The 57,671-nt window shown below is 70.5% G+C and carries 48 protein-coding genes and 1 tRNA gene (2 of these 49 only partly in view); 32 read left to right on the top strand and 17 right to left on the bottom strand.

Features of this window, described 5'->3' with window-relative positions; all coding sequences use genetic code 11:
• The 9 genes from ACZ7L4_RS31775 to ACZ7L4_RS31735 form a co-directional block, all read left to right on the top strand.
• Nucleotides 1-1,045 carry the 3' portion of a hypothetical protein gene (locus ACZ7L4_RS31775; protein ID WP_472107996.1) on the top strand. 128 nt of this gene lie to the left of the window's left edge, so only the last 1,045 of its 1,173 coding nucleotides appear in the window; the start codon falls outside the window, past its left edge; its stop codon occupies nt 1,043-1,045.
• The gene (locus ACZ7L4_RS31770) at nt 969-2,291 is read left to right on the top strand and encodes a hypothetical protein (RefSeq protein WP_472107995.1); all 1,323 of its coding nucleotides are present in this window, start codon (nt 969-971) and stop codon (nt 2,289-2,291) included. The genes ACZ7L4_RS31775 and ACZ7L4_RS31770 overlap by 77 nt, the downstream gene beginning before the upstream one ends.
• Nucleotides 2,285-3,712: a hypothetical protein gene (locus ACZ7L4_RS31765; protein WP_472107993.1), complete on the top strand. Its 1,428-nt coding sequence runs from the start codon at nt 2,285-2,287 to the stop codon at nt 3,710-3,712. Before ACZ7L4_RS31770 ends, ACZ7L4_RS31765 begins: the two co-directional genes overlap by 7 nt.
• Nucleotides 3,713-3,796: 84 nt before the next feature.
• Entirely contained in the window at nt 3,797-4,009 is a 213-nt protein-coding gene (locus ACZ7L4_RS31760) for a hypothetical protein (protein ID WP_472107991.1), read from the top strand.
• Nucleotides 4,010-4,022: 13 nt separating this feature from the next.
• Entirely contained in the window at nt 4,023-4,394 is a 372-nt protein-coding gene (locus ACZ7L4_RS31755) for a hypothetical protein (protein WP_472107990.1), read from the top strand.
• An 89-nt stretch (nt 4,395-4,483) separates the two neighbouring features.
• A complete protein-coding gene (locus ACZ7L4_RS31750) occupies nt 4,484-5,368 on the top strand; it encodes a bifunctional DNA primase/polymerase (RefSeq protein WP_472107988.1) in 885 nt (294 codons plus the stop codon).
• Between the two features lie 2 nt (nt 5,369-5,370).
• Entirely contained in the window at nt 5,371-6,852 is a 1,482-nt protein-coding gene (locus ACZ7L4_RS31745; RefSeq protein WP_472107986.1) for an ATP-binding protein, read from the top strand.
• Nucleotides 6,853-7,336: 484 nt separating this feature from the next.
• The gene (locus ACZ7L4_RS31740) at nt 7,337-7,525 is read left to right on the top strand and encodes a helix-turn-helix transcriptional regulator (protein WP_472107984.1); all 189 of its coding nucleotides are present in this window, start codon (nt 7,337-7,339) and stop codon (nt 7,523-7,525) included.
• A 59-nt stretch (nt 7,526-7,584) separates the two neighbouring features.
• Entirely contained in the window at nt 7,585-8,994 is a 1,410-nt protein-coding gene (locus ACZ7L4_RS31735) for a tyrosine-type recombinase/integrase (RefSeq protein ID WP_472107982.1), read from the top strand.
• Nucleotides 8,995-9,130: 136 nt separating this feature from the next.
• Here ACZ7L4_RS31735 and ACZ7L4_RS31730 read toward each other — a convergent pair.
• Both ACZ7L4_RS31730 and ACZ7L4_RS31725 read right to left on the bottom strand, forming a co-directional pair.
• Nucleotides 9,131-9,215 (bottom strand) — tRNA-Ser (locus ACZ7L4_RS31730).
• 69 nt (nt 9,216-9,284) lie between these two features.
• A complete protein-coding gene (locus tag ACZ7L4_RS31725) occupies nt 9,285-10,661 on the bottom strand; it encodes a S1C family serine protease (RefSeq protein ID WP_472107980.1) in 1,377 nt (458 codons plus the stop codon).
• A gap of 269 nt (nt 10,662-10,930) precedes the next feature.
• Here ACZ7L4_RS31725 and ACZ7L4_RS31720 point away from each other — a divergent pair, with 269 nt between their 5' ends.
• From ACZ7L4_RS31720 to ACZ7L4_RS31710, 3 genes are all read left to right on the top strand, one after another.
• Nucleotides 10,931-11,743, top strand: a complete 813-nt coding sequence (locus ACZ7L4_RS31720; protein WP_472107978.1) for a glycerophosphodiester phosphodiesterase — start codon at nt 10,931-10,933, stop codon at nt 11,741-11,743.
• Between the two features lie 78 nt (nt 11,744-11,821).
• Nucleotides 11,822-12,460, top strand: coding sequence for an ATP-binding protein (locus tag ACZ7L4_RS31715; protein ID WP_359040562.1), 639 nt, complete (start codon nt 11,822-11,824; stop codon nt 12,458-12,460).
• 104 nt (nt 12,461-12,564) lie between these two features.
• Nucleotides 12,565-13,527 carry a DUF5926 family protein gene (locus ACZ7L4_RS31710; protein WP_450811482.1) on the top strand — a complete coding sequence of 321 codons (963 nt, stop codon included), beginning with the start codon at nt 12,565-12,567 and terminating at the stop codon, nt 13,525-13,527.
• Between the two features lie 239 nt (nt 13,528-13,766).
• Here the strand turns inward: ACZ7L4_RS31710 and ACZ7L4_RS31705 are convergent, their stop codons facing one another.
• On the bottom strand, nt 13,767-14,420 hold the full coding sequence (locus ACZ7L4_RS31705; RefSeq protein WP_472107976.1) for a hypothetical protein: 654 nt from the start codon (nt 14,418-14,420) through the stop codon (nt 13,767-13,769).
• Between the two features lie 56 nt (nt 14,421-14,476).
• Entirely contained in the window at nt 14,477-15,172 is a 696-nt protein-coding gene (locus tag ACZ7L4_RS31700; RefSeq protein ID WP_472107974.1) for a bifunctional DNA primase/polymerase, read from the bottom strand.
• 534 nt (nt 15,173-15,706) lie between these two features.
• Here ACZ7L4_RS31700 and ACZ7L4_RS31695 point away from each other — a divergent pair.
• Together ACZ7L4_RS31695 and ACZ7L4_RS31690 are read left to right on the top strand one after the other, a co-directional pair.
• Nucleotides 15,707-17,215 carry a PP2C family protein-serine/threonine phosphatase gene (locus tag ACZ7L4_RS31695; protein ID WP_472107972.1) on the top strand — a complete coding sequence of 503 codons (1,509 nt, stop codon included), beginning with the start codon at nt 15,707-15,709 and terminating at the stop codon, nt 17,213-17,215.
• Between the two features lie 125 nt (nt 17,216-17,340).
• Nucleotides 17,341-18,804, top strand: coding sequence for an aminopeptidase P family protein (locus ACZ7L4_RS31690; protein ID WP_472107970.1), 1,464 nt, complete (start codon nt 17,341-17,343; stop codon nt 18,802-18,804).
• A 79-nt stretch (nt 18,805-18,883) separates the two neighbouring features.
• Here the strand turns inward: ACZ7L4_RS31690 and ACZ7L4_RS31685 are convergent, their stop codons facing one another.
• Complete coding sequence (locus ACZ7L4_RS31685; protein ID WP_472107968.1) at nt 18,884-19,342, bottom strand: ATP-binding protein; 459 nt, start codon at nt 19,340-19,342, stop codon at nt 18,884-18,886.
• Between the two features lie 191 nt (nt 19,343-19,533).
• On the opposite strand from ACZ7L4_RS31685, the gene ACZ7L4_RS31680 reads away from it, so the two are divergent.
• The 9 genes from ACZ7L4_RS31680 to ACZ7L4_RS31640 all read left to right on the top strand — a co-directional run bounded on the left by ACZ7L4_RS31680 (nt 19,534) and on the right by ACZ7L4_RS31640 (nt 29,505).
• Nucleotides 19,534-20,331 (top strand): hypothetical protein, encoded by a 798-nt coding sequence (locus tag ACZ7L4_RS31680; protein ID WP_472107966.1) that lies wholly within the window; start codon nt 19,534-19,536, stop codon nt 20,329-20,331.
• A gap of 154 nt (nt 20,332-20,485) precedes the next feature.
• A complete protein-coding gene (locus ACZ7L4_RS31675) occupies nt 20,486-21,226 on the top strand; it encodes a YcnI family copper-binding membrane protein (protein ID WP_472107964.1) in 741 nt (246 codons plus the stop codon).
• 78 nt (nt 21,227-21,304) lie between these two features.
• Nucleotides 21,305-21,991, top strand: a complete 687-nt coding sequence (locus ACZ7L4_RS31670; RefSeq protein ID WP_472107962.1) for an SCO family protein — start codon at nt 21,305-21,307, stop codon at nt 21,989-21,991.
• Nucleotides 21,988-22,452 carry a copper chaperone PCu(A)C gene (locus ACZ7L4_RS31665; RefSeq protein WP_472107960.1) on the top strand — a complete coding sequence of 155 codons (465 nt, stop codon included), beginning with the start codon at nt 21,988-21,990 and terminating at the stop codon, nt 22,450-22,452. The genes ACZ7L4_RS31670 and ACZ7L4_RS31665 overlap by 4 nt, the downstream gene beginning before the upstream one ends.
• A 16-nt stretch (nt 22,453-22,468) precedes the next feature.
• On the top strand, nt 22,469-24,373 hold the full coding sequence (locus tag ACZ7L4_RS31660; protein ID WP_472107958.1) for a copper resistance CopC/CopD family protein: 1,905 nt from the start codon (nt 22,469-22,471) through the stop codon (nt 24,371-24,373).
• Between the two features lie 8 nt (nt 24,374-24,381).
• On the top strand, nt 24,382-25,674 hold the full coding sequence (gene efeB, locus ACZ7L4_RS31655; RefSeq protein ID WP_472107956.1) for an iron uptake transporter deferrochelatase/peroxidase subunit: 1,293 nt from the start codon (nt 24,382-24,384) through the stop codon (nt 25,672-25,674).
• A gap of 86 nt (nt 25,675-25,760) precedes the next feature.
• Nucleotides 25,761-26,696, top strand: a complete 936-nt coding sequence (gene pheA, locus ACZ7L4_RS31650; protein WP_472107955.1) for a prephenate dehydratase — start codon at nt 25,761-25,763, stop codon at nt 26,694-26,696.
• Between the two features lie 641 nt (nt 26,697-27,337).
• The gene (serS, locus tag ACZ7L4_RS31645; protein WP_472107954.1) at nt 27,338-28,609 is read left to right on the top strand and encodes a serine--tRNA ligase; all 1,272 of its coding nucleotides are present in this window, start codon (nt 27,338-27,340) and stop codon (nt 28,607-28,609) included.
• A 68-nt stretch (nt 28,610-28,677) separates the two neighbouring features.
• Complete coding sequence (locus ACZ7L4_RS31640) at nt 28,678-29,505, top strand: HAD family hydrolase (protein ID WP_472107953.1); 828 nt, start codon at nt 28,678-28,680, stop codon at nt 29,503-29,505.
• 303 nt (nt 29,506-29,808) lie between these two features.
• Here ACZ7L4_RS31640 and ACZ7L4_RS31635 read toward each other — a convergent pair whose 3' ends face one another.
• The 5 genes from ACZ7L4_RS31635 to ACZ7L4_RS31615 all read right to left on the bottom strand — a co-directional run bounded on the left by ACZ7L4_RS31635 (nt 29,809) and on the right by ACZ7L4_RS31615 (nt 33,645).
• Nucleotides 29,809-30,033, bottom strand: coding sequence for an SGM_3592 family protein (locus tag ACZ7L4_RS31635; RefSeq protein ID WP_472107951.1), 225 nt, complete (start codon nt 30,031-30,033; stop codon nt 29,809-29,811).
• 62 nt (nt 30,034-30,095) lie between these two features.
• Nucleotides 30,096-30,815, bottom strand: a complete 720-nt coding sequence (locus ACZ7L4_RS31630; protein WP_472107950.1) for an ABC transporter permease — start codon at nt 30,813-30,815, stop codon at nt 30,096-30,098.
• 9 nt (nt 30,816-30,824) lie between these two features.
• Complete coding sequence (locus tag ACZ7L4_RS31625; protein ID WP_472107949.1) at nt 30,825-31,736, bottom strand: ABC transporter ATP-binding protein; 912 nt, start codon at nt 31,734-31,736, stop codon at nt 30,825-30,827.
• Nucleotides 31,733-32,635 (bottom strand): ABC transporter permease subunit, encoded by a 903-nt coding sequence (locus tag ACZ7L4_RS31620; RefSeq protein ID WP_450811466.1) that lies wholly within the window; start codon nt 32,633-32,635, stop codon nt 31,733-31,735. Before ACZ7L4_RS31620 ends, ACZ7L4_RS31625 begins: the two co-directional genes overlap by 4 nt.
• Nucleotides 32,632-33,645 (bottom strand): ABC transporter ATP-binding protein, encoded by a 1,014-nt coding sequence (locus tag ACZ7L4_RS31615; protein WP_472108164.1) that lies wholly within the window; start codon nt 33,643-33,645, stop codon nt 32,632-32,634. Before ACZ7L4_RS31615 ends, ACZ7L4_RS31620 begins: the two co-directional genes overlap by 4 nt.
• 252 nt (nt 33,646-33,897) lie before the next feature.
• Between ACZ7L4_RS31615 and ACZ7L4_RS31610 the strand changes: the two genes are divergently transcribed.
• The 5 genes from ACZ7L4_RS31610 (at nt 33,898) to ACZ7L4_RS31590 (ending at nt 40,192) form a co-directional block, all read left to right on the top strand.
• Entirely contained in the window at nt 33,898-34,740 is an 843-nt protein-coding gene (locus tag ACZ7L4_RS31610; RefSeq protein WP_472107948.1) for a M24 family metallopeptidase, read from the top strand.
• An 11-nt stretch (nt 34,741-34,751) separates the two neighbouring features.
• On the top strand, nt 34,752-36,530 hold the full coding sequence (locus ACZ7L4_RS31605; RefSeq protein WP_472108162.1) for an SDR family oxidoreductase: 1,779 nt from the start codon (nt 34,752-34,754) through the stop codon (nt 36,528-36,530).
• Nucleotides 36,527-37,492 carry a MerR family transcriptional regulator gene (locus tag ACZ7L4_RS31600; RefSeq protein WP_472107946.1) on the top strand — a complete coding sequence of 322 codons (966 nt, stop codon included), beginning with the start codon at nt 36,527-36,529 and terminating at the stop codon, nt 37,490-37,492. The genes ACZ7L4_RS31605 and ACZ7L4_RS31600 overlap by 4 nt, the downstream gene beginning before the upstream one ends.
• A 739-nt stretch (nt 37,493-38,231) precedes the next feature.
• Nucleotides 38,232-39,185, top strand: a complete 954-nt coding sequence (locus tag ACZ7L4_RS31595; RefSeq protein ID WP_472107944.1) for an LLM class flavin-dependent oxidoreductase — start codon at nt 38,232-38,234, stop codon at nt 39,183-39,185.
• A 98-nt stretch (nt 39,186-39,283) separates the two neighbouring features.
• Nucleotides 39,284-40,192 carry an HAD-IIB family hydrolase gene (locus tag ACZ7L4_RS31590; RefSeq protein ID WP_472107942.1) on the top strand — a complete coding sequence of 303 codons (909 nt, stop codon included), beginning with the start codon at nt 39,284-39,286 and terminating at the stop codon, nt 40,190-40,192.
• A gap of 20 nt (nt 40,193-40,212) precedes the next feature.
• Here ACZ7L4_RS31590 and ACZ7L4_RS31585 read toward each other — a convergent pair whose 3' ends face one another.
• From ACZ7L4_RS31585 to hisC, 6 genes are all read right to left on the bottom strand, one after another.
• Nucleotides 40,213-41,262, bottom strand: a complete 1,050-nt coding sequence (locus tag ACZ7L4_RS31585; RefSeq protein WP_472107941.1) for a M23 family metallopeptidase — start codon at nt 41,260-41,262, stop codon at nt 40,213-40,215.
• 145 nt (nt 41,263-41,407) lie between these two features.
• The gene (locus ACZ7L4_RS31580; RefSeq protein ID WP_472107940.1) at nt 41,408-43,138 is read right to left on the bottom strand and encodes a GAF domain-containing sensor histidine kinase; all 1,731 of its coding nucleotides are present in this window, start codon (nt 43,136-43,138) and stop codon (nt 41,408-41,410) included.
• A 149-nt stretch (nt 43,139-43,287) separates the two neighbouring features.
• Nucleotides 43,288-46,791 (bottom strand): thiol reductant ABC exporter subunit CydD, encoded by a 3,504-nt coding sequence (cydD, locus tag ACZ7L4_RS31575; RefSeq protein WP_472107939.1) that lies wholly within the window; start codon nt 46,789-46,791, stop codon nt 43,288-43,290.
• 31 nt (nt 46,792-46,822) lie between these two features.
• A complete protein-coding gene (cydB, locus tag ACZ7L4_RS31570; protein ID WP_472107938.1) occupies nt 46,823-47,827 on the bottom strand; it encodes a cytochrome d ubiquinol oxidase subunit II in 1,005 nt (334 codons plus the stop codon).
• A 14-nt stretch (nt 47,828-47,841) separates the two neighbouring features.
• Nucleotides 47,842-49,419 carry a cytochrome ubiquinol oxidase subunit I gene (locus ACZ7L4_RS31565; RefSeq protein ID WP_472107937.1) on the bottom strand — a complete coding sequence of 526 codons (1,578 nt, stop codon included), beginning with the start codon at nt 49,417-49,419 and terminating at the stop codon, nt 47,842-47,844.
• A gap of 204 nt (nt 49,420-49,623) precedes the next feature.
• The gene (gene hisC / locus ACZ7L4_RS31560) at nt 49,624-50,703 is read right to left on the bottom strand and encodes a histidinol-phosphate transaminase (protein ID WP_472107936.1); all 1,080 of its coding nucleotides are present in this window, start codon (nt 50,701-50,703) and stop codon (nt 49,624-49,626) included.
• 366 nt (nt 50,704-51,069) lie between these two features.
• On the opposite strand from hisC, the gene ACZ7L4_RS31555 reads away from it, so the two are divergent.
• The 3 genes from ACZ7L4_RS31555 to ACZ7L4_RS31545 all read left to right on the top strand — a co-directional run bounded on the left by ACZ7L4_RS31555 (nt 51,070) and on the right by ACZ7L4_RS31545 (nt 54,484).
• A complete protein-coding gene (locus tag ACZ7L4_RS31555) occupies nt 51,070-52,182 on the top strand; it encodes a LacI family DNA-binding transcriptional regulator (protein ID WP_399228813.1) in 1,113 nt (370 codons plus the stop codon).
• A gap of 218 nt (nt 52,183-52,400) precedes the next feature.
• Complete coding sequence (locus tag ACZ7L4_RS31550) at nt 52,401-53,477, top strand: metallophosphoesterase (protein WP_472107935.1); 1,077 nt, start codon at nt 52,401-52,403, stop codon at nt 53,475-53,477.
• 182 nt (nt 53,478-53,659) lie between these two features.
• Nucleotides 53,660-54,484 carry a hypothetical protein gene (locus ACZ7L4_RS31545; RefSeq protein WP_472107933.1) on the top strand — a complete coding sequence of 275 codons (825 nt, stop codon included), beginning with the start codon at nt 53,660-53,662 and terminating at the stop codon, nt 54,482-54,484.
• A 76-nt stretch (nt 54,485-54,560) separates the two neighbouring features.
• On the opposite strand, the gene thiC is transcribed toward ACZ7L4_RS31545, so the two are convergent.
• Nucleotides 54,561-56,348 carry a phosphomethylpyrimidine synthase ThiC gene (gene thiC / locus ACZ7L4_RS31540; protein ID WP_472107932.1) on the bottom strand — a complete coding sequence of 596 codons (1,788 nt, stop codon included), beginning with the start codon at nt 56,346-56,348 and terminating at the stop codon, nt 54,561-54,563.
• A 234-nt stretch (nt 56,349-56,582) separates the two neighbouring features.
• Here thiC and ACZ7L4_RS31535 point away from each other — a divergent pair, with 234 nt between their 5' ends.
• On the top strand, nt 56,583-57,671 hold the 5' portion of the coding sequence (locus ACZ7L4_RS31535) for a YibE/F family protein (RefSeq protein ID WP_472107931.1). Its footprint extends 249 nt past the window's final position; 1,089 of the gene's 1,338 nt are visible here — the first part of the coding sequence; it begins with the start codon at nt 56,583-56,585; its stop codon lies beyond the right edge, outside the window.

The raw sequence follows: 57,671 nt of genomic DNA, 5'->3' as shown, positions 1-57,671 counted from the left end.
CGACTGGCTGTCGGATCAGGCGGCGGCCCTGTACCGGCAGATGGACCGCCTGATGATGTCCGGGGCGTCGCCGCTGGACGGGTTCGACGCCCACGGCGTCGCGGGCGTCTACAACCCGGTGGCGGGCCTGAGCCTGCTCATCGGAACGATCGTCCTGTTGGGCGGGATCATCTTCTGGATGGCCCGCCCTTCGGGGCCCAACTTCCGCAAGGCCGGACAGGCCGGGGGCCGCTACCTGGGGCTGATCCTGCTGGCGACCGCGGCCCCGATCGTCATCGCGTTCGCCGCCTACGGGCTCGGCCAGCTCTCCACCCTCGTCTACGCCGACATCGCCGACCATCCCTTCAGGGGCATGGAGAAGACGCTGATCGGCTCCGACGGCAACCCCTGGGGCCGCATCGCGCAGTCGCTCGTGGTGGTCGGGTCGATCGGCCCGCTGTGGCTGATGTGCCAGCTCACCAAGGTCGGTGTGCTGGCCGCGATGGTGTTCGTGCCGCTGATCGCCGCGTTCGGCGTGAGCCGCGGCTGGTTGCAGTCGACGACCCTGCGGCGCCTGGTGCACCTGGTCTGCGTCGTCTACCTCGCGCGCATCCCGGTCGCCATCGTGCTCATGTTCCGGCCCCTGATGCCCAAGGGCGCCCTGACCGACCTGCTGCTGACCGCATCCACCGGCCTGGTCTGCGTGTATGTGCTGGTGAACCTGCCGTCGGTCGCCCAGAAGGCCACTGCGCGGATCACGCGGATGCCGAAGGTCAAGGCCGACACGGACGGCCGCACCACGGTCACGAAGATGCCCGCCGACCGCGAGCGCACGATCCACGCGAAGAACCTGTCCGCCCTGCACACCCCTGGCAACCGGCCCTGGAGCAAGCCCGATTCAGGCACGCCGGATGCCAAGGCGCAGCGTGCCGCCGAGCCCCGGCCGCGCGTGAACCGGCCGACCACGATGACCGAAGAAAGGAGCCGACGTGTCCGAGTCCCGGACGTACCTGCTGGACCCGCTGTACGAGACCGAGACCCTCAAGCTCCCGCCCACCGCGGCTGACTACATGGTCATGGGCTCGGGCGCCCTGCTCAGCTTCACCGGCATGCTCGCCGCCTCCGGCAGCATCGGCGGCATGCTGGCGAGCCTGGCCCCCGGCGCCATCGCCGGAGCCGGTGCCCTGATCAAGCTCGGCGACGCCACGGCCGTGGAACGCATCGGCCGGCGCCTGGGCCACAAGTCCCGCACCCGCGCCCTCAACCCGCGCGGCGACGAGAAGAACGCCCAAGTGCCGAGCCCGCACCACGCGGCCTTCACCGGCGTGCAGGAACTCCGCTTCCACCAGCGCGAGCGCGCCGCCTTCCCGCAGGCCCACGGCCGCACGCTCGCCGCGTTCACGTGGACCACCGACGGCGCCGCCCTGAAGGACCCGACGCGGATGTACCGGGCCCATGACGAGCTGGCGGCCTTCCTGGAGTGGGTGGCCGCCACCTGCCCCGGCGCGTGCGTACGGATCGTCCACGAGGTCACCCCCTACGGCGCTGACGAGGACGAAGCCCGCACCGCCGAGACGAGCGAGCTGGGCGAGTCCTACCGGCAGCTCGTCGACATGGTCGGCGAGGCCTGCGACTTCCACACCACCGTGATCGTGCTGTCCGTGCCCGCACACGGCGACGAACTGGAAGAAGAGCACGGGTGGCTGGAGGCGGCCCACGAGCACGCGGGCGCCTGCGGGATGGAGACCGGCCCGCTGTGGGGCATGTGGGCCTGGTCCCAGGCCCTGCCGCCCGAGCTGACCGACGGCCCGTTCGAGGTCCACGAGGACCACTTCCGGGCCGCGGGCCTGCTCCACGCCACCGCCGACGTGAGCGACTTCCGCCGCGGGCAGCGCTCGGCATCGTTCTGGCGGCCGATGGTCACCGCCCTGCCCCGCGTGCGCCGCACGACAGTTGTCGAGTACCTGCCGCAGGACCGCCGCCGCGCCGAGAAGCGCCTGGAGACCGGCGAGATGCTCCGCACCGCCACCGCCCGCAGCGCGGACGACGCCCGCCGCGAGAAGACCTCGACGCGGACCGGCCGCAGGGCCGCCGATCTGCACGAGGAGGACCTGGAGAACGGCGCCACCTACGTGCAGGTGGCCGCCCGGATCACCGTCCACGCCGCGGCCGAGAAGGAGCTGAAGGCCTTCCGCTCGCAACTCGAGCAGACAGCGGTGTCGGCCGGCGCCCGGCTCACGTGGATGGACCGCGAACACGAGACAGGGTGGCGCTCTTCGCTGCCCCTGCCCGGAGGGGAGTTCACATGCTGACGACCACTCGGCAGGCCATCGGGCTCTTCCCCGGCTACGCCTGCCAGCCGGTCACCGACGGGGCCCTGATCGGGGCCTCGCTGCTGGACGGCTCACCGTTCCGCTTCACCGCCGTCGACTGCGACCAGGAAGTCCTCCCGAGCACCGGGGCGGCCCTGCTCGGCACCCTCGGCGGCGGCAAGTCCACCAACAGCAAGGTGCTCGCGCTGCGCGACCTGGCCCGCACCGGCCGCCGCTACGCGGTCCTGGACGCCAAGGGCGAAAACGGCGTCGGCGAATGGGACTCCATCGCCTCCGCCCTCGACGTGAAACCGGTCCGGTTCGGCGAGGGCGTATGCATGAACCCGCTCGACGAGCGGATCCCGCCCCTGCACCGCGTGCAGCTGGTCGCCGTGCTCGCCGAACTCGGCGGCCAACAGCCGCTGTCGTCCGGTGCCCGCATGGCACTGGACGCCGCCATGGACAGCCCGCAGGCCACCACACTGTCCGGGCTGATGCACGCGGTCACCTCGCTGTCCCACGACGCGATCCCCGGCCGCTTCACCGACGAACAGCTCCTCGGCTTCGGCCAGGAGGTCGTCAAGGCGCTCTCCGTGTTCGTACAGTCCGCGACCCGCGGCATGCTCGACGGCCCGACCTCGCTGTCCATGGACGAGCGGCTGACCATCTTCGACTTCAGCCGCATCGACCGCACCTCCATCGCGCTGCCCGCGCTGATGGCCGTGGTCGGCGTGTTCCTGGAATCGGTGTGGCTGGCCCAGGGCGGCGCCGCCTACGGAATGCACTCCACGCTGATCGTGGAAGAGGCCTGGCAGCTCCTCAAGCACCCCGCCACCGCCGCGCTGCTGCAGCGGATGATGAAGTACTCCCGCCGCGAGGCCCTGTCGGTGATCTCCATCGCGCACTCCGCGAAGGACGCCAAGTCCGAAGAGGCCAAGGACCTCATGCGGCTGGCCTCCACCCGCGTCTTTCACCAGATGGACCCCGAGGACGCCGAGCTGTGCCGCAGCATGTTCGGCCTGCCCGACTGGGCCGTGCAGGAGATCCCGCTGCTGGGGCGCGGTCAGGCCATCTGGCAGACCGGCCGGCACATCAACCTCGTCCAGACGCTCGTCACGGACTTCGAGCGCAAGCACTGCTACACCTCCAAGCGCCGCGACGCCGCCCAAGGCCTCCCGGCCGCGAACGAGGCCGAGCAGGCCGCCGGTGAATGGGCCTGGCCGATGCCGCCGAACGTCATCGACGCCCGGCACGACGAAGCCCTCCAGGCCGCCCGCGAGGGCCGCCACGCGGAAGCCTCCGCGCTCGCTGCACTCGGCGAGAGCCAGGACATCAAGGCCCATGGCATGGGCTCCGACCAGGTCGCCCAGTGGCGCCACACCTGGACCCAACTCGCCGACCTGTCCAAGCGCCCCGCCTAAACGGCCGGTCGCTGGCACGCACAACCCCACTCCCGCTCCGTAGCGCAGACCACGCCTGCGCTCCTCGCTGAGGAGGTCCCCCTCATGGCAAAAGGTCCCGCCGTCATAGGCGTCCTGACCGAACCGCCCCGGCCGACCTGGTGGAAGGCCAACCGGCACATCGTCCTGCTGATCCTCGGCCTCATCGTCGGCTTCCACCTCGCCAGCCCCGACAGCGACGCCAAACCCCACCACCCCAAACCCACCCCCACCAGCACCGCGCCCGATCACACGCCGACCCCGAGCGCATCGCACTGACAGAGGAGCCCACGTGTCCACCATCGACCCCGTACAGCTCGCGCGGGATGCCGCCGAATCGCTCCGGGCTTTCAACCACCGCACCTTCCCCGGCGGCGACCGCCCGGGCCTGGCCTCGGCCCCGGAGGCGTACCGCGTATTGGGCGCGCTCAGCGCGCTCGCCGAGCGCCTGACGCAGGCCCTCGACCAGATCGACTACGCCCTGAAAGCCCACCACCGGCTCGGCCACATCACCGCTGACCACGGCACGGCCGCCGAGCACATCGCCACGGCTGGCACCGCCCTGCTGGATGCCGAGAACCATGCATGCGCCCTGCTGGCTGCACTCAACCGCGCCTGGTCCGCCACGAACCCCCTCGGCCACACCGGTCCGATCCCGTCCTAGGTGCGCCAAGGGCGGCCCCCACCGTCTCGTCAAAGTCGCGGGGCCGCCCTTGTCCACCTGCCCTCAACAGACCTGTGGAGGTCTCCAGGATGACCCAACCGACCGACCTTCGGCGAGTAGCCACCCGCGCTGATTGCCGGAATGAGCACCTGAGCACCGCCCTGACGCTCGCCGCCCGCGGTGTGCCCGTGATGCCGCTGCGCGTCGGCAAGGCCCCGTTCGGCAACTGCCCGGACTGCGCCAAGAACGCGTGCGGCGGCCGGCCGAACATGAAGCAGGTCGGCCCCTGCACCTGCCCGCGCCCCTGCCACGCTTGGGCCGCCGCAACCACCGACCCGGCGACGCTCACCTCCCGCGCGTGGGCGGACGCCTGGCGGCAGGCCGCAGCCATCGCCTACCACCCCGCCGGCATCCGCCTGACGGTGGTCGACCTCGACAACGCCGCCGCCATCGCCTGGGCCCAGACACATCTGCCGCCCACGCGCACTGTCCCCACCACACGAGGACAACACTGGATCTACGCAGGCACTATGCCGTCGGCCAACGGCGTGCGCCCGGGCGTGGACGTCAAGTCCCGCATGTCGTACGCCCGGTGGCTGGGACCGGGGTCCGGACGCCTTGCGCCCTTGCCCGATGTGGTGCGCACGCTGGCCCCTACCCGCCCCACACCACCTCGGCCTGCGCAGCCCCTCGCCGTGCCCGCGGGTGCAGGTGACGGGCAGTGCCGGCACCGCAGCCCGGCCTTCCTTCAGCGCGGCATCCACATGGCCGAGCAGCGCATCCGCGCGGCGACCAGCGCCGTGCACAGCACCGTCTACTCCACGTTCCTGGCCGTGCTGTCCACCCACGGACGCTGCGGCTGCCTCACCGAAGCCCACGTCGCCACCTTGTTCGCCGCCGCGCAGGACAAGGGCGAAACCGTACGCCACTGCACCGAGGCCTGGGCCAACGCCCGCGCCACGTTGGGACTCTGAGCATGCCCGAGGACGACAAGACCCCGGCCCGCGCAGTCATCACCGACTACGCCAAATCGCACTTCCGCTACTTCCGCACCGCCGACGGCACCGTCTACGCCCAGCAAAAGGGCCACCCCATCGCCCGCCCGATCCGCTCCCAGGGCACCTCGGGCAGCCACCGCCAAGAACTCATGGTCGGCCTGTTCGAGGACGGCCACGGCGCATTCAGCGGCACCGCCTTGAAGGAGGCACTGGACATGATCGAAGCACTGGCCATGCGCGAGGAAGTCGAGCGCGTACACGTCCGCGTCGCCCCCGGATTCGACGGCGCGACCTGGCTCGACCTCGGCCGCAACGACGGCAAGTCCGTACGCATCCACCCCAACGGCTGGGACATCGCCGTACCCGACCCGCACGAGGTCCGCTGGCGCCGCACCCAGCTCACCGGCGAACTCCCCCTCCCGGCCAAGGACACCCAGGGCAAGGGCATCGACAAGCTGCTCAGCCTGTGCAACTTCGCGGACGCCGCCACCGAATCGCTGGTCGTCGCCTGGCTGATCGGCTGCCTCAGCCCGACCTCGCCCGTCCCGGCGCCCTTCCTCACCGGCCCCCAGGGCGCGGGCAAGTCCACGGCCGGCCGCATGCTCACCCGGATCATCGAAGGCATGAGCGGCGACCTGCGCCGCGCCCCGCGGGACGAGGAGAACCTGATCGCGGCCGTGGCCGCCGGGTGGGTCACAGCCCTGGACAACCTCTCCTACCTGACCCCGGACATGTCGGACGCGATGTGCTGCATCGTCACGGGCGCCGAGACCGTCAAGCGCGCCCTCTACACCGACGGCGACGTCTCCATCGCCCGCTACCGCCGCCCCCTGCTCATGACCGGCATCGACGTCGGCGTCATCCGCCCCGACCTCGCCGAGCGCCTCCTGCCCCTGCGCCTGGAACGTCCCAAGGTGCGGCGTACCGAGGCCGAGCTGTGGGCCGAGTACGAGCCGGTCCTGCCCGTGATCCTCGGCTCCCTGCTGGACCTGACCGTGACCGTCCGGGCCACTCAGGCGGAGACCCCGACGGACCTGCGGATGGCGGACTTCGCGCACCTGTGCGCGCAGCTCGACGCGTCGACCCACCTCGGCTCCCTGGCCGCCTACCGGGCCAGCCTCGACGACCTCACCGACGACGTCATCGAGGGCGACCTGCTCGCCCAGACCACCCTCAAGCACGCCGAAACCATGGAACCGGGCGAGGCCGAGCAGCTGTCCTCGACGGAATGGCTCGACAAGCTCACCCGCCTCTATGTGGGCGAGGACTGCCGCCCCCTGCCCAAGGGCTGGCCCACCACCGGCAAGGTCCTCTCCGACCGCCTCAAGCGCATTCAGCCCACCCTCGCCGCCCGCGGCGTCCTCGTCGACTGGGGCCGCACCAGCAAGGCCCGCTACATCGAGATCACCCGCGCCCGCCCCGCCGAGCCAGCACCGCGAACCCCGCTGTTCGACCACTGAGCGGGAGATCAAAAAGGCAAGAAGAGCACCCGGCGGCGCGCGAGCCGAGCGCCCAGCAGGTCAGCCCCGGGTGCTCTTCTTGCTGTTCGGCGGCTTCGCCGCCCTCAAAGATCGCGCCGCGAAGCGGCACCCTCTCTGCTCTTGCGACCGCAGACAAAGGATCACTACTTCCCTCTCTCTTGTCCTAAGGAGAGAGGACCTTCGTCATCCACGACACCGGACCACGAAAACCTGGTCTCACCTGCCCAAACAGATGTGACGCAGTGCCGGAAGCCTGCGTCTTCACGCGTCATCAGCGTCACCGCCAAACCATCGCGCCCTGTGACACACCGATGACGGTCTCCGACACCTGCCGTCATCTAAAACCACAGGTCACACCCCGTTCTGAACGCTGATGACGCCATGACGCAGAAATCCCCGACTCGGACACACGCGAGCTTCGCAGTCCAAGTGCTCATCCCGCCGAACCTCGAAGGAGTCCGCTTTGGCCCGCCCCAGGATGCTCAAACTCCCCGAAGTGCTTGCAGAGATCGAGATGAGCCGCGCCGCCTTCTACCGCATGCGTGCCCGCGGCCAAGCACCCCGCCTCCGCAAACTCCCCAACGGTCAACTCCGCGTCAGCCGCGCTGATCTGGACGCGTGGTGGGAGACGTGCGGGGACCGCGCTGCCTGAAGCAAACCGTTGCATTGGGCCCGCGCTCAGCGCGGGCCCTCATTCCTACCTGGAGAGAGATGCTCACGTACGACGTCGTTATCTGGTCCATCCGGCGCCGTCCAGGACGCCCCAAGCCGTGGGAACTTCGTTGGCGCGTGGGTGCTGAGTCCCAGTCCAAGAGCTACACGACCAAACCCCAGGCTGACGGCCGGCGCTCCGAGTTGATGACCGCGCTGCGCGAGGGTCAGCGGTTCGACGACGAAACCGGGCTCCCTGAGAAGGAACTCGCCGCCCTCTCCATGCCGACTTGGTTCGAGCACGCCAAGGCCTACGCCCTGATGAAGTGGCCAGGGGCCGCCGCGAAGCACCGTGCAAGCATCGCGGAGTCCTTGGCGGTGGTCACGCCTGCGTTCATGACGACCCGACACGGGAGCCCCGACCCTAAAGTCGAGCGAGCGGCGCTCTACCAGTGGGCCTTCCGAGCAGTACGTGACAGCAATGGCAACCACGTACTTCGCTGCGATGCCGAAGAGCCTCCCGCCGACATCAAAGCTGCGCTCGACTGGATCGCTGCCAATTCGCTCAAGGTCGAGGAGGCCGCGCGACCGGAGCACATCCGTGCTGCGTTCACTGCGCTCTCGAAGCGCCTGAACGGGAAGCCCGCCGCAGAGAACACGGCCAACCGCAAGCGCATGGTCCTGAGCAATGCGTTCCGCTACGCCGTGGAAGAGCGCCAGCTACTGACCCGTCACCCGTTCCTCGCGGTCGATTGGGCGGCCCCGGCCACTTCCGACGAGGTGGATTTTCGGTACGTTCCCGGGCCCAAACTCGCTAACGACCTCCTCAACGCTGTGGCCCAACAGGGCCATCGTGGTGAGCACTTGAAGGCGTTCTACGGGGCGATCTACTACATGGCGCCTCGGCCCGGCGAGGCGGCCACACTGCGAGAGCAGGACTTCACCTTGCCGCCTGAGAGCGAGCCGGATGCGTGGGGCGAAGTGCTGGTCTCTGAAAGTCATCCGGAAGTCGGAGCTGCATGGACCGATGCAGGCAAGTCGCACGACGAGCGCGGCCTGAAGCACCGCGCCCGTGGCACCGTGCGCGCTGTCCCGGTCCCGCCTGTGTACGTGCGCATGATCCGGCAGCACATCGCCCAGTTCGGCGTCGCCCCGGATGGTCGGTTGTTCCGGGCGGCCCGCGGCGGACGGATCACCTCGAACGAGTACTGCGACGTCTGGGAAGCAGCACGCGAAGCCGTGCTCAGCCCGGGTGAGTTCGAGACGAAGATGGCCGATGTGCCGTACTGCCTGCGTCACGCCGCAGTGTCCTTCTGGATCAAGAGCGGCATGGACCCGGTGGAAGTCGCGTACCGCGCCGGCCACAGCGTGGCTGTGCTCTTCCGCTTCTACGCCAAGATCCTCAGGGGCGCATCGGCCGCAGCCAACAAGCTCGTCCAGAAGGGACTTGAGGAGGAAGGGCTCGGCTGATCCTGGCCCACAGATGGCCCACACACGCTGGTCAGAGGTGGTACAGACCCGGCACGGGGTGAGACAGGGTGGGCAGAGAGGGCGTGGCCCCGACTCGGGATCACGCCCTCTGACCAGCGAATACGCTGAGCTGCTGCGGTGGGTGTGGGATTTGAACCCACGGAGGCTCGCGCCTCGACGGTTTTCAAGACCGTTCCCTTAGGCCGCTCGGGCAACCCACCCCGCGCCGCAGCGGTCTTGAGAACCGTCGCGGCGCGGGACCAGCCTAGCGGGTCGGGTCGGGGGCTCGGTCAGCTGTCGCCCTTGCGCTCGCCCAGGGTCACGTCGACCGTGTGCTCCTTGCCGTCGCGCGTGTAGGTGAGCTTCACGGAGTCGCCCGGCTTGTGCGTCCAGATCTGGCCGATCAGGGTCGGGCCCGAGTCGATGGGCTGCTCGTCCAGCTTGGTGATGACGTCGCCGGGCTTGAGGCCCGCCTTGTCCGCAGGACCGTTCGGCGTGACGGCCGCGGAGCCGCCCGCGCCCTGCTCGGTGATCTTCGCGCCGCCGGTGCCCTCCTCCAGGGAGACGGAGGCGCCGATCACCGGGTAGACCGGCTGCCCGGTCTTGATGAGCTGCTGGGCGACCATCTTCGCCTGGTTGATCGGGATGGCGAAGCCGAGACCGATCGAGCCGGACTGGCCCGAGCCGCCCATGCCGCCGCCGCTGGAGGCGGACTGGATGGCGGAGTTGATGCCGATCACGTTCCCGTTGCCGTCGAGCAGCGGGCCGCCGGAGTTGCCCGGGTTGATCGAGGCGTCGGTCTGCAGGGCGCTCATGTACGAGGCCTTGCTGGTGCCCGAGCCGTCGCTGGAGGCCACCGGGCGATCCTTCGCGGAGACGATGCCCGTCGTCACCGTGTTCGACAGGCCGAAGGGCGCGCCGATCGCGATGGTCGAGTCGCCAACCGCGACCTGGTCGGAGTTGCCGAGGGTGAGCGGCTTCAGGTCGTCCGGCGCGTTCTTGAGCTTGATGACCGCCACGTCGTAGCCCTGCGCCTTGCCGATCACCTCGGCGTCGTACTTCTTGCCGTTCGAGAACGTCGCGGACAGCTTGCCGCCGTCCGCGGCCTCCGCCACCACGTGGTTGTTGGTGAGGATGTGGCCCTGCTTGTCGTACACGAAGCCGGTGCCGGTGCCGCCCTCGCCGCTGTTGCCCTCGGCCTCGATCGTGACCGTGCTGGGCAGCGCCTTGGCGGCGATGCCCGCGACGGTGCCCTTGTCGCGCTTGAGATCGGCCGGGTTGGAGGCGGAGACGGTGGTCGAACCGGTGCTCGACCCGTCGCCCCGCTCGGCCGCCCAGTAGCCCACGCCGCCGCCGACCGCGCCCGCGACCAGCGCCGCCGCGATGATCCCGGCGACCAGGCCGCCGCGCCGGCCGCCCGGCTTGGGCTCCGGCTGCTGGTACGACGCTCCCCAGCCTCCGCCGCCACCGCCCGACGCGTAGGCCGGCATGGCGGGCGGCGGGGGCGGCCAGTCGCCGCCGTGCGCGGGTCCCGCCGCACCCGGCGCACCGGACGCGGCACCCTTGGAGGATGCCGCCGACGCGGCGGGAGCAGCGGGAGCGTCCACCGGCACGGGAGGTGCGGACGGGGCCGGCGGTACCTCGGTGCCCTCGTTCTCGGTGCTCACAGCTTTCTCTCCTCGATCCACGGCTGTCGTCGCCGATCCGTCCTGTCTGGATGCTCGGGGCCGGCGACCGTCACGCGCGTCGCCGTCCGGGCATGGTCCTGTCACGGTCCACTTGTGCTGTTGTACGCCGTCAGCCTTTCCCACGGGACGTCAGGCCACCGTAAGACGATCCTGTGCGTCCCCCGCCATCCTTTACGTCCGGCAAAACGGACGCATCCGCTGGGCCGAACTTTTCCTGGTCGCGCGCCGCGCGGTGGCACCATGACGCGGTGACCCTCGCACAACAGCAGCGCATTCAGGTCGTGGCCCACCGCGGTGCCTCCCAGGACGCCCCCGAGCACACATTGGCCGCCTACAAGAAGGCCATCGAGGACGGCGCGGACGCCCTCGAATGCGATGTGCGGCTGACGGCGGACGGTCATCTCGTATGCGTGCACGACCGCCGCATCAACCGTACGTCGAACGGCCGTGGAGCCGTCTCCACGCTGGAGCTCTCGGAGCTCGCCGCCCTCGACTTCGGCTCCTGGAAGGGCCACGACGAGGTCCCCGACTGGACGGGCAGCGCGGCCGACACCTCCGACACCTCCGTCCTGACGCTTGAGCGCCTCCTGGAGCTGGTCACCGACGCGGGACGCCGGGTGGAGCTGGCGATCGAGACCAAGCACCCCACACGGTGGGCGGGGCAGGTGGAGGAGCGGCTGCTGCTCCTGCTCAAGCGGTTCGGCCTGGACGCCCCGGCGATCGACGAACCTTCGCGCGTGCGCGTGATGAGCTTTTCCGCGCGCTCCCTGGCACGCGTCCAGGAGGCCTCCCCGACGCTGCCGACGGTCTACCTGATGCAGTTCGTCTCGCCCCGCCACCGCGAAGGGCGCCTCCCCAAGGGCGTGCACATCGCGGCCCCCAGCATCCGGATCGTGCGCAATCACCCCGCGTACGTCGAGAAGCTCGCGCGCGCGGGTCACCAGATCCACGTCTGGACGGTGGACGAGCCCGAGGACGTCGACCTCTGCGCGCGCCTGGAGGTCGACGCGATCATCACCAATCGGCCCGCCGCGGTGCTGCGCCACCTCGGCAGGACCTGAGGCGGAATCCGGCCACCTTTCGCCCACGCCGTCACAGGGTGTGCCCCGGCGCGTTCGGACCGTATTCGATCGTCACGAGTGCGTCACCGGAAGCGGGATGGCCGGTTTCCGGTCCAGTCCATTGGGGCATTCACACCGTGGCGTGGGGCAAAGGAGGTCTCGGGGGTGGCGTTGGTGGTGGCACAGGAGGTGCCCGCGTCGTCGAGCATGGCCGTACCCCATGGCCCTGCGGGCGTGGGCGCGGCAAGACGTCGCATGCGTGAACAACTGCGCATGAGCGGCGTACCGGAAACGGTCATCGACGATGCAGTTCTCATCCTTTCCGAACTGCTCAGCAATGCGTGCCGGCACGGCCGGCCGCTCGGCGACGACCTGGCCGGCGACGGTGACGTACGCGCCGCGTGGCGCGTCGACGACCGCGGCTGCCTGACGGTCGAGGTGACGGACGGCGGCGGGCCCACCCGCCCGATTCCGGCCACACCCTCGATCACGGCGCACGGCGGCCGCGGGCTCAACATCATCACGGCGCTCGCCGACGACTGGGGCGTACGCGACGGCATGCGCGGCGAGGTCACCGTCTGGGTGATCGTCCACAAGGACGTCCACGCGGAGGCCATGGCGCAGCGCCGGGACGACTTCGCCTCGCGGGTGGCCGCGCCACCGGTCGGGGACCTGGCGGACCTGGCCTTCCCGGACGCGTTCGACGAGCTGGGCTGAAAACCGGCCGGGCGCGGCCAGTTGGGCTGAATCCCCCTCTTGTCAGTACGAGCGGCTAGGCTCGCCGCCGTACGTACGAGAGCCGTATCCGGGAGACACCCAAGATGGCCAAGAAGCGCCCGCAGACCAAGGGCAAGCCGCACGTCACCGCAGGCGAGGTCCCCGTCGTCGGTGCCCGCGAACCCTGCCCCTGCGGCAGCGGTCGCCGCTACAAGGCCTGCCACGGCCGGGACGCCGCGCACGCGGTGACCGAGCTGGTGCAGCGCCCCTTCGAGGGCCTGCCCGGCGAGGGCGACTGGGTCGCGCTGCGCGAGCTGGTCCCCGCGGCGACGGTCGAGCTGACCCTGAAGGACGGCCTCCCCGAGGGCGTCCCCTCGGTGACCCTCGCGACCGTGCTGCCCATGGCCTGGCCGGCGCTGCGCCGCGACGACGGCTCGGTCCTGCTCGGCCTGCAGAACGAGACGCCGTCCGGGGACATCAGCCGCGACCTGGCCGACACGCTGCTGCGCGCGCTGGCCGCGGAGCCGGGCAATCCGGTTCAGACCCGCCGCTCGCCGGCCGACGGCCCGCGCCTTCAGGACGTGCTCGCCCCCGAGGGCACTTTCGAGCCCATCGTCCACACGGGCTTCGAATTCTGGGTTCCGGACTCCGAGAACGCGTCGGGCGAGGTCGCCGCCTCCCTGGAGCGGGCCAACGCCGCGGCGATCCCCACGGTGAAGCTGACCGGCGTGGACAGCGCCTACTGGTGCGAGACACCGGAGAAGAACCACCTCCGGTGGGTCATGCCGTACGCGGAGGAGAAGCTGCTCGACGCGCTGGCGCGGCTGCACGCGGCGGGCACGTCGTCGCTCGGCGAGGGCACCCGCCTGGTGGGCTCCTTCAGGGCGCACGGCCTGACCGTTCCGGTCTGGGACCTGCCCAGCTCGGTGCGGGCGGAGGACATCGAGAAGCCGGCCGCCGAGTTCGCCGAGCGACTGGCCGGCGCGCTGGCCACGGACGCACCGCTGACCCCGGACGAGCGTCGCGCGCGCGGTGGGCTCACCAACCGACAGGTGACGCTCAGCTGACGCACAGATTCGGGTGGGCTGACCGACCAGTCAGCCCACCAGGACGGGACATTTGCTCCGAACCGCGAGGTGAGCCGGGTCACAACTCCCGGTAGTTGCAGGTAAATCCATGTCCGAATAGAAGAGATCGAATTTGCTAACCGGCGATCTCTTGTTACCGTTCAAGTAGCCCGGTTGCTGGTGCATCCCCCGTCGCCAGCAACCGGGCGCTTCCATGTGTGCTCGGCGCCCGCCGGATCTCAACCCCCGTGCGACGGCGCCGAGTTGCTCCCGGAGCGCAGCAGCAGCGGGCCTTCCCCGCCCTTCGCGTACTCCGCCACCGCCGTGTACTGGCCGGCTTCTCCCCGCGTACGTTCCCGCGGTGTCTCGCACATCCCCGGTTCGTCCTCCGCACCCACGCCACAGTGCAACTGCACCGTGCGTCCACCGGGTGCCATCAGGGTCAGTACGGCGGTCAGACCCGAGCCCGTCGCGTTGCGGTAATAGGTACGCGCCCAGGTGTCGTGCCCCTGGACGAGCACGCAGGTCTGCGCCTCGATGCCGTCCGGGGCGGACAGTTGGGGACCGCAGTGGGCCTCGGTGGTCAGGCCGAGACCGGTCAGCAGGGAGGGCTTTCCGGCCTCCCGCTCAGCCGGTTTGTCGTCCTTGCTGGCCGTTTCGGCGGCCTGGGACTCGGCGGCCCGGCCCGCAGCGGCCTTGGCCTCGGCAGGCCTGGCCTCCGTGGCCGGCTGCCGCGTGGGCCCGTCGTCCACCGGACCGGCGGAGGCGCCCGCCAGCGGCAGCGCCGCCGTCAGCACCACCACGGCGAGCAGACCGAACAGCCGGAGCCGCGCGTGCGGCCGCTCCCGCTCGGTCTCGTCCGGGAGCTGGGGGGAGCGTGGCGCGGCAGGCATGCGCCGAAGATATCGGCGCGCACCCCGCCCACCGGCCCGCCGCGCGCCGGATTCCGCTACAACTCGGGCGCGCTCACACCCGTACGGGTGAGGGCGTCGACCACCGTGCCGACCACGGCCTCCACATCCGGCGCCCACGGGGCCGCCGAGCCGGGCAGCGGCGCGCGCTCCCAACGCACCTGCCCCGCACCCGAGATCGACGGCGGCAGGGCGAGATACCCGCCATCGCCGTGGAAGCGCAGCGATCCGGGTACAAAGTCCTGCGCGTACAGGAGCTCGCCGAGCTGCTCCATCGAGTACGGCGCCACGAGGATCGCGAGCCGCTCCGGCGTCGCGATCACCGGGCCGAGCCGGACGTCCCTGCGGTCGAGCGCGGCGAGCGCGCGGGCGCCCGCGACGGCCGGGAGGCTCACGGCACAGGGCGCGCGCCCCTCCGAGGCCCCGGACGGGGCGCCGGTGGCGAGCACGATCGGCGCTTCGGGGCGGTTCGTCCACCACCAGCGGACCATGCGCTCGTCGGTCGTCGCGGCGAGCAGCCCCGGGTCGAAGGGGTGCGCGCCGGGCACCGTGCACTCCGGGTCGGGGCAGGCGCAGCGGACGCCGTCACGACGGCCTCCCGCTTCGAGCCCTATTCCCGGCAGAACCGGCCACTGCCACGCTGTCGCGAACGTGAGGGCCGCGCTGATCAGGTCAGACTTCCCGTTGTCACGCCTGGACAGGAGCCTGCGTCGCCTTCCGAGGATCTCGCGCATGAGCGCTCGTTCCTTTCCGTAGACCGAAGAGAACGCTATGGGCCACATCACACCATGTGTCGATCAGTCACTGCGCGTACGTGTTGGAGCGCCACACCCCAGCCGGAACCACCGGCCCGAGGCAGGGTTGTACCCCTATAGTCCGAGCGCCTGCTGTGTGCTTTAAAAGCCTGGCGTGGGGTGGCGGCGCCTGGCGTTTGCCGTCCCGCGTATTTCTCGCCGCCTCCGCCGCGGGAGGATGGGACACGGTCGCCGATGGTTATGACGCCCGGTTCCGTCACCAGGTTCCGGGCGGATCCCAACTGCCCCTGGTCTTCACGGACTACGTACCCATCACGGCCGCCATGACGCTCTGTCGACCACAGCTGAACAATGCCAGTCGACCGCAATGAGCGCTTCCCTCAGGCAGTTTTTGGCCATCTTCGAACGATCAGGATCAGCTCGGGATCGGAGCGGGATCACATATGAGAACAAAGATCGTTTTTCCTCGAATGCCGTTTGACCACGGCAGACACCAGGATTCCCGGCGGGACAATGCTGGACATCCCCCAACGAGTCCGTGTACATGTGGAGGCATTGCTAGCGGCGCAGAATGACATGGGGGTTTGCGATGCTAATGAGCAATACGCACCGGTCGGAAAGCCGGAAGCCATGACAACCCCGCGCCTGCCGAAAGTGGCCGGAATCGATTCCCCTCCTGGACAGGTTCCCTCTCCAGCCCCCAGTGCCGCGCCCGCTCCCCCCGTGTCGCAGGTCACTCCCCCCGCCGTGGCCCCCGGAGCCGTGATCCAGGACCGGCTCGCGGGCTGGGTCTCCGATCTCACGACGCTGCACGAACTCACGGAACGGCTGGCGCGCACGGCCGCACTCGAGGAAGCGCTGCACGAACTGCTGCGCGCCGGAGCCGCTCTGGTGGGCGCCCGGCGCGGACTCGTCGTCCTGGAACCGGGCGACGGGCGGGGCCCCGACACCACCGTCGGCCTCGGCCTGTCCAGGCCCGACCTCGGGCACATCGAGACGGTGCCGCGCGGCTCCACCTCGTACGGCCGGATCCTCGACGGGCTGTCCGCCGAGCCCGAGGCGCACGCCGATCTGCTCGCCGAGGACGGACTCGACCCGCGCCACCGCGAGGTCGCCGCGCGCCTCGGCTACGCCGCGAGCTACACGATGCCGCTCGCCACCGAGGCGGCCGGCCGGCTCGGCGCCGCGGTCTGGCTCTACGACGAACCGGCCGAGCCCGTCGAGCGCCAGCGCCACCTCATCGGCCTGTACGCGCGCTACGCCACCGAACACCTCGCCCGCCTCCTGGAGCTGGAGCGCACGCGCGCGTGGTCACGCACCGTCGCCGACGAGCTGCTGCCACCGCGCCTGCCCCGGGTCGCCGGGGTGCAGCTCGCCGCGCGGCACCGCACAGGGCCGCGCGGCGGCGGTGACTGGTACGACGCGCTGCCTCTGCCCGAGGGGGCGCTCGGGCTCGCGGTCGGCTCGGTCAGCGGCTCCGGCGCGAGCGCGGTCGCCGCGATGGGCCGGCTGCGCGCCTCCCTGCGGGCGTACGCGGTCATGGAAGGGGAGGACCCGGTGGCGGTCCTGTCCGATCTGGAGCTTCTGTTGCGCCTGACCGAGCCGGCGCGCAGCGCGACCGCCCTGTTCGCCTACTGCGAGCCCGCCCAGCGCAAGATCGTCCTCGCCGGGGCCGGGCACAGCCCGCCCCTGGTGATCGGCGAGCGGCGCACCGAGTACGCCGAGACGACGCTCTCCGCGCCGCTCGGGATGCTCGCCTGCTGGGAGGCGCCGAGCGTGGAGATCACCCCCGTGCCGGGCGAGACCGTGCTGCTCTACACGGACGGCCTGCTGCGGCGCACCGGTGACCCCATGGACCGCGCGTTCGCCCGACTGCACGCGGCCGCCTCCGCCGTGCCCAAGGCGATCCGTGACGACCCCGGGGCGATCGCCGACCACGTGCTGCGGGCGGTGCTCCCGGACGGCCTCGACGCGGTCGAGAGCGAGGAGGACGTGGTGCTGCTCGCGGCGCGCTTCGAGTGACCTCCGAGGTGCTCTGTGCAACAGGCCCTCCGGCCCTGGACCCCCTTCCGGACGCTCGTACGATGGAGGGGGCCCACATGCCATATCCAGGCATTTCACCGGGCCCGCCGCGTCGAGGAGGAACTGTGTCGGAGGAGCTCAACCCGGAGATCCCGGAAGCCCCTGAGGGCGACGAGCCCATCAAGCAGCGCAAGAACGGCCTCTACCCGGGCGTGTCCGACGAGCTCGCCGAGAACATGAAGTCCGGCTGGGCCGACACCGAGCTGCACGACCTGCAGCCGTGTCCGCAGGTCGCCGAGACCGCCACCCGCCGTGCCGCCCTGTCCGCCCGCTTCCCGGGCGAGCGCCTCGTGGTGCCCGCGGGCAACCTCAAGACCCGCTCGAACGACACGGAGTACGCCTTCCGCGCCTCGGTCGAGTACGCCTACCTGACCGGCAACCAGACGGAGGACGGCGTCCTCGTCATGGAGCCGAAGTCCGGCGGCCACGACGCCACGCTCTACCTGCTGCCGCGCTCCAACCGGGAGAACGGCGAGTTCTGGCTCGACGGTCAGGGCGAGCTGTGGGTCGGCCGCCGCCACTCCCTGACCGAGGCCGAGAAGCACTACGGCATCCCGGCCTCCGACGTGCGCGAGCTCGCCGACAAGCTGAGCGAGGTCACCGGCCCCACGCGCGTCGTGCGCGGCTACGACGCCGGCGTCGAGGCCGCCCTGACCGACAAGGTCACCGCCGAGCGCGACGAAGAGCTGAAGGTCGCCCTCTCCGAGGCGCGCGTCGTGAAGGACGCGTTCGAGATCGGCGAGCTGCAGAAGGCCGTCGACTCGACCGTGCGCGGCTTCGAGGACGTCGTGAAGGTCCTCGACAAGGCCGAGGCCACCTCCGAGCGCTACATCGAGGGCACGTTCTTCCTTCGCGCGCGCGTGGAGGGCAACGACATCGGCTACGGCTCCATCTGCGCCGCGGGCCCGCACGCCTGCACGCTGCACTGGGTCCGCAACGACGGCGCGGTCCGCTCCGGCGACCTGCTGCTGCTCGACGCCGGTGTGGAGACGCACACGTACTACACCGCCGACGTCACGCGCACGCTGCCGATCAACGGCACGTACAACGAGCTCCAGCGCAAGATCTACGACGCCGTGTACGAGGCCCAGGAGGCCGGTATCGCGGCCGTGAAGCCGGGTGGCAAGTTCCGGGACTTCCACGACGCCGCGCAGCGGGTGCTCGCCGAGAAGCTCGTCGAGTGGGGCTTGGTCGAGGGCCCGGTCGAGCGCGTCCTGGAGCTGGGCCTGCAGCGCCGCTGGACCCTGCACGGCACCGGTCACATGCTCGGCATGGACGTCCACGACTGCGCGGTCGCGCGCACCGAGGCGTACGTGAACGGCACGCTTGAGCCCGGCATGGTGCTCACGGTCGAGCCCGGTCTGTACTTCCAGGCCGACGACCTGACGGTGCCGGAGGAGTACCGCGGCATCGGCGTCCGGATCGAGGACGACATCCTCGTCACCGAGGACGGCAACAAGAACCTGTCGGCCGGGCTGCCCCGCAAGGCCGACGAGGTCGAGGCGTGGATGGCCCGCCTGAAGGGCTGAGCACCTAAAACGCAACAAGTAGGGCCGCACTTCCCAGTGCGGCCCTACTTGTTGTGCGAATTGTTGTGCGGAACCCCGCTCACACCGCCATCAGCGGCGCGTCCTTCCGCCACTTGAGGATCTTGTCGAAGCTGACCACGGCGCCGCCCTTGCCGGGTCTGTTCACGAAGTGCACATGGTCGGCGAGTTCCTGGATCAGGCACAGGCCGCGACCGTGCTCCGCGTAGTCGGGCGCCGGGCGGACCGCCACCGCCGCGCGCCCACCGGTCGCGGTGAAGCCGGGGCCGGTGTCGGCCACTTCGATGCGGCACAGCTCACCGTCCAGGTACGCGGTGACCCGGAACGCGTCCGACGCCTCGCTGGTCGCCGCGCCGCCGTGCTCCACGGCGTTCGCACACGCCTCGCTGAGCGCGACCGACAGGTCGTAGGAGACGTCCGGGTCGACGCCCGCGGTCTCCATGGTGCCCATGAGGAGGCGCCGGGCGAGCGGCACGCTCGCGGCGTCGCGCCGCAGTTGGAGGGACCACCAGATGCTCATGCTCCCGCCTCCCGGCCGCGACTCGACATACCGATACGTATTGCCACCACCGGCCCGGCGCAATCGCTCAGTTGACGTGATGACGCCCATACGGCCGACGCGCATATGGGGGTCGTCGGTGTACGGGAGATTTGCGACCTTGCGGACCTGCCGTATGGAGCGTGTGAAGCCAGTGCGATGATGAGGCCGCCATGTCTGCCCCCCACGAGCGCCAGGCGCGCAGCGCGGCCGATCTCCGGCTGCTCAGGGCCGCGGTGTTCGCCGCGGTCTGCGTCATGCTGTCCGCGGCGGGGCACGTCCTCGGTTCGACGGCCACCGTCCCGCTGTGGACGCTGTCGCTCGGCTTCCTCGCCGTCTTCTGTGTGGCCCTGCCGCTGACGGGACGCGAGCGGTCGCTGCCGGGCATCGCCGCCACGCTGGGGGCGGGGCAGATCGCGCTGCACAGCCTCTTCGGGCTCGGCCAGCAGCACGCCATGAACGAGGCCGTCGCTTCCGGCCGACCCTCGGCGGTCGAGCGGGCCGCGCGGCTCATGTGCGGGGCGGGCGCGTCGACGCTCAGCCCGGCGCAGGCCCAGCGGATCCTCGACAACGCGCGCGTGCCGTCCGGCTCCGGACAGGCGCACCACATGGCGGGCGCGGCCGACTCCACGATGTCGCTGCTGCCGTCCCTCCCGATGCTGCTCGGGCACCTGCTCGCCGCGGCCGGCGCCGGCTGGCTGCTGCGCCACGGCGACCTCGCGCTGAGCCGCATCGTGCGGCTCTCGCGGTTCTCCGCGCAGGGCGTCGCCCTCGCGGCGCCCGTCCGTTCGCTGCGGGCCGCCCTCGGCCTCGTACGCGCGCTCAGGGCCGGGCTCCGGGGTGCGCCCGGGATGCCGCGCGCCGCCCGTGCCGGGTTCGACGAACCACCGGCGCTGCGGACCGCGGCGCTTCAGCACTCCGTGCGGCGGCGCGGGCCACCCGCGGCCGACACGTTCCTTCTCGCTGCCTGAACGGCACGCACACTCCACCGCGTACTGCGGGGGTGAGCCGTGCCGTGCGGCACGCGCGCGTACCCGCTTGTTCGCCGCCCACGTGGTGCGGTGTTTCGCGGTCGCGCCCACTCACCTTTCGCTGGATCCCGCTGAACGTGGAGTTCTCCCTGTCATGAAGAAGATGTCCCGCGCCGCTCTCGTCGGTGCCGCCGCCGTCTCCTCCGTCGTCCTCGTGTCCGCCCCCGCCTTCGCGCACGTGAGCGTGCAGCCGGAGGGCGAGGCCGCCAAGGGCGACTACGCCGTCGTCGACTTCAAGGTGCCCAACGAGCGCGACGACGCCGCGACCACCAAGGTCGAGGTCAACTTCCCGACCGAGCACCCGCTCGCCTCGGTGATGCCCGAGCCCGTTCCGGGCTGGAAGGCCGACGTCACCAAGACGAAGCTCGACAAGCCGATGGAGATGCACGGCGAGAAGATCACCGAGGCCGTCTCCAAGGTCACCTGGACCGCCACCGGTTCCGGCAAGGACAAGGGCGTGCAGCCCGGCTACTTCCAGAAGTTCCCGGTGTCCATCGGACAGCTGCCGACCGACACCGACCAGCTCGTCTTCAAGGCGCTCCAGACGTACGACAACAAGGAGGTCGTGCGCTGGATCGAGCCGCAGCAGAAGGGCCAGGAGGAGCCGGAGTTCCCGGCTCCCGCCCTCGAGCTCTCCGCCGCGGCGGACGACGGGCACGGTGCGTCGGGCGCCTCCGACGACGGCGACAAGAAGGAGGCAGCCGCCGCGACCACGGATTCCGACGGCTCCGGAAGCGACACCACCGCCCGCACCCTCGGCATCGTCGGCATCGTCGTCGGCGCCGCCGGTGTGGCGTTCGGCGTCATGGCGGGCCGTCGGCGTACCAACAGCTGAGCCACCTTCGGTGGGTGTCGGGGTCGCGGTGGGCGACCCCGGCACCCGCCGGCCACCTCACATCTGGGACATTTTTCTATGCGCAACCCCCGCAAGAACACGACGTTCAACAGGAAGAGCCTGCTGGCCGCGGTCGGGCTCGTCACCGTCGCGACGTTCGCCCTGTCCGCCTGCGGCAGCGGCGACGACAGCGGCAAGCCGGTCGCCGAGGTGTCCGCCGACTCGGGCGGCTCGCAGAAGGCCGCGACGGTCCTCGACAAGCCGTTCAAGAAGCCGGACCTGGTCCTCACCGACACCCACGGCAAGAAGTTCGACCTGCGCGAGCAGACCAAGAACAAGCCGACGCTGATCTACTTCGGCTACACGCACTGCCCCGACGTCTGCCCGCTGACGATGAGCAACATCGCCGTCGCCAAGAAGTCGCTGCCCAAGGCCGAGCAGGACAAGCTGCAGGTCGTCTTCGTCACCACCGACCCGGACCGCGACACCCCGTCCGTGCTCGGCAAGTGGCTCAAGGCGCAGGACCCCGACTTCATCGGTCTGACCGGCGACTTCGCCACCATCCAGGGCAGTGCCCGCACGCTCGGCATCTCCATCGAGCCGACGCAGAAGGACAAGAAGGGCAAGCTCGTGTCGATGCACGGCACGCAGGTCATCGCCTTCTCGCCGAAGAACGACGCCGGTTACGTGCTGTACGGCGAGGACGCCACCGTCGACGACTACACCAAGGACCTCCCCAAGATCGTCAAGGGGGAGAAGCCGTGAGGCGTACGCCCATCGCCCTCGGCGCCCTCACGCTCGCGGCGGGGCTCGCCCTGACCGCCTGCGGCTCCGGCTCCGAGGCCGCCGACAAGCCCGACGTGAAGGTCGAGGGCGCGTTCATCCCCGAACCGGCCTCGGGCGACATGGCCGCCGGGTTCTTCACCGTGCACAACAAGGGCGCCGCCGACACTCTCACGTCCGTGAGCAGCGGCATCTCCCAGAAGGTCACCCTGCACACCACCAAGGGCGGCGTGATGAAGGAGCAGAAGTCCTTCGCCGTGCCCGCGAACGGCGAGCTCGACTTCGAACGCGGCGGCAATCACCTCATGTTCGAGAACCTGAAGCGCAAGCCCGCGGAGGGCGACAAGGTGTCGGTGCAGCTGCACTTCGCCAAGTCCGGGACTGTCAAGGTCTCCTTCCCGGTGAAGGTCGCCACCTACAACCCGTCGCACGCTTCGCACTGAAGGGGCTGACTCGTACGTGAAGACCATCGCTCCCCGCACCTGGCAGCTGGTGCTGCTCTTCCTCGCCGTCACCGGCGCGCTCCTGGCCGGCGCCGCGCCCGCGTCCGCGCACGCCGCCCTGACCCGGAGCGATCCCAAGCAGGGAGCGGTGGTCGACTCGGCGCCGAAGAAGGTGTCGCTCACCTTCTCCGAGAGCGTCGCGATCTCCGACGGCGCGGTCCGGGTGCTCGACCCGGCGGGCAAGCGCGTCGACGACGGCAAGATCACCCACCCCGGCGGCACGACCTACGCGGTGGGGCTGCACTCCGGGCTGCCCGACGGCACGTTCACCGTCGCCTACCAGGTCGTCTCCGCCGACAGCCACCCCGTCGCCGGCGCCTACACGTTCTCCATCGGGGCCCCCTCCAAGACGACCGCGGTGGTGGCCGACCAGAACGCGGGCGGGGGTGTCGTCGGCGGGATCTACGACGTCGCGCGCTACGTCTCGTACGCGGGCTTCGCGCTGCTCGTGGGCGGCGCCGCGTTCGTGCTCGGATGCTGGCGGCGCGGTGCGGGCAGCAGGCCCGTGCAGCGCGTCGTGGTCGGCGCCTGGACCGCGCTCACCGCCGCCACCCTGGCCATGCTGCTGATGCGCGGGTCGTACACCGGGTCCGGGACGTTCGGCGACATCTTCGACATGTCGCTGCTCGGGCAGGTCCTGCAGACCAAGACCGGCGCCGCGCTCACGTCCCGGCTGCTGCTGCTCGCGGCCGCCGCCCTGTTCATCGCGGTGCTCTTCGGGGCGTACGCGAAGAAGAGCGAGGAGGCCGAAGAGGGCGGCGAGGACACGGAGGCCAAGGAGCGGAACGACCTCACCTTCGGGCTCTCCGTCGGCGGCGCCGTCGTCGCGGCCGGGCTCGCCGCCACCTGGGCCATGGCCGAGCACGCCTCGACCGGCCTGCAGGCGGGCCTCGCGATGCCCGTCGACGTGCTGCACCTGCTGGCCGTCGCGGCCTGGCTCGGCGGGCTGACCACGCTGCTCGTCGCCCTGTACCGGGTGCCGACCATCGAGGGCTCGGCCGTGCGCCGCTTCTCGCGGGTCGCCTTCTGCAGCGTCCTCGTCCTCGTCGCGACCGGGCTCTACCAGTCGTGGCGCCAGGTCGGCTCCTGGTCGGCGCTGACCGGGACCTCGTACGGGCAGCTGCTGATGGTGAAGGTCGGGCTCGTCGCCGTGCTCGTCGGCGTCGCCTGGATCTCCCGGAAGTGGACGGCGCGGCTGCCCGAGACCGTGGCCGCCACGTCGGTGACCGAGGAGAAGGCGTCCGAGGAGAAGGAGCCGGTCTCCGTGGCCGCCGGGGGCAAGGGCGCGGACCCGAAGCGCGCCGCCCAACTCGCCCGGCAGCGTGCCGCGATGGCGAGCGCGCGCGAGAAGCGGGTGCGCGACGCCGATCCGCACCGCTTCGGGCTGCGCCGCTCGGTGCTCGTGGAGGCGGGCATCGCGGTCGTCCTGCTCGGCGTCACCACCGTGCTGACGTCCACCGAGCCCGGCCGCACCGAGGAGGAGGCCAAGTCCGCCACCTCGGCCGCGCAGGCGCAGACCGGGCCGGTCTCCCTGAAGATTCCGTTCGACACCGGCGGCGCGGACGGCAAGGGCACCGCCCTCCTGGAGATGGACCCCGGCCGCACCGGCAACAACGAGATGCACCTCTACATAGAGCGGCCGAACGGCAAGGCATTCGACGTCCCCGAGGTGAAGATCGCCCTCACCCAGGAGGCGAAGAAGATCGGGCCGCTGCCCGTCGTGCCCGACCACATCGCCACAGGACACTGGACGGCGAGCGGTGTGCAGATCCCCGTGGCGGGCGACTGGAAGGTCGCGCTGACCGTGCGCACCTCGGACATCGACCAGATCACCATCAACAAGAACGCGAAGATCGGCTGACCCGCCCCATGAAAGACACGACTGACACGACGGACGCCACGAGCCGCACCGAGGACTCCCCGCGGTCCGCGGGCATCTCGCGGCGCCGTCTGATCGGGACGGCGGGTGCCACCGGCGTCGCCCTCGGCGCCGTCGGTGCGGGCGCGGGGTACGCCGTGGCGTCCTCGAACTCCCCCGAGCAGCAGGCCACGTTGACCACCATCGGGGCGGACGAGGTGATGTTTCACGGGAAACATCAGCCCGGCATCACCACCGCGATGCAGTCCCGCGGCCATCTCGTCGCGTTCGACCTGGCGGCGGGCGCCGGGCGCAAGGAGGCGGCGGCCCTGCTGCGTCGCTGGTCGGCGACGGCCGAGCGGCTGATGGCGGGCGAGCCCTCGGCCTCCGACGACACGGATGTGGCCCGGGACGCGGGCCCCTCGTCGCTGACGATCACCTTCGGCTTCGGGCACAGCTTCTTCTCCCGTACGGGTCTTGAGAAGCAGCGCCCCGCCGCCCTCGACCCGCTGCCGGACTTCTACTCCGACCACCTCGACAAGGCGCGCAGCAACGGCGACCTGTGGGTGCAGATCGGCGCCAATGACTCCCTCGTCGCCTTCCACGCACTGCGCGCGATCCAGAAGGACACGGGTGGAACGGCCAGGCTGCGCTGGCAGATGAACGGCTTCAACCGCTCGCCGGGCGCCACCGCCCACCCGATGACCGTCCGCAATCTGATGGGCCAGGTCGACGGCACGGGCAACCCCAAGCCCGCCGACAAGGACTTCAACCAGCGGGTCTTCGTGCCGGACTCGGGCTCCGCGCAGTCCCCCGCGTGGATGGGCGGCGGCTCGTACGTCGTCGTCCGCCGGATCCGGATGCTCCTCGACGACTGGGAGAAGCTGTCGACGGCGGCGCAGGAGCACGTCATCGGGCGCAAGAAGTCGAACGGCGCCCCGCTGACCGGCGGCAAGGAGACCACCGAGCCGGACCTGGAGAAGACGGACGCGAGCGGCGACCTCGTCATCCCGCTCAACGCACACGCCCGGATCACCCGGCCCGACCAGAACGGTGGGTCCGCCCTGCTGCGCCGCCCGTTCTCGTACCACGACGGCTACGACGAGGACGGCGCCCCGGACGCGGGCCTGCTCTTCATCTGCTGGCAGGCGGACCCGCTGCGCGGTTTCGTGCCGGTGCAACGCAAGCTCGACCGCGGCGACGCCCTGTCGAAGTTCATCCGGCACGAGGCGAGCGGGCTCTTCGCGGTGCCGGGCGGCGCCGAGAATGGCGGCTATGTGGGGCAGTCGTTGCTGGAGGGGTGAGCGGGCCCGGGCGGGGCCGCCGCCGGGTGGGGTGGCCCGTGACGCATCCGTGAGCCCGGCCCCGTAGGGCGCATTAGGGTGAGGCCATGCCAGCCAGCTACGCGTATCTCGGCCCCGAGGGCACCTTCACCGAAGTCGCCCTGCGCACGCTCCCGGAGACGGCCACCCGGGAACTCGTCCCCGTCGTGTCCGTGCCCGCGGCGCTCGACGCCGTCCGCAGCGGCGAGGCCGAGGCCGCGTTCGTGCCGATCGAGAACTCCGTCGAGGGCGGCATCACCACGACCCTCGACGAGCTGGTGGCGGGCGAGCCGCTGATGATCTACCGCGAGGTGCTGCTCGACATCACCTTCGCCCTGCTGGTGCGTCCCGGCACCCAGATCTCCGACATCAAGACGGTCACCGCGCACCCGGCCGCCCAGCCGCAGGTGCGCAACTGGATGAAGGGCCACCTGGCCGAGGACGTGACCTGGGAGTCCGCGGCCTCGAACGCCGACGGTGCGCGCCTGGTCCAGGAGGGGCGCTACGACGCCGCCTTCGCGGGCGAGTTCGCCGCCGAGAAGTACGGGCTCGTGCCGCTGGTCACCGAGATCCACGACGCGGAGAACGCGCAGACCCGCTTCGTCCTCGTCGGCAAGCCGGCCCGGCCCGCGGCGCCCACCGGAGCGGACAAGACCTCCGTCGTCATCTGGCAGCGCGAGGACCACCCCGGTGGGCTGATGGAGCTGCTCCAGGAGTTCGCCATCCGCGGGGTCAACCTGGTGCTGCTGCAGTCCCGGCCGACCGGCACGGGCATCGGCGACTACTGCTTCGCGATCGACGCGGAGGGGCACATCGCGGACCGCCGGGTGGCGGAGGCGCTGATGGGGCTGAAGCGGGCGTGCCCGCAGGTGCGGTTCCTCGGTTCCTATCCGCGGGCCGGTGTCTCCGTGGAGGAGGTGCGCCCGCCGCGTTCGGGAACCTCGGACGGCGAATTCGTGGCGGCGTCGGACTGGCTGGCGCGCTGCCAGGACGGTCGGTTCTGACGCCTCGGCCGTAGTCGGCCGCACACCCCTGCCGGATCCGAGTTGTCCACCGCCGGATCCGGCTCCTTTTTGCCTGTACACCCGGTCCTACCAGCGGATTTTCTTCATCCACAGAAGTTATCCACAGGGCGCCTTCTCGACCTGGGGACAAGTCGACAGGAAGGTGCCGGTTGGTCGACAAATCGGCCCACAGCCCCCAGATGCGTCCACAGCCCGGCAGGTCACCCTTCGTCCATGCATTTGTCGTGATCAACTCTTTGGAGTGAAGCATTTCCACCCGAAAGTGAGCTTGCGCGCGGTTTGAGAGGGGAATTCTTCGTTACGCATGTGGCTTTCGGAATGATCTCTTCCGGCATCCACAGATCATTCTCACAGCCTGTGGATAACTTTTCCGGCCTGTGCGTCACTGTGGACAGCGGGCCCCAAGTCCCGCTCACGGCAAGGGGATCGGGTCAAGGCGAAGTGCCGCATCTGCCCCTTTCAAGGGAAAGGGGCAGCTTTCCTTGACGCGACCCGGGAGCCCGGTGTGGATCTTTTCCGGCCGCGCTCCACCCTTAATTCACATTCCGGCAAATAGGGCATAAGGGAGTGCAACGGATATCGGGTCGTGGGCCGGAAGCGGGCAACGGTAGCCTTGAGGGGTGATTGACCTTCGCCTGCTCCGTGAGGACCCCGACCGTGTTCGCGCCTCCCAGCGCGCCCGTGGAGAGGACGTCGCGCTCGTCGACTCCGTCCTGTCCGCCGATGAGCGGCGCAGGTCGTCCGGGCTCCGCTTCGACGAACTCCGTTCCGAGCAGAAGTCGCTCGGCAAGCTGATCCCCAAGGCCACGCCCGAGGAGAGGCAGGAGCTTCTCAAGAAGACGGGCGAGCTCTCCGCCGCCGTCAAGGCCGCCGAGGCCGAGCAGCGCGAGGCCGAGGAGGAGACGCAGCGCCTGGCGCTCCAGCTGGGCAACATCGTGCACCCCGACGTCCCGCGCGGCGGCGAGGAGGACTTCGTCGTCCTGGAGACGCACGGCACGATCCGCGACTTCGGCGCCGAGGGCTTCGAGCCCAAGGACCACCTGGAGCTCGGCGAGGCGCTCGGCGCCATCGACGTCGAGCGCGGCGCGAAGGTCTCCGGCTCGCGCTTCTACTACCTCACCGGCGTCGGCGCGCTCCTCGAGCTCGCGCTCGTCAACGCGGCGATCGCGCAGGCCACCGAGGCCGGCTTCACGCCGATGCTGACCCCGGCCCTGGTCCGCCCGCGCGCCATGGAGGGCACGGGCTTCCTCGGCCAGGCCGCGGAGAACGTGTACCACCTGGAGAAGGACGACTACTACCTGGTCGGCACCTCCGAGGTCCCGCTCGCCGCGTACCACATGGACGAGATCGTCGACGCGGACCAGCTGCCGCTGCGCTACGCCGGCTTCTCGCCGTGCTTCCGCCGCGAGGCCGGCACGTACGGCAAGGACACCCGCGGCATCTTCCGCGTGCACCAGTTCGACAAGGTCGAGATGTTCTCGTACATCGACCCGGCGGACGCGGAGAACGAGCACAAGCGCCTCCTGGAGTGGGAGAAGCAGTGGCTGACCGGCCTCGAGCTGCCCTTCCAGGTGATCGACGTCGCCACCGGTGACCTCGGCTCCTCGGCCTCGCGCAAGTTCGACTGCGAGGCCTGGATCCCGACCCAGGGCAAGTACCGCGAGCTGACCTCGGCCTCGAACTGCGACGGGTTCCAGGCGCGCCGCCTGTCCATCCGGATGCGTGACGGCAAGAAGGTGCAGCCGCTCGCGACGCTGAACGGCACGCTGTGCGCCGTCCCGCGCACGATCGTCGCCATCCTGGAGAATCACCAGCAGGCCGACGGCTCGGTGCGGGTTCCGGAGATGCTGCGCCCGTACCTTGGGGGACGCACCACCCTGGACCCCAAGTAATCGCAGACTGAGCGGCCCGACGGGCCCGCGCGGCCTGAACAGCCCGACAGCCTGGAGCCGAACGCCAAGTGAGCCACCCCGCTCCCCTCGCCCCTGCCTTTCCGTACAAGCTCGTGGCGACCGATCTCGACGGAACGTTGCTGCGTTCCGACGACACGGTCTCCGAGCGCACGCGTGACGCGCTCACCGCGGCCACCGCGGTGGGCGCCGCGCACATCATCGTGACCGGCAGGGCCGTGCCCTGGACCCGGCACATCCTCGACGACCTCGGTTACGAGGGCCTCGCGGTGTGCGGTCAGGGCGCTCAGGTGTATCACGCGGGGGAGCACCGGCTGCTCACCTCGGTGACGCTCGACCGGCAGCTGGCGGGGATCGCGCTCGCCAAGATCGAGGCCGAGATCGGTCCGCTGGCGCTCGCCGCGAGCCGTGACGGCATCGAGGGCGAGGTCATCGTCGGCCCCGGGTACCAGGTGCAGGAGGGGCCGCTCCCGGTCGTCCCGTTCACGGAGCTCGCGGAGCTGTGGGCCGAGCCGCTCAACAAGGTGTACGTGCAGCACCCGGGCCTGACCGACGACGAGCTGGCGGAGGTGGCGCGCACCGCCGCCGGCGGCCTTGTGGGCGTCACGATGGCCGGCGAGGGAATCGTCGAGCTGCTCCCGCTCGGCCTGTCCAAGGCCACCGGGCTTTCGCTTGCGGCCCGCCGCCTGGGGGCGAAGGCCGTCGACACGATCGCCTTCGGCGACATGCCCAACGACATTCCGATGTTCGGGTGGGCGGCCCACGGCGTGGCCATGTCGAACGCCCACGACGAGCTGAAGTCGGTGGCCAACGAGGTGACGTCGTCGAACGAGGACGACGGGATCGCGGTGGTGCTGGAGCGCCTGCTCGCGGCTTGATGTGCCCGCATGCGGCGAGGGCCGGTCCCGGTTGAACCGGGGCCGGCCCTCGCTGCGAAGGGTGGGCGGCCCGCGTGCCACGGAAGAAGGACACGCGCTCGAAGCGGCCGCCCCGGGCGGCCTCCCTGACGGGCTCGACGGAGTGCGATGACTACTCCGGAGCCTGCCTCGGGCCGCCCTGCCGGGAGCTCGACGGACTACTGCATGACATCGCCGCGCTCCTCTCCCGGTCCTCGGACGCCTCGGTCGGCGTGCTGACCCAACTACTGTGCCGCGCGGCGGAGTTCGACGCCACCGAATTAATCAGCGGCGACGCCACCTGCGCCGTCGCACCTTGCTGAAGAACCACCCCGCGGGCGGCTCGTCGGAACGCCACGGCTGGGGGTCGGGCGCCCCTCCCTCGCGCCGCCACCGCTCGGCGAGCATCCGGGCCCGCGCGGACGGTTCGGTCGCCTCGGCGGCGCGTATGAAGTCGGTGTCCAGGACCACGTCGTCCCAGGCGTCGTCGTTCTTCGGTTCGCCTGCCATGTCCGGTCCTCCTCACCCTCCCGACCAGTGTGCTGGCGGGAGGGTGAAAGTGGCGTCAAGGACTACTCCTCCCCGGCCAGCTTCAGGGTCCGCAGCTTCTGCCCGGCGTACCAGGTCGCCAGGACCGTCACCACCACCAGGAGCACCGTCGCGAGCGGCAGCCCGACGTCCGAGGTGACGAGGTCGCCGCCGGCCACCTTCTGGGCGACCGCGAGCGACCACTGCTGCACGCTGAGCGTGCGCGCCCCGGAGACCAGGGACCCGAAGAGGGCCTCCCACACCAGGGCGTAGACGAGGCCGAAGACGACCGCGTGCCGGGTGATCGTGCCGAGCAGGAGGAAGATCGCCGCGTAGGCGATCGAGGCCACCAGGGCGGCGATCGTGTAGGCGACGGCGATCTGCTGCCCGTTCCCGTTCAGGATGAAGCCCGCGATGAGCGTCGGGACGGCGGAGAACACCATGGTCACGGCGATCGCCACGATGAGCTTGGTGAAGATGATCGTGGGCCGCTTGAGCGGCTTCGACAGCAGATAGACCACGGAGCCGTCGTCGATCTCCGGGCCGATCGCGCCCGTCCCGGCGATGACGCCGATCAGCGGCACCATCGTGGCGAGCGCGAAGCCGCCGAGCAGGTCGGACGCGGTCTGGTCGTCGGCCCCCGTGAGCCCGCGCACGAGCGCGGAGATCACGACCAGCAGGACGGGCAGCGCGAAGAGGATGAGGGCCCGGCGCCTGCCGAGCAGGGCCCGGTAGGTGAGTCGGGCGACAGTGGGGTCGTACATCAGGGCCTCCTACGCCGCGACCAGGTACGAGAAGACGGACTCGAGGGACTCGTCGGACGGCGAGACCGTGAGCAGCCGGATGCCGTGCGCCTGCGCGACCTTCGGCAGCAGCGTCGTGAACCGGCCGAAGTCGACGGCCTGGACGTGCAGCGCGCCCTCCTTCAGGTCGACCTCGATGCCCGCCGTGGACGGGTCCGCGATCAGTACGGCGGCCAGGGCCCGGTCGTCGCTGGAGCGGATCAGATAGCGGTGCGGGCGGTCGGTCATCAGGCGGCGGATCTTGCGGAAGTCACCGCTGGCCGCGTGCCGGCCGGCGACGATCACCTCGATGTGCGAGGCGAGCTGCTCGACCTCTTCGAGGATGTGCGAGGAGAACAGGACGGTGCGCCCGTCGTCCCCCATGCGCCGCAGCAGGTCCATGAGCTGCATGCGCTGGCGCGGGTCCATGCCGTTGAACGGCTCGTCGAGCAGCAGCACCGACGGCGTGTGGACGAGCGCGGAGGCCATCTTCACGCGCTGGCGCATGCCCTTGGAGTACGTCGAGATCTTGCGGTCCTGCGCGTACTCCATCTCGACCGTGGCCAGCGCCTCCGCCGCGGCCTTCTTGCCGAGGCCGTGCAACTCGGCGTTCGCGACGACGAATTCACGGCCCGTGAGGAAGTCGTACATCCCCTCGCGCTCGGGGACGATGCCGATGTGCCGGTAGATCTGTTCGTTGCGCCAGATCGGCTGTCCGTCGAGGGTCACCGACCCGTTCGAGGGGGCCAGGAAGCCGCCCATCATGTTGATGAGCGTGGACTTCCCCGCGCCGTTCGGACCCAGCAGGCCGGTGACGCCGGGGCCGATGTTCATGGTGACGTCGTTGACGGCCACCACGTTGCCGAACCAGCGTGAGACGTGGTCGATTTCGATGGCGGTCACAGTCCGACCTTCCGGTAGCGGCGCATCAGCAGCCCGTAGGAGCCGGCGATGAGCCCGAGGACGACGAGCAGGTAGACGAGGCCTTCGGCCGCCGAGGGGCCGTGCGCCCCCGGGAAGGACGAGCTCGCCCCGAGGAAGGCGGTCTGCACTCCGTCGATGAGCGTGATCGGCGAGAAGAGACCCAGCCAGGTCACCGCCCCACCGTTGTCCTGCGCGTCGGCGATCGCCTGGACCGTGGACACCGCGCCGTAGGAGATGGTCAGGACGGCGATGACGGCGGCGATGCCGAACCCGCGGCGCGGGGTGACGGCGGAGACGACGAGGCCGATCCCGGCGAAGAGCAGTGACAACAGCGCCACGGATACCAGTCCTTGGGCGAATCCCTTGGTCTGCTCCGTGAAGTCCAGCTTGGCGAGCAGAGAGCCTACGTAGAGCACGATCAGCGGCGCGGCCGTGAGGATGAACAGGGCCGATGCCATGGCGGCGCACTTCGCGACCACGTAGTCGACGCGCTCGATGGGGCGCGAGAAGTAGAGCGGGATCGACTTGAAGCGCAGGTCGAGGGAGACCGCGTTCGGCGCGGCGGATGCCACGTAGAGGCCGATCACCGCCTGGAGGATGACCGCGTAGCGCGTGTAGTCGACGGGGAGGTCCTTCGCCTTCGTGGCGACGGCCACCGCGACCATGATCAGCGCCGGGACGCACATCACGATGAAGAGCAGCATCGGCAGCACCTTGGACTTGGCCGAGCGGCCCAGTCCGTAGGCACCTCGCAGGCTCTGCGAGAAGAGCGAGCGGCGGGCGTACGCGCGGCCCAGGCGCGGGCCGTCGTAGTGGCGGTAGCCGATGTTGTGGATCTGGGTGGACGCGCGGTCCACAGCGCTTGGCTCGGTGGTCATCGCGCCGCGCCTCCCGTCTGCTGCGATGCGGCGGTGGCCGCCCAGGCGGCGGCGCGCTCGGAGTCCTGCTCCGGCTGCTGCTCGGCCTCGGGGCGGAAGACCTCCGCGATCTGGTGCCTGCGCTGTTCCATCCGGACCAGGCCGAGGCCGAGGTCCGCGACGACGTCGCGCACGACGTCGTACGTCTCCTCGCCCTGCGCCGTGATCAGGACGGTGTGCCCGGCGCCGGGCAGTTCGCCGCCGGTGCTGGTCTCGATGCCGCGCCGGGCGAAGGCCTCGCGGAGCGCCTTGGTGCCGTCCGGGTGTTCGTCGCTGTCGGTGACCTCGATCGCGAGTGTCGCCGTGGCCTGCGTGAAGTCCGTGGTGGAGCTGGAGCGGAGCAGCTTGCCGCCGTCGATGATGACGACGTGGTCGCAGGTGCGCTCCAGCTCGCCGAGCAGGTGCGAGGTGACGAGGACGGAGATGCCGAAGTCGGTGTGCACGCGCCGGATCAGGCCCAGCATGTCGTCACGGCCGACCGGGTCCAGGCCGTTCGTCGGCTCGTCCAGGAACACCAGCTGCGGGTCGTGCACGAGCGCCTGGGCCAGCTTCACCCGCTGCTTCATGCCCGTCGAGTAACCACCCATGGGGCGGTAGCGCTCTTCGTAGAGCCCGACGTGCCGCAGGGTGTCCGCGGTGCGCTCGCGGGCCGCCGTCGGCGGCAGGCCCGACATGCGCGCCATGTGGACGACGAACTCGGTGGCCGAGACGTCCGGCGGCAGGCAGTCGTGCTCGGGCATGTACCCGACGCGCTCCCGGATCTCGGCGCCCTTGGTCGCGACGTCGAGCCCGAGCACTTCGGCGCGGCCCTCCGACGCGGGGGACAGACCAAGAAGAATCTTGATCATGGTGGACTTGCCGGCTCCATTGGCCCCGACGAGTCCGGTCACACCGGGCCCGATGTCCATGGTCAGCCGGTCAAGCGCGGTCACCTTGGGGAACCGCTTGCTCAGGCTTTCGGTCGCGATCACAGTCACGGTTCGACCGTAGTGGCGCAGGCCACACCAATTCGTCAGACCGTGGGGTCGACCTTGTATGAGACCTGAGTATTACGGGGCCCTAGGGGTCCTCCCTGAGTAGACCGTGGGAGATCGCAGCAGACCGTGCACACCCCTTGACGTCGCCGCCGAGCATTGTCACATTCATCAATGTCAAGTTACGAACGCGTACGGCGACGTCCCGGTCACTGCATCGGGGCGGCCGCGACCGGGACGGACGGTGGCATGACCTCAGCGGTGGTACGTGAACTCTCGGCGGAGCTGCGGGGGTTCAGAGAAGTACAGAGGCTCGCGTACGACTGCGCGGAATCGGTCGCGGCGCAGCTCAAGCCGGGCGTGACCGAGCGCGAGGCGGCGCGGATGCAGCGGGAGTGGCTGCGCGAGCGCGGCGTGCGGGACTGGTTCCATCTGCCCTTCGCCTGGTTCGGCGACCGCACGGCGTTCGTGAACTTCCGCGTACCGCTGCAGTTCTTCCCGACGAACCGGAAGCTGGAGGCGGGGATGCCCTTCATCCTCGACATGGCGCCGGTCCACCAGGGATACACCGCGGACATCGGCTACTCGGGCTGCCTGGGCCTCAACCCCGTGCACGACAAGCTGCTTTCGGATCTCGAGGCGCACCGCGAGCTGCTCCTGCGCGAGGTGCGCGAGCGGCGCTCCCTGCGGGAGATCTACGAGGACGTGGAGCGGTTGATGGTCCGCCAGGGCTATGCGAACCGGCACCGGGCGTACCCCTTCGGCGTGATCGCGCACAAGGTCGACCGGGTCAAGCAGCGACGGGTCAACCCCACGCTGTTCGGCTTCGGCACCCAGTCCCTGAAGGGCCTGGCGAGCGACGCGCTGCACGGGCACCGGGACGGCTGGTCGCCGCTGTGGTCGCCGTACAAGTTCTCCGACCACCCGCCGCAGCCGGGTCTGTGGGCGGTCGAGCCCCACCTCGGATTCCGGGGCACGGGCGCCAAGTTCGAGGAGCTCCTCGTGGTCACCGACTCCAAGGACCCGCAGGAGAGCGCCTTTTGGCTGGACGACGATCTGCCGCACGTGCGGCGCTGGGCGGAGGGCATCTGATGACGGACCTGATGAGGATCGACGGCGCGCGCGAGCGCCGGGTGCGCACGGGCGGGATCGACCTGTGCGTCGTCGAGCTGGGGGAGCCCGGCGGGGCCGAGCGGCCGACGGTCGTGCTCGTGCACGGCTATCCGGACTCCAAGGAGGTGTGGTCGGAGGTCGCCGCGCGCCTCGCGGACCACTTCCACGTGGTGCTCTACGACGTACGCGGCCACGGCCGGTCGACGGCGCCGCAGCCGCTGCGCGGCGGGTTCACCCTGGAGAAGCTGACCGACGACTTCCTGGCGGTCGTCGACGCGGTGAGCCCGGACCGTCCTGTGCACCTGGTGGGGCACGACTGGGGTTCGGTGCAGTCGTGGGAGTTCGTCACGGTCAAGCGCACGCAGGGCCGCATCGCGTCCTTCACGTCGATGTCGGGTCCGTCCCTCGACCACTTCGGGCACTGGATCAAGCAGCGCATGAAGAAGCCCACGCCGGCCAAGGTGGGCCAGCTGCTCGGCCAGGGCGCCAAGTCCTGGTACGTGTACATGCTGCACACGCCGGTGCTACCCGAGCTCGCCTGGCGCGGCCCGCTCGGCAAGCGCTGGCCGAAGATCCTTGAGCGCGTCGAGCGGGTGTCGGCGGGCGACTACCCGACGAAGTCGCTGCCCTCGGACGCCGCCCGCGGCGCCTGGCTGTACCGGGACAACGTGAGGGCGCGGCTGCGCCGCCCGCGCGAGGACGCGTACGCGCACGCGCCCGTGCAGCTCATCACGCCGCTCGGGGACGCCTTCCTGTCGCCGAAGCTGTACGACCAGCTGGAGCTGTGGGCGCCCCAGTTGACGCGTCGCGTACTGCCCGCCAAGCACTGGGTCCCGCGCACCCGGCCGGATCAGCTCAGCGCCTGGATCACCGAGTTCGTCACCGCGAACGAGGGGCAGGAGGCCGGGGTCCCCGCGCAGCGGCCCGCGCCCGACGGCAAGCACGCGGACCGGTTCGCGGGTCAGCTGGTCCTGGTGACCGGCGCCGGCAGCGGCATCGGGCGGGCCACCGCGTTCGCCTTCGCCGAGGCCGGCGCGCGCGTGGTCGCGGTCGACCGGGACGCCGAGAGCGCCGCGCGGACCGCCGAGCTGGCCCGGCTCATAGGCGCCCCCGAGGCCTGGGGCGAGACCGTGGACGTCACCGACGAGCAGGCCATGGAGAAGCTCGCCGACAAGGTCGCGGCCGAGTACGGCGTGGTCGACGTACTGGTGAACAACGCGGGGATCGGCCTGTCCGGCTCGTTCTTCGACACTACCCCGGAGGACTGGAAGAAGGTCCTCGACGTCAATCTGTGGGGCGTCATCCACGGCTGCCGCCTGTTCGGCAAGCAGATGGCGGAGCGCGGGCAGGGCGGCCACATCGTGAACACCGCGTCCGCGGCGGCGTACCAGCCGTCGAAGGCGCTTCCCGCGTACTCGACCTCCAAGGCCGCCGTCCTCATGCTCAGCGAGTGCCTGCGCGCCGAGCTGGCCGACCAGGGCATCGGGGTCTCCGCGATCTGCCCCGGCCTGGTGAACACGAACATCACGGCGACGGCCCACTTCGCCGGGGTGGACGCCGAGGAGGAGAAGCGCCGCCAGAAGAAGTCCTCGCGTCTGTACGGGCTGCGCAACTACCCGCCGGAGAAGGTCGCGGACGCGATCCTGGGCGCCGTCGTGCACGACAAGGCGGTCGTCCCGGTCACCCCGGAGGCCCGCGGCGCCCACCTCATGTCCCGGTTCACGCCCAAGGCCCTGCGCGCGGTCGCACGGATGGAGCCACCGCTGTGAGTGCGGGCGACGCCGCGGCGCGGCCGACCGCCGAGTACCGGATCGAGGACCTGGCCCACCACAGCGGGGCCACGGTCCGCACGATCCGCGCCTACCAGGACCGTGGGCTGCTGCCGCGGCCCGAGCGCCGCGGGCGGGCCAATGTGTACACGGACACGCATCTGTCCAGGCTGCGCCAGATCGCCGATCTGCTGGACCGCGGCTACACCCTGGCGTCCATCAAGGAACTGCTTGAGGCCTGGGACGCGGGGCGGGGCCTCGGCGGCGTGCTCGGGCTGGTCGCGGAGGTGGACGGCCCGTGGACGGACGAGCGGGCGGGGCGCATCACGCGCGCGGAGCTGGACGAGCGGTTCGGCGGCGACCCCGACGAGGCCGCCGTTCTGGACGCGGTCGAGCTCGGCGTGCTGGAGCGCGTACCCGGGAAGGACGACGAGTTCCTCGTCCCGAGCCCTCAAGAACTGGCCGTCGCGGCGGAGTTGCATGCGGCGGGCGTGCCGCTGTCCGCAATTTCCGAACATCTACGGGAGTTGAGGGGGCACGTCGAACATATAGCGGCGCGTTTCCTGGAGTTCACCACCGAGCACGTCTTCGCGCGCTATCTCGGTCCGCAGCCGCCGACGGACGCGGAAGCGGCCGAAGCGGCCTCGCTCGTTCGTCGGCTCCGGCCGCTCGCACAGCAGTCCGTGGACGCCGAACTGGCCCGTGCGATGCGGCTGTTCGCCACGCGCCACCTCCGCCACCACCTCGCCGAGGGCACCCCCGCCGAAGTGGTGGACGAGCCGCAGTCCGTCGCCATACCGGCGACGACAATACGGGCCGTACGCAGCCTTGTTGGCCCGGAGCACGTCTCGACGTTCATCTCGGCGGCGGCCGAACGTGAGGTACAGACAAGGACATTGGACACACTTGCCTCAAAGGCCAGCAATACGCCCAGTGTTGGCCAAAAAGGCTTTCCGGCTTGAGAGTTGTCCACAGAATCGCCAACTGGCCTGTGGATAACTGGACTTGGCTGTGGATCAAACATGCGGGCCAAAATTTCTGGATTGAATCCGAAGGAAATCGAGGGGGCCCGAGGGGAAATCGACGGGGATCCGAGGGGGGCCGAGGGCGGGATCCGGGAGTGGGGCCGAGAGGGGGCGGGGAGAGGGCCGGGGAGCGAGCCGGAGAGGGATCCGAGGAGGGGGCCGAGAAGGCCGCGGAGGGGATCCGAAGAGGGGCCCGGGGAAGGGGGTCGAAAAGGGATTGATTCGGGAGGGCATCCGAAGAGAGGGCCGGAGAAGGGGCCGAGAAGGACCCGAGGAGGGGCCGAAGAGGGGCCCCGAGAAGGGCCCGAGGAGGAGCCGAAGCGGGCACCCCGAGAAAGCGCCCGAGAAGGGGCCGAAGCGGGCACCCCGAGAAAGCGCCCGAGAAGGGGCCGAAGCGGGCACCCCGAGAAAGCGCCCGAGAAGGGGCCGAAGCGGGCACCCCGAGAAAGCGCCCGAGAAGGGGCCGAAGCGGGCACCCCGAGAGAGCGCCCGAGGGTCGGTTCGCGATGTGTCCGGGGAGCTCGGAGAGAGGCCCGGCGTGATCCCCGCCAGAAGCTGCGGCGGAAGCCCCGGTAAGACCTCCGGCAGTACCCCGGGACCTCCCCGGCAGCACCCCGGCGGCACCCGGTAAGCGCCCCGGGCGAGGTGTCGGTGGAATCCGCATACGCTCGCAGGTATGAACGAGAACGCTCCCGCCACGCCCCCTCGCCCGCTGCGCCTGAGCACCGTGATCCTGCCCCACCGGCGCTGGCACGAGGGCGCCCGCGAGACCTGGCTGCGCGCGGAGGAGCTGGGATTCCACACCGCGTACACGTACGACCACCTGTCCTGGCGCGTGCCGTTCCGGGACGGGCCGTGGTTCGGGGCGGTCCCGACGCTGACGGCCGCGGCCACCGCCACCGAGCGGATCCGCCTGGGCACCCTCGTGACCTCGCCGAACTTCCGGCACCCCGTCACCCTCGCCAAGGAACTGCTCACGCTCGACGACATCTCCGGTGGCCGGATCACGCTCGGAATCGGCGCGGGCGGCACCGGCTTCGACGCGAGCGCCCTCGCGCACAGCGGCCAGGAGCCGTGGACGCCGCGCGAGCGGGCCGACCGTTTCGCGGAGTTCGTCCCCCTGCTCGACCGGCTGCTCACCGAGGACACGGTTTCGTACGACGGGACGTTCTACTCGGCCGGCGGCGACGTCGGCGCGCAGAACATCCCGGGCTGCGTACAGCGCCCCCGGCTGCCGTTCGCGGTGGCCGCGACGGGGCCGCGCGGCCTGAGGCTCGCCGCGCGGCACGGGCAGGCGTGGGTGACCACCGGCGACCCGAAGCTGTACGAGACGGGCACCCCGGAGGAATCGATTCAGGCCATTCGCGGGCAGGTCTCGAAGCTGGCCGCCGCATGCGAGGCCATCGGCCGTGACGCGGACGAACCGGACAAGATCCTGCTCACCGGATTCACCCCGGACCGCACCCGCCCCCTCACCTCCGTCGACGCCTTCGTGGACTTCGCGGGCAGGCACCGGGAGCTGGGCTTCACCGAGCTCGTCCTGCACTGGCCGATCCCCGACACCGCCTTCGCCGCCGACCAGAAGACCTTCGAGTCGATCGCAACGGAGGCCCTGGCCCAACTCGACTGAGTCGACTGAAACGGACTCCGTCACACCGGAATCCGGGCGGGGCGCATGAGCCAGGTGCGTACTCATATGTGCGCCCCGCAGCACGCCCGTGCGCGCATATGCGCGACCATGGGTCGGTGACCTCACCGACTCCCGGGCCCCGGACTCCGGCCCCCTCCGCCCCCACGCCCCGGCTGATCGCCACCGACCTCGACGGAACGTTGCTGCACGACGACAAGACCGTTTCGCCGCGTACGGTCGCCGCGCTCGCCGCCGCGGAGGAGGCCGGCATCGAGGTCTTTTTCGTGACGGGCCGCCCGGCCCGCTGGATGGATGTCGTCAGCGACCATGTGCACGGCCACGGCCTGGCGATCTGCGGGAACGGCGCCGCCGTCGTGGACCTGCACGGCGGCGCGGGAGAGCACCGTTTCGTCAAGATCAGAGAGCTGACGGTCCCGGACGCCCTCGACGTCGTCCGCATCCTGCGTGCGACCGCCCCGGGCACCACGTTCGCCGTCGAGCGCACCGGCGGCCTGCACCACGAGCCGACGTACCCGCCGCTGCACCTGGACCCCGGGGAGACCGTCGCCCCCGCGGAGAAGCTGCTGGCCGCCGACTTCGAGGGCGCGGCCGTCGCGGACCAGCCGGTGCTCAAGCTCCTCGCGTACCACCCGGAGCTCGACCCCGACGCGTTCCTGGCGCTGGCCCGCGCGGGTGTCGGCGACCGTGCGGCCATCACCCGGTCGAGCCCGAGCGCGCTTCTGGAGATCAGCGGCCCCGGCGTCTCCAAGGCGAGCACGCTCGCCATGTGCTGCGCGGAGCGCGGCATCGCGCCCGCCGAGGTGGTCGCCGTCGGGGACATGCCCAACGACATGGAGATGCTCGCCTGGGCGGGCACGTCGTACGCGATGGGGAACGCGCACCCCGAGGTCCTGGCCATGGCGAGCGGCCGCACCGCGACCAACAACGAGGACGGCGTCGCCCGCGTCATCGAGGACATCCTGGCCGCGCACGCCCCCGCCCGGTAGCCGCAGTAGCCGCACGGCGCCTACAGCTTCACGTGGCGCTCGGCGAACCACTTCACGGGGTCCACCCCGGACCCCAGATACGGCGTGAGCCGCACCTCGAAGTGGAGGTGCGGCCCCGTCGAGTTGCCGGTGGTGCCCGACTGGCCGATCCACTGGCCGGCGCGGACCTTCTGCCCCTGGTCGACGGTGACCGCGGCGAGATGCGCGTACTGCGTGTAGTAGCCGCCGGGGTGCCGCACGACGATCTCGATGCCGAAGGCGCCGCCGCAGGACACGCTCACCACGCGGCCCGCGCCCGCCGAGCGCACCGGTGTGCCGATGTCGACCGCGAAGTCCTGTCCGGTGTGCCGGTGCGACCAGCGCTCGCCCGCGCTGTCGAAGCCCGCGGACAGCTCGTACTTCTTCACAGGGGGCAGCCACGCGCGCGTAGTTGAGTTTTTCGGCTCCTTGAGGCGTACGGCGCCCCTGCACCTGCCCGCGGCGACCGACGTGTCCGCCTGCCCCTGGAGCTGCCAGCGCGCCGCTTCGAGCTTGCTTTCGATGCCCTTCTTAAGAAGAACGAGCCGTGCGTTGCGTGCCTTCAATGAGCGCCACGCGTCCGCCGCCCTGCGCTGTCCGTCCGCGAGCCGGTGCTCGGCGCGTCTGCTCTTGTCCACGGCGTTGTTGAGGGCCAGATCGGCCTGCCAGACCGCCCGTTGACCGTGCATCAGCTTTTCTGGGTTCCCGGCGAGCAGCATCTGCGCCGTGATCGGGATGTCGCCGCCGCTGCGGTACTGGGCGCGGGCGATCCGGCCGAGGTCCTCGTGCAGCGCGGAGATCTGCCGCCGCTCGCGCACGAGCAGCCGCTCCATCGAGCGCGCCTTCGCCTGCTCCGCGGAGGCGGCCTTGCGGCCCGCTTCGTAGCGCTGCGTCGCCCTGGACGCCTCCTCGTAGAGGCGCGCGACGTCCGCGCTCGCCTCCGGGCCCTCCGCCCCCTGGGAGACCGTGGGCGGGCCGCCGAGGGCCACGAGGGCGCACAGCAGCACAGGGAGGACGAGCGATGTGGCGGTGCGGCGGGGTCCATGACGCATGCATCGGATCGTCGACCGCCGCACGCCGGGCTTCCTGCGGAGCTGGTACGGGCGAGGGAACGGGTGCCCCGTACGGCTCAGGAACGTACCGCCAAACCGGGGCCGGCGGCACCCGCGGCGCTCAGGCGGGCGGCACCCGCAGTTCTCAGTGGGGCGCCTGCCACACCACCGTCGTCCCGGCCCCGTCGAGCCCCGGCCCGTACCAACTGGCCCCGCCGAGCGATTCGGCCCGCTTCCGGAGGTTCTTCAGGCCGCTGCGTCGCCCGCCCTCCTTGATGCCCACGCCGTCGTCCGCGACCGTCAGGCGGACGCCCTGCTGCCCGTCGGGGAGGATCACTCCGGCGTCGACGACGACGTCGATGCGGTCCGCCTCCGCATGCCGGAACGCGTTCGAGAGGGCCTCGCGCAGCGCCGCGATGAGGTGCTTTCCGGTGAGCTCCCCGACGACCGTGTCGACCGGTCCGAGGAAGCGGTGCGAGGGCTTGAACCCGAGCGGCACGGCAGCCATGTTGATCTCGCGGAGCACCTTGGTGCGCAGCCCCGACGGCGCCTCGGCAGGACCCTGCTGGAGCGCGAAGATCGCGGTGCGGATCTCCTGGATCGTGGTGTCGAGCTCGTCGACCGCCTTGCCGACGCCGGTCTGCACCTCGGGCACCACGGAGCGGCGCTGCGCGGTCTCCAGCATCATCCCCGTGGCGAAGAGGCGCTGGATGACGAGGTCGTGCAGATCGCGCGCGATCCGGTCGCGGTCCTCCAGGACGGCGAGGCGCTCCCGGTCGCGCTGCGCGTCGGCCGAGACCAGGGCCAGCGCGGCCTGGGAGGCGAACTGGGTGGCCAGGGTGCGCTCCGCCTCGCTGAACGGACGCGCCCCACGCGCGCGGGTCATCACCAGCGTCCCCAGGACCCGTCCGCCGCTCTGGAGGGGCAGCATCATGGAAGGCCCGTAGTCCCGCGCGAGTCCGGTCAGCATGCGGGGGTCGGTGGCCGCGTCGTCGACGAACACGGCGTGTCCTTCGAGCAGTTCGGAGATCACCTCGCTCTCCGGCGGCACGATCACGCCGAGCACGCCGGAGGGCTCGTCCGAGTCGACGGCGACGATCTCCATGCCGCCCTCCTCCGCGGGCAGCATCACGATGCCGGCCGCCGAGTCCGAGAGGTGCCGGGACTGTTCGGCGACCACCTGGAGCGCGTCGTCCGCGTCACCGCCCGACAGGAGCGCGGTGGTCACCGCCACGGAGCCGTCGATCCACCGCTCGCGCTGCTTGGCCGCTTCGTAGAGGCGCGCGTTGCCGATGGCGATGCCCGCCTCCGTGGCGAGCACCCGGACCATGTTCAGGTCGTCGTCGTTGAACTCGCCGCCGCCGTGCTTCTCCGTGAGGTAGAGGTTTCCGAAGATCTCGCCCTGTACGCGGATGGGGAGGCCGAGGAACGTGTGCATCGGCGGATGGTTCGCGGGAAAGCCGCAGGAGCGCGGGTCGTCCGCCAGGTTCGCGAGGCGCACGGTCACGGGGTCGTGGATGAGCGCGCCGAGCAGTCCCTTGTGGCCGTCGGGCAGCCGCCCGATGAGCTTCGCGGTCTCCTCGTCGACCCCGGTGTAGACGAAGTCCGAGAGCCCGTCGCCGTCCTCGGCGACGACGCCGATCGCGGCGTATTTGGCGTCGGTCAGCTCGGCGGCCGTCTCGCAGATCCGGTCGAGCGTGGTGTGCAGCTCCAGTCCCGTGCCCACGGAACGCATCGCTTCCAGGAGCTGCGGCAGCCGCGCGGTCAGCTCGGCCGACAGGCCGTGAAGGCTGCGGGTCGCCTGCGTCGCCGCCTCCAGGGAAGCCGCGGCGGGCTCGGCGGGAGACGGGGCGCCGGGGTCCGTGGGTGCTGCCATGCGACGAGCCTAATTAGTACCAATTGCCGAGGAAAGTCGGGATCCGGGTGGGCGGCGGAGCCGAGGCGGGCGGGGCGAGCGGGTCGAAGCGGCTGAGCGGGCGGGTCGAGCAGGCCGAGGCAGCTGAGCGGGCGGGGCGAGCCGGGTCCTCAGTTCTCCGCACCGGCCAGGGCCTCCGCCGCCCCCTCCCGGAGCCACAGCTCCCGAAGCGGCCCGTCGGCCGCGGCCAGCTCGGCGTACGGACCGCGCTGGGCGACCCGCCCGCCGTCGAGCACGAGCACCTCGTCCACGGCCTCCAGACCGGCGAGCCGGTGCGTGATCAGCACCGTCGTCCGCCCCCGCGTGACATCCAGCAGGTCAGCGGTGAGCGCGTCCGCCGTCTCCAGGTCGAGGTGTTCGGCGGGCTCGTCGAGCACGAGGACGGGGAAGTCGGCGAGCAGCGCGCGGGCGAGCGCGAGCCGCTGCCGCTGGCCGCCCGAGAGACGCGCGGCGTGCTCGCCCACCAGGGTGTCGAGCCCGGTCGGCAGCGCCTGCGCCCACTCCCGAAGACGTACGCGCCCGAGCACCGCCCACAGCTCGTCCTCGGTGGCGTCCTTCTTGGCCAGGAGCAGGTTCTCGCGGAGGCTGCTGTCGAAGAGGTGCGCGTCCTGGGCGCACAGTCCGACGAGCCGCCGGACCGCGTCGCCGTCGAGGTCCGCCGCGTTGACGCCGCCGAGCGTGTACGTCCCGGCGTCCGCGTCGAGGAAGCGCAGCAGCACCTGGGCGAGGGTCGTCTTGCCCGACCCCGACGGGCCGACGACGGCGACGCGGCGGCCCCGCTCCAGCGTCAGGTCGAGTCCGGCGAGCGCGTCCCGGTCCTGGCCCTCGTAGCGGGCGGTGAGGCCACGCACGACGACCGGGAAGGGGTCCTGCGGCGCCCGCGCGGGCCGCTCGGGCTCCCGTACCGGTTCCGGCGCGTCCAGGACCTCGTAGACGCGCTCGGCGCTCTTGTGGACGCGCTGGCGGTGCTGCACGGCGAGCGGCAGGCCGAGCACCGCCTCGAACGCGGCGAGCGGCGTCAGGACGACGACCGCGAGCGACACCCCGTGGAGCTGCCCGGTGCGTACGCCCTGGATGCCGACGAGCGCGGCCGCCGCCACGGTCAGGCCGGTGATCAGTGCGGTGAGCCCGTCGCCGAGCGCGGTCGCGGTGGCCGCGCGCGAGGCGATCCGGGTCAGCACGGAGTCGGCTTCGGTGGCCTCCTTCGTACGTCGCGGCAGGGCCCCCGAGACGGTCAGTTCGGCGGTGCCGGTGAGCAGTTCGGCCGCCTTCGTGGCGAGCACCCCGCGCGCGGGGGCAAGGCGTCGCTCGGCGCGCCGGGACACCGCGCCGGACAGCAGCGGCACCCCGATCCCGGCGAGCAGCAGCCCCACGGCGAGCACGGCGCCCGCGGCGGGCAGCAGCCACGCGGTGAACGCCACCGAGCCCGCGCCCACGAGCGCGGCGGCCGACGCGGGCAACAGCCAGCGCAGCCAGTAGTCCTGCAGCGCGTCCACGTCCGCGACGAGCCGGGAGAGCAGGTCGCCGCGCCGCTGCGTGCGCAGTCCGGCGGGCGCGAGCCGCTCCAGGCGCCGGTACACGGCGACCCGGGTGTCGGCCAGCATCCGCAGCACCGCGTCGTGCGACACGAGCCGCTCCAGGTACCGGAAGATGGCCCGTCCGATGCCGAAGGCCCGCGTGGCCGTCACCGCGACCATCAAGTACAGCACCGGTGGCATCTGCGAGGCCCGCGAGATCAGCCACCCGGACGTCGCCATCAGGCCGACCGCGCTGCCGAGCGCGAGGGCGCCGAGCAGCAGGGCGAGGGCGAGCCGCGAGCGGCGCGGCCTGGCGGCGGTCCGCAACCGTGCGAGCACGTGCCGCCGGTCCGCCGGCGCGTCGCCCCGTACGTCCACCGGTGCGCTCTCGACTGCCTCGGTCAGTGCCTGCCCGCTCGTGCTCCCCTGCACCGCGCCGCGCGCCTGCGCCGGTACCGCGGCGCCGGGCGCCTCGATCCGTACGACCCGGTCCGCGACGGCGAGCAGCGCGGGCCGGTGCACGACCAGCAGCACGGTCCGCCCCACGGCGAGCCTGCGCACCGCGTCGACGATGCCGGCCTCGGTCTCCCCGTCGAGCGCGGCCGTGGGTTCGTCGAGCAGCACGACGGGCCGGTCCGCGAGGAACGCCCGCGCCAGCGCGAGCCGCTGCCGCTGCCCGGCCGAGAGCCCGGCGCCGTCCTCCCCGAGCTCGGTCGCCGTGCCCTCGGGCAGCGCCTCGACGAACTCCAGCGCCCCGGCCTCCCGCAGCGCGGCGAGCACCGCGGCGTCGTCGGCCTCCGGTCGCGCGAGCCGGACGTTGTCCGCGATCGACCCGGCGTACAGCTGCGGCCGCTGCGGAACCCACGCCACGCGCGCGTGCCACGCCTCGCGCGACACCTCGGCGAGATCGACGCCGCCGGCCGAGATTCGCCCGCTACAGGGGCGTACAAAACCCAACAGGGCACTGATCAGCGTCGACTTGCCCGCTCCGCTCGGCCCTACGAGGGCCACGGTCTCGCCCGCGGCGACCTGGAAGGAGACGTCGGAGACGGCCTCCGAGGACCGTCCTTCGTAGCGGACCGAAACGCCTTCGAATCCGATTCCGCCGGCCGTGGGGACGCCCCGCGTGCCGTCCTCGGGCAGCGGCGACTCCAGGACCGCGAAGATCTCCTCCGCCGCGGCGAGCCCTTCGGCCGCCGCGTGGTACTGCGCGCCCACCTGCCGCAGCGGCAGATACGCCTCGGGCGCGAGCACCAGGATCACGAGCCCGATGTACAGATCCATCTCGCCGTGCACGAGCCGCATGCCGATGGTCACGGCGACGAGCGCGACCGACAGCGTGGCCAGTAGTTCCAGCGCGAACGAGGAGAGGAAGGCGATCCGCAGGGTGCGCATCGTCGCCCTGCGGTACTCGCCGGTGATCTTGCGGATGGACTCGGCCTGCGCCTTGGCGCGGCCGAACACCTTCAGGGTCGGCAGACCGGCGACCACATCCAGGAAGTGCCCCGAGAGCCGGGACAGCAGCCGCCACTGGCGGTCCATCCGGGACTGGGTCGCCCAGCCGATGAGCATCATGAAAATCGGGATGAGGGGCAGGGTGCCGACGATGATCGCCGCCGACACCCAGTCCTCGGTGACGACGCGGGCGAGCACCGCCACCGGGACGACCACCGCGAGCCCCAACTGCGGCAGATAGCGGGAGAAGTAGTCGTCGAGGGCGTCCACGCCGCGCGTCGCGAGCGCCACCAGGGACCCGGTGCGCTGCCCGCTCAGCCACCCGGGACCGAGCAGCGCGGCCCGCTCCAACAGCCGCCTGCGCAGCTCCGACTTGACCGCCGCGCTCGCCCGGTGCGCGGCCAGCTCGGTCAGCCAGGCCACGAGCCCGCGCCCGGCCGCGACGGCCACCAACAGGAGCAGTGGGGTGCGCAGTCCGGCCACGTCGAGGCCGTGCTGGAACGCGCCCACCACGATCTCGGCGATGAGCATCGCCTGCGCGATGACCAGGCCCGCCCCGGCGGCGCCCAGGGCCACCACCGCGATCAGGAAGAGGCGGGAGGCCCGGCCGTACCGGAACAGGCGCTGGTCGATCGGTTTCACGTGAAACACACCCTCACGTAGTGGCGGGAGCTCAGTGCGCTTCGGCAGGCATGTGGTTCGTGCCGAGCCGCTTGCGGAACACCCAGTAGGTCCAGCCCTGGTAGAGCAGGACCAGCGGCGTCATGATCCCGGCGACCCAGGTCATGACCTTCAGCGTGTACGGACCCGACGACGTGTTGTCGATCGTCAGATTCCACGCCTCGTTGAGCGAGGACGGCATGACGTTCGGCACCAGCGCCAGGAAGATCACCGCCACCACGGCCGCGATCGCGACCCCGTTGAAGGTGAAGGCCCAGCCCTCGCGCCCCTTGGCATTCGTCGCGAGCGTTCCGAGCAGTCCGACGACCGCCACGGCGAACGCCGCCGCGGTCCACGCCGTCCCGCTCTCGACCTGGATCCAGGCAAGGAATCCGCCGCCGAGCAGCACGGTGGCCACACCCGCCTTCGTCGCGAGCGCACGCGCCCGCACCCGGATGTCGCCGACCGTCTTCAGCGCGGTGAAGACGGCCCCGTGCAGTGTGCACACGGCGGTGAAAGCGAGCCCGCCGAGCAGTCCCCACCAGGTCAGCAGGTCGGCGGGCGAACCGGCGAAGTCCTGCTGGGAGTTGATCGGCACACCGTGCACCATGTTGGCGAACATCACGCCCCACAGGAACGGCAGCAGCAGCGAGCTGACGAAGAGCACCAGCTCCCAGTTGCGCTGCCAGCTCTCCTCCGGCCGCTTGTGCCGGTACTCGAAGGACAGCACCCGCACGATCAGCAGCAGCAGCGCGATCACGAGCAGCAGGTAGAAGGCGCTGAAGAACGTCGCGTACCAGATGGGGAACGCGGCGAACATGGCGCCGGCGGCGGTCAGCAGCCAGACCTCGTTGCCGTCCCACACGGGGCCGATGATGTTGATCAGCACGCGCCGCTCGGTCCTGTCGCGCGCGAGCAGCCGCGTCAGGATGCCGACCCCGAAGTCAAAGCCTTCGAGGAAGAAGTAGCCGGTCCACAGAACGGCGATCAGAAGGAACCAGAAGTCGTTGAGGCCCATGGCGCTTTCTCCTCTCAGTACGCGAAGGTCAGTGGCTTGTCGGCATCGTCGTCGTCATCGGAGTCGTCCCCCGAAGGACCACGCAGCTTCGGGTCCTTGGTGGGCGGCTCCTCGTCCGTGTCAGGACCCTTGACGGCGTACTTCTTCATCAGCCGTACGTTGATCCAGAACAGCACCGCGTACAGCAGGGTCAGCGCGGTCAGCGAGATCGCCATCTCGGTCTGGCTGACACCGGGGGAGACCGAGTCGGCGGTCTTGAACAGTCCGAAGACGGCCCAGGGCTGACGGCCCATCTCGGTGAAGATCCAGCCGATGGAGTTGGCGATGAAGGGGAAGATCAGCGAGGCCATGCCGACCCGCCAGCCCCACTTCGTGACGGTCGGGCCGAGTTCCTTCTTGTTGGTGAGCATCAGCTTGGGGATTTCGTCCTCACCCCTTCGATGCTCGGGCAGCAGCCATCGCTTCTTCCGCGTCAGCCAGAACCCGGCGCCCGCGGCGACGGCCGCGGTGAGCCCGATGCCGATCATCAGGCGGAAGCCCCAGAAGGTGACGAAGATATTGGGGATGTAGTCCTCGGGCTGGCCGCCGTACTTCTCGGCCTCGGCCTTGGCCGTCTCCTGGATGCCCGGGACACAGCTGGTGAAGTTGCTGTCGGCCAGGAAGGACAGCAGGCCCGGAAGCTCTATCTCGACGGAGTTGTGGCCCTTGGTCACGTCACCGACCGCGAAGATCGAGAAGGGCGCCGGGCATTCGGTGTCCCACAGGGCCTCGGCCGCCGCCATCTTCATCGGCTGCTGCTTGAACATCACCTTGGCCAGCTGGTCACCGGAGAGGGCGACCAGAACACCCGCGATCATCGTGGTGACCAGGCCGAGCCGCAGCGAGCTGCGCAGCGTGATGGTCCGCTTCCGGTCGACCTGCTCGCCGGCGTCCTTCTGCTTCTTGATCTTCCAGAGCAGGAAGCTGGCGATGCCGATCATGAAGGCTCCGCCGGTGAGGAAGGCGGAGGAGACGGTGTGCGCGAACTGGACCACCGCGGTGTTCTGGAAGAGGACGTGCCCGATGTCGTTGAGCCGGGCCACCCCGGTCTGCTTGTCGATCTCGTAGCCGACCGGGTGCTGCATCCAGGAGTTGGCCGCCAGGATGAAGTAGGCGGAGGCCAGCGTGCCGATCGACACCATCCACATGCAGGCGCAGTGGAGCTTCTTCGGCAGCTTGTCCCAGCCGAAGATCCACAGCCCGATGAAGGTCGACTCGAAGAAGAAGGCGATCAGCGCCTCCATCGCGAGCGGGGCACCGAAGACGTCCCCGACGAACTTCGAGTAGTCCGACCAGTTCATGCCGAACTGGAACTCCTGCACGAGACCGGTCGCGACACCGATCGCGATATTGATCAGGAAGAGCTTCCCCCAGAACTTCGTGGCGTGGAAGTACTTCTCCTTGCCCGTGCGCACCCACGCCGTCTCCAGGCCCGCCGTGAGCGCGGCGAGGGAGATCGTCAGCGGGACGAACAGGAAGTGGTAGACGGTGGTGATGCCGAACTGCCATCGCGCCAGGGTCTCCGGCGCGAGGGCGACCGTTGTCGGGTCCACTGCGTCTTCTCCTTACATCGCCGTGGTCACAGCGGCAGTTTGCCCCTTTAATCCCACAAATCCCGGGAGGAACCGGGACACGCTTGTGAACGCGTTCACATTCACAAGCATTATGTCGTACTGGTGGTCGGCATACGAAGGGGGGGTCCCCCGTTAATCCGGGAGACCCCTGTCACTACGATCCGCGCGCCAACGCGCGGCGCCCTACAGCTCCTTGCGGAACTCCTCGGCCGTCCGCAGGAAGATGTCGTTGGCCTCCGTCTCCGCGATGGTGGTGCGCACACCCTCACCCGCGAACGGCCGTACGACCACGCCCGCCTGCTCACAGGCCGCCGCGAAGTCCAGCGTCTTCTCCCCCAGCCGCAGCCACACGAAGTTGGCCTGCGTCTCGGGCACCGTCCAGCCCTGCGCCCGCAGCCCTTCGACGACCCGCGTGCGCTCGGCCACCAGCGAGCCGACCCGGCCGAGCAGCTCGTCCTCCGCGCGCAGCGAGGCGACCGCCGCGTCCTGGGCGAGCTGGCTCACGCCGAAGGGGACCGCCGTCTTGCGCAGCGCCGCCGCGACCGGCTCGTGCGCGATGGCGAAGCCCACACGCAGGCCCGCGAGCCCGTACGCCTTCGAGAAGGTCCGCAGCACCGCCACGTTCGGCCGGTCCCGGTAGATCTCGACGCCGTCCGGCACCTCGGTGTCGCGGATGAACTCGCGGTACGCCTCGTCGAGGACCACCAGAACGTCGGAGGGCACCCGGTCGAGGAACCGCTCGAGCTCGGCCCGGCGGATGGCGTTGCCCGTGGGGTTGTTGGGGTTGCAGACGAAGATGAGGCGCGTACGGTCCGTGATCGCGTCGATCATGGCGTCGAGGTCGTGGTCCTCGTCCGGCGTGAGCGGCACCTGCACCGACTTCGCGCCGCTGATCTGCGTGATGATCGGGTACGCCTCGAAGGACCGCCAGGCGTAGATGACCTCGTCGCCGGGGCCCGAGGTCGCCTGCAGCAGCTGCTGCGCGACGCCGACCGAGCCGGTTCCCGTGGCCAGATGGCTGACGGGCACACCGAAACGGTCGGACAGCTCGTTCATCAGGCCGGTGCACGCCATGTCCGGGTACCGGTTGAAGGTCCCTGCGGCCGCGATCGCCTGCTCCATCACGCCGGGCAGCGGAGGATACGGGTTCTCGTTGGAGGACAGCTTGTACGCCACCGGCCCCCCGGCAGCGGCCGGCTTTCCTGGCTTGTAGGCAGGGATCCCCGCCAGCTCCGGGCGCAGCTTGGGGTTGATCTCGCTCACCGCAGTCCTCCTTGTGGGCACCGTTCCAATACTGCTCACCTTAAGAGGATTCGCCGCATGCCCCAATGGCCCGGGTCCCGACCCCTCCCAAGGCGTGCGGAGAGGGGGGAGCGCTCCTCGCCCTGGCGCGCGCCGGTGGCTCGCGCCGTGGCGCGCATCACCCGTGAAGGTGAGTTGAGACCTACTCGCAACATCGCCGACTTGGCAGGCCCATGCGCGACGACAAGCGGTGTGCCATAGTCAATCCCTTCAACTCCCTTTTATTTAAAGGTTGATGATGGGTAATCACCTTGCAGAAACGTGCCTGTCAACGCCTGCATATGCTCCCCCACCATGCAGCCGAATGAGCCCTACTATCGGCTCGCCATGACAGCAGCAGGGAAGCACCAGGTGAGCCGGGCAGAGACGACCCGCAGGGGCACCCGGCCGGGCCGGGCAGGCATCAGAGATGTTGCCGCAGCCGCCGGGGTCTCGATCACGACTGTGTCCGATGCGCTCAACGGTAAGGGCCGGCTCCCGGACGCCACCCGACGCCACGTCCGCGAGGTCGCCGACCGGTTGGGCTATCGCCCCTCCGCGGCCGCTCGCACGCTCCGTACCGGGAAATCGGGCCTCATCGGCCTGACCGTGACGACGTACGGGGATGAACCTTTCACCTTCACAGAATTCGCGTACTTCGCGGAGATGGCCCGCGCCGCCACCTCCGCCGCGCTCGCCCGCGGGTACGCCCTCGTCATCCTGCCCGCCACCTCACGCCACGACGTGTGGTCGAACGTCGCGCTCGACGGCACCGTCGTCATCGACCCCTCCGACCATGATCCGGTCGTCACCGAGCTGGTCCGCCAGGGCCTGCCGGTCGTCTCCGACGGACGTCCCGCGGGCACCCTGCCCGTGACCGCCTGGGTCGACAACGACCACGAGGCCGCCGTGCTCGGCATCCTCGACCACCTCGCCGAGTCCGGCGCCCGCCGCATCGGACTGCTCACCGGCACCACCACCGACACATACACACACCTCTCCACCTCGGCGTACCTGCGCTGGTGCGAGCGGATCGGACAGGAACCGGTCTACGAGTCGTACCCCGCGCACGACCCCTGCGCGGGGGCCGTCGCGGCCGACCGGCTGCTCGCCCGGCCCGACCGCCCCGACGCCGTCTACGGCCTATTCGATCCCAACGGCACCGATCTGCTCGCCGCCGCCCGCCGGTACGGGCTGCGCGTCCCGGACGACCTGCTGCTGGTCTGCTGCAGCGAGTCGAATGTCTACGCGAACACGGAACCGCCCATCACCACCCTCTCGCTCAAACCGCGGCGGATCGGGACGTCCGTCGTGCAGCTCCTCATCGACGCCATCGAAGGCGTGGAGTCCGACCAGCCGGTCGAGCAGGTGATGCCGACCGATCTCATCGTGCGGACCTCGTCCCAGCGACGCCCGCACCGCACCACGGTCAGTCCGCCGCGCTCTCCCGGACAGAGCTGAGCGCCCCGGCCGCCCCCTCCATCGACTCCTCCGAAGAGAAAAGTCCACACCAATTCGGGAGAAATGCACGGTGATCAGCCGCCCGTCACCGATTCACCACCCCTGGTGCATCACACAGCGCGAGCCGCATTCCTATGATGGGCGCACGACACCGCGGGCCGCTGCGACCAGGCAGTCCGATACGGTGCACAGGCGGCGCAATGGTGGTGGAGGGGTCGATGACTCAGGGGGCCGGTCCGGGACCCGCAGCGGACACGGATACGCTGCGCGACTTCCGTGTTCCCGCGTACGTCCATGACGTACCGGCGAACGTACAGCCGACGGACCCCGACGTCCCCGCGCCCGGCGCCGAGAATCCCGAGGCATATCCCGAGGGCTACACGCCGACGGAGCGCGATCTGCCGGTCATCAACCGGGGCGACACCGTCCAGGTCGAGACGCCGCAGCCCGCGCCCACGGGGGACGAGGGCCTCGGCCCGCTGTACGTCGTCGGCGATGTGCACGGCTATCTCGACGAGCTGATCGCCGCCCTCCACGAGAAGGGCCTGATCGACGCCGAGGGCAACTGGGCGGCGGGCACCGCGCGCCTGTGGTTCCTCGGCGACTTCACGGACCGCGGGCCCGACGGGATCGGCGTCATCGATCTCGTCATGCGGCTGTCCGCGGAGGCGGCGGCAGCCGGCGGTTACTGCAAGGCGCTCATGGGCAACCACGAGCTGCTGCTGCTCGGCGCGAAGCGGTTCGGCGACACGCCCGTGAACTCGGGGGCCGGCACCGCCACGTTCCAGGCGGCCTGGCTGCTCAACGGCGGGCAGAAGGCCGACATGGACCGCCTCCAGGACGTGCATCTGCAGTGGATGTCCCGGCTCGACGCGATCGAGATCGAGGACGACCACCTGCTCACGCACTCGGACACCACCGCGTACCTCGACTACGGCGACTCCATCGAGGCCGTCAACGACACGGTGCGCGAGACCCTCACGCGCAACGACGCGGACGAGTGCTGGGACCTGTTCCGCAAGTTCACCAAGCGGTTCGCGTTCAAGGACGAGGAATCGGGACCCGGCGCCGCGCGACAGCTCCTGGACGCCTACGGCGGCTCGCGCATCGTGCACGGCCACAGCCCGATCCCGTACCTGCTCGGTGAGGTCGGTGGCGAGGACGGGGACAGCGAGGACGGCAGGCCCCCCGTCGAGGGGCCGCACGTGTACGCGAACGGCCTGGCCATCGCCATGGACGGCGGCGTCACCATGGCCGGAAAGCTGCTCGTCCAGCAACTCCCCATGGATGTCTGAGACTTCGCGGGACACACGCGAAAGCGGAGGATCCGACCGGCCGCCGGGCCAATTTCCGGAAACCCCCTGTCACCGCGTGCCGTGACAGCTCTACCATCGGCTTATCCGTAGCAGGCTCCCCTCCGTTTCTGCCCGACGGCTCGCACCCATGCGGGCCACCAAGCCCTACGGAGCATCGGGGGATGCACATGAACAGCGCTCCGCATTTGCTGAACGAGGACCGTCCCGAGTTCGAGCGGCTCCTCGATGACGCGCTGCGTACCGCACCGAATCGGCCTGAACTCGCCGCCGTGGGCCAGCGGCTCAACCCCGAGCAGCTGCGCACGATGGCGCTCGGCGCCGCCGCACTGATCAATACGGCGGCCGCCGACGAGTACCAGCGCTACGTCAAGGTCCGCGAGGAACTGCGCTCCACACCGCGGCTCCTGCGTCCGCTACGTGAAGGAGGCAACTCCAGCGGGGAGAGCACGGGACCGGGCGTCGCCGCGGTCGCCGTCGTGCTCGCCCCTGTCCTTGCCGGGACCGCGGCCGTGATCTTCCTGATCGTCGGCTACGTCCTGAGCATGCTCAACCCGGTACCGGCCTTCGCCAGGACCCTGCGCACCTTCGGCTGGGTCTTCGGCGCGATCACCGCGGCGAGCATCCTCGTCGCGGCCGTCTGCCTGCTGCTCGCGGCGTTGCGCAATGGCTCGACGTCGCTCCAGGCGAGCACGCACGGCGAGGCAAGCGAGGAAATGAAGCAGGCCAGGGAGGCCTGGCGCGTCGCGCTCCTGGACCGGGGCATCCTGCCGTTCCTGCGGGACGCCCTGGCGGATCCCTCGGCGGGCGGCGGCTCGCACGTCGGGGGCCGCGGCGGCTCCGGCGGGCGCATGCCGCACCTCGGCTACAACAGGCCGGGGTTCAGCAGCCCCGACGGCGGCGGCACGGCCACGGGCCAGCGCGCCGGCTATTCGAGCCCGGACTTCTCCAGCCCGGACTTCGGCGGCCCGGACCACCAGCCGGACTGACCCTCCGGCGCCACCGGGCCGTGCGACGACGAGGCCCCTCGCGCACGAGGGGCCCCACCGTCATGCACGCGTGCCGTCAGTCGGCGATCGGCAGGTACACGCGATTGCCGGCCTGCGCGAACTCCTTGGACTTCTGCTCCATGCCCTGCTCGATCTCCGAGGAGGTGGAGCCGTGTTCGCGCCGGATGTCCTGCGAGATCTTCATCGAGCAGAACTTCGGCCCGCACATCGAGCAGAAGTGCGCCGTCTTCGCGGGCTCCGCCGGCAGCGTCTCGTCGTGGAACTCACGTGCCGTGTCCGGGTCGAGGGCCAGATTGAACTGGTCCTCCCAGCGGAACTCGAAGCGGGCGTCGGAGAGCGCGTCGTCCCAGGCCTGCGCGTCCGGGTGCCCCTTGGCGAGGTCCGCCGCGTGCGCCGCGATCTTGTACGTGATGACACCGGTCTTCACGTCGTCGCGGTTGGGCAGGCCCAGGTGCTCCTTCGGCGTGACGTAGCAGAGCATCGCCGTGCCCCACCAGGCGATCATCGCGGCGCCGATCCCGGACGTGATGTGGTCGTACGCCGGGGCGACGTCGGTGGTCAGCGGGCCGAGCGTGTAGAACGGCGCCTCCTCGCAGATCTCCTGCTGAAGGTCGATGTTCTCCTTGATCTTGTGCATCGGGACATGGCCCGGGCCCTCGATCATCGTCTGCACGTTGTGCCGCTTGGCGATGGAGTTCAGCTCGCCGAGCGTCCTCAGCTCCGCGAACTGCGCCTCGTCGTTGGCGTCCGCGATGGAGCCGGGACGCAGGCCGTCGCCGAGCGAGTACGTGACGTCGTAGGCCGCGAGGATCTCGCAGAGCTCCTCGAAGTTCTCGTAGAGGAAGCTCTCCTTGTGGTGCGCGAGGCACCACGCGGCCATGATCGAGCCGCCGCGCGAGACGATGCCGGTCTTGCGGTCGGCGGTCAGCGGGACGTACGGGAGGCGGACTCCCGCGTGGACCGTCATGTAGTCCACGCCCTGCTCGGCCTGTTCGATGATGGTGTCCCGGTAGATCTCCCAGGACAGTTCCTCGGCCTTGCCGTCGACCTTCTCGAGGGCCTGGTAGAGCGGCACGGTGCCGATCGGCACGGGGGAGTTGCGCAGCAGCCACTCGCGGGTGGTGTGGATGTTGCGGCCGGTGGAGAGGTCCATGACCGTGTCGGCGCCCCACTTGGTCGCCCAGGTCATCTTGTCCACCTCCTCCTCGATGGAGCTCGTCACGGCCGAGTTGCCGATATTGGCGTTGACCTTCACCAGGAAACGCTTGCCGATGATCATCGGCTCGATCTCCGGGTGGTTGACGTTCGCGGGCAGCACGGCCCGGCCCGCCGCGATCTCCTCGCGCACGACCTCCGGCGCGACGTTCTCCCGGATGGCCACGTACTCCATCTCCGGGGTGATCTCCCCGCGGCGTGCGTACGCGAGTTGGGTCACGGCCCGACCCTCGCGGCCGCGGCGCGGCTGACGCGGGCGGCCGGGGAAGACCGCGTCGAGGTTGCGCAGGCCGCCGCGCGGCGACGTGTGCTTGATGCCGTCGTCCTCGGGACGGACGGGGCGGCCCGCGTACTCCTCGGTGTCGCCGCGGGTGATGATCCAGTTCTCCCGCAGCGGCGCGAGGCCGCGGCGGACATCGGTGTCGACGGTCGGGTCGGTGTACGGACCTGAGGTGTCGTACAGCGTCACCGACTGCCCATTGGTGAGGTGCACTTGACGGACCGGCACCTGGAGGTCGGGGCGCGAACCCCTGATGTACCCCTTGTGCCAGCCGATGGACCGGCCGGTCTCCTCGCTCGAGCCCTCGGTCGAGCTGGAGGCAGGCGTGTGTGCGTCCGTTGTGGTCATGAGACCTACTCCCTACGCCGGCATTACCCGGTAACAGGTTCAGCGGTCGACGCAGCGGTATCCGTCCCTGGTCACGCCGTTCCACGCTGTTTCACGTGAAACGCGCTGGGACGAAGGTCAGCGCCCTCTCAGCCCGGTGCTCCGAGCTCCCGCGATGGCAAAAGCGCCTCCACGCTAACGTGATCCACGCCGCGTTGAACAGAGGGCCCCCTCCGTTCTTGCGATGATCTGGCGGTGACCACCAGCCAGCAGCCCCCAGCTCCGCCGTCCCATCCGCCGCACGGGCACTCCCACAGCCACGGCCCAGCGGCTCCTGTCTCGCGGCACCTGCGCAAGGTGATCGCGGCCGTCCTGATCCCGTTCTCGGTCGCGGTCGTCGTGGGCCTCGCGGTGCTCTGGCCGGGCGGCGCGCCACCGCACGAGCGCAGCGGCGTCGGCTTCGACCGGCAGACGCAGCAGGCCACCGTCACCCGGGTCGAGAAGGTCGACTGCTCGTCCGTGCACGCCCAGGGGCAGACCCCCTCCGGGGACCCCACGGCGCAGCAGGGCGCCACAGGCGAGCAGAAGTCCAGTGGCACCTGTGAGAACGCGACGATCCGGATCGACAGCGGCAAGGACAAGGGCCGTACGTTCACCGAGGTCGTCCAGCCGGATTCACCGCGGCAGTTGCACGAGGGCCAGAAGGTGATCGCCGCCTACGCGCCGGACGCTCCGAAGGAGCTGCAGTACTCGGTCACCGATGTGAACCGCAAGGTACCGATGGTGCTGCTGGCCGGGATCTTCGCACTGGCCGTGGTCGTGGTGGGCCGGATGCGCGGCGTCATGGCACTGGTCGCGCTCGCGGTCAGCTTCATGGTGCTGACGTTCTTCATCCTGCCCGCGATTCTCCAGGGGTCGAACCCTCTGGTCGTCGCGGTGGTCGGCGCCAGCGCGATCATGCTGATCGCGCTCTACATGTGTCACGGCCTGACGGCCAGAACCTCCGTCGCCGTGCTCGGCACCCTCGTCTCCCTGCTGCTGATCGGCCTGTTGGGCTCGCTGTTCATCGGCTGGGCGGCTCTGACGGGCAACACCGACGACAACACGGGGCTGATCCACGGCCTGTACCCGGACATCGACATGAGCGGCCTGCTGCTCGCCGGCGTGATCATCGGATCGCTCGGCGTGCTCGACGATGTGACGGTCACCCAGACCTCGGCCGTGTGGGAGCTGCACGAGGCGAACCCGACGCTGGGCCGGCGCGCCCTGTACCGGGCGGCCATCCGCATCGGGCGCGACCACATCGCGTCCGTCGTCAACACGCTCGTCCTGGCCTACGCGGGC

This window comes from Streptomyces sp. NPDC107575, from assembly GCF_055657265.1.
The sequence above is the reverse complement of the archived record's forward strand: the minus strand, read 5'-3'. Positions and strand labels throughout refer to the sequence as shown.

Excerpts from the sequence above, each read along its gene's own strand:
- ACZ7L4_RS31765 (WP_472107993.1), top strand. The coding sequence starts at position 2,285 with ATGCTGACGACCACTCGGCAGGCCATCGGGCTCTTCCCCGGCTACGCC.
- ACZ7L4_RS31760 (WP_472107991.1), top strand. The coding sequence starts at position 3,797 with ATGGCAAAAGGTCCCGCCGTCATAGGCGTCCTGACCGAACCGCCCCGG.
- ACZ7L4_RS31750 (WP_472107988.1), top strand. The coding sequence starts at position 4,484 with ATGACCCAACCGACCGACCTTCGGCGAGTAGCCACCCGCGCTGATTGC.
- ACZ7L4_RS31745 (WP_472107986.1), top strand. The coding sequence starts at position 5,371 with ATGCCCGAGGACGACAAGACCCCGGCCCGCGCAGTCATCACCGACTAC.
- ACZ7L4_RS31735 (WP_472107982.1), top strand. The coding sequence starts at position 7,585 with ATGCTCACGTACGACGTCGTTATCTGGTCCATCCGGCGCCGTCCAGGA.
- ACZ7L4_RS31710 (WP_450811482.1), top strand. The coding sequence starts at position 12,565 with ATGGCCAAGAAGCGCCCGCAGACCAAGGGCAAGCCGCACGTCACCGCA.
- ACZ7L4_RS31705 (WP_472107976.1), bottom strand. The coding sequence starts at position 14,420 with ATGCCTGCCGCGCCACGCTCCCCCCAGCTCCCGGACGAGACCGAGCGG.
- ACZ7L4_RS31700 (WP_472107974.1), bottom strand. The coding sequence starts at position 15,172 with ATGCGCGAGATCCTCGGAAGGCGACGCAGGCTCCTGTCCAGGCGTGAC.
- ACZ7L4_RS31695 (WP_472107972.1), top strand. The coding sequence starts at position 15,707 with ATGCTGGACATCCCCCAACGAGTCCGTGTACATGTGGAGGCATTGCTA.
- ACZ7L4_RS31685 (WP_472107968.1), bottom strand. The coding sequence starts at position 19,342 with ATGAGCATCTGGTGGTCCCTCCAACTGCGGCGCGACGCCGCGAGCGTG.
- ACZ7L4_RS31680 (WP_472107966.1), top strand. The coding sequence starts at position 19,534 with ATGTCTGCCCCCCACGAGCGCCAGGCGCGCAGCGCGGCCGATCTCCGG.
- ACZ7L4_RS31675 (WP_472107964.1), top strand. The coding sequence starts at position 20,486 with ATGAAGAAGATGTCCCGCGCCGCTCTCGTCGGTGCCGCCGCCGTCTCC.
- ACZ7L4_RS31670 (WP_472107962.1), top strand. The coding sequence starts at position 21,305 with ATGCGCAACCCCCGCAAGAACACGACGTTCAACAGGAAGAGCCTGCTG.
- efeB (WP_472107956.1), top strand. The coding sequence starts at position 24,382 with ATGAAAGACACGACTGACACGACGGACGCCACGAGCCGCACCGAGGAC.
- pheA (WP_472107955.1), top strand. The coding sequence starts at position 25,761 with ATGCCAGCCAGCTACGCGTATCTCGGCCCCGAGGGCACCTTCACCGAA.
- ACZ7L4_RS31635 (WP_472107951.1), bottom strand. The coding sequence starts at position 30,033 with ATGGCAGGCGAACCGAAGAACGACGACGCCTGGGACGACGTGGTCCTG.
- ACZ7L4_RS31630 (WP_472107950.1), bottom strand. The coding sequence starts at position 30,815 with ATGTACGACCCCACTGTCGCCCGACTCACCTACCGGGCCCTGCTCGGC.
- ACZ7L4_RS31620 (WP_450811466.1), bottom strand. The coding sequence starts at position 32,635 with ATGACCACCGAGCCAAGCGCTGTGGACCGCGCGTCCACCCAGATCCAC.
- ACZ7L4_RS31610 (WP_472107948.1), top strand. The coding sequence starts at position 33,898 with ATGACCTCAGCGGTGGTACGTGAACTCTCGGCGGAGCTGCGGGGGTTC.
- ACZ7L4_RS31605 (WP_472108162.1), top strand. The coding sequence starts at position 34,752 with ATGAGGATCGACGGCGCGCGCGAGCGCCGGGTGCGCACGGGCGGGATC.
- ACZ7L4_RS31595 (WP_472107944.1), top strand. The coding sequence starts at position 38,232 with ATGAACGAGAACGCTCCCGCCACGCCCCCTCGCCCGCTGCGCCTGAGC.
- ACZ7L4_RS31590 (WP_472107942.1), top strand. The coding sequence starts at position 39,284 with ATGCGCGACCATGGGTCGGTGACCTCACCGACTCCCGGGCCCCGGACT.
- ACZ7L4_RS31585 (WP_472107941.1), bottom strand. The coding sequence starts at position 41,262 with ATGCGTCATGGACCCCGCCGCACCGCCACATCGCTCGTCCTCCCTGTG.
- ACZ7L4_RS31580 (WP_472107940.1), bottom strand. The coding sequence starts at position 43,138 with ATGGCAGCACCCACGGACCCCGGCGCCCCGTCTCCCGCCGAGCCCGCC.
- cydB (WP_472107938.1), bottom strand. The coding sequence starts at position 47,827 with ATGGGCCTCAACGACTTCTGGTTCCTTCTGATCGCCGTTCTGTGGACC.
- ACZ7L4_RS31555 (WP_399228813.1), top strand. The coding sequence starts at position 51,070 with ATGACAGCAGCAGGGAAGCACCAGGTGAGCCGGGCAGAGACGACCCGC.
- ACZ7L4_RS31550 (WP_472107935.1), top strand. The coding sequence starts at position 52,401 with ATGACTCAGGGGGCCGGTCCGGGACCCGCAGCGGACACGGATACGCTG.
- ACZ7L4_RS31545 (WP_472107933.1), top strand. The coding sequence starts at position 53,660 with ATGCACATGAACAGCGCTCCGCATTTGCTGAACGAGGACCGTCCCGAG.
- thiC (WP_472107932.1), bottom strand. The coding sequence starts at position 56,348 with ATGACCACAACGGACGCACACACGCCTGCCTCCAGCTCGACCGAGGGC.